Origin of the sequence: Sulfurihydrogenibium azorense Az-Fu1 (assembly GCF_000021545.1) — a bacterium.
Classification (GTDB): Bacteria; Aquificota; Aquificia; order Aquificales; family Hydrogenothermaceae; genus Sulfurihydrogenibium; species Sulfurihydrogenibium azorense.
The window spans coordinates 742910-800580 of the sequence record NC_012438.1 but is presented as its reverse complement, the minus strand read 5'-3'; the positions used below and the strand labels follow the sequence as shown (position 1 = coordinate 800580).

58 protein-coding genes, 2 tRNA genes, 1 pseudogene and 2 CRISPR repeat arrays (2 of these 63 running past the window's edge) are annotated in these 57671 nt (G+C 30.7%); of the genes and pseudogenes, 38 read left to right on the top strand and 23 right to left on the bottom strand.

The genetic code is table 11. The annotated features are described in order from the left end of the window. The 6 genes from SULAZ_RS04280 to SULAZ_RS04255 all read left to right on the top strand — a co-directional run. Window positions 1-10, top strand: a tRNA-Leu gene (locus SULAZ_RS04280) (it extends 74 nt beyond the left edge of the window). A gap of 53 nt (window positions 11-63) precedes the next feature. Continuing rightward, window positions 64-273 carry a hypothetical protein gene (locus SULAZ_RS04275; protein ID WP_012674623.1) on the top strand — a complete coding sequence of 70 codons (210 nt, stop codon included), beginning with the start codon at window positions 64-66 and terminating at the stop codon, window positions 271-273. Then, window positions 263-547, top strand: a complete 285-nt coding sequence (locus SULAZ_RS08700; RefSeq protein ID WP_012673769.1) for a PIN domain-containing protein — start codon at window positions 263-265, stop codon at window positions 545-547. Before SULAZ_RS04275 ends, SULAZ_RS08700 begins: the two co-directional genes overlap by 11 nt. Window positions 548-683: 136 nt before the next feature. Continuing rightward, window positions 684-935 (top strand): hypothetical protein, encoded by a 252-nt coding sequence (locus SULAZ_RS04265; RefSeq protein ID WP_012674368.1) that lies wholly within the window; start codon window positions 684-686, stop codon window positions 933-935. Window positions 936-937: 2 nt separating this feature from the next. Beyond that, window positions 938-1294 carry a type II toxin-antitoxin system PemK/MazF family toxin gene (locus SULAZ_RS04260; protein WP_228357478.1) on the top strand — a complete coding sequence of 119 codons (357 nt, stop codon included), beginning with the start codon at window positions 938-940 and terminating at the stop codon, window positions 1292-1294. 80 nt (window positions 1295-1374) lie between these two features. After that, window positions 1375-1447, top strand: a tRNA-Gly gene (locus tag SULAZ_RS04255). Between the two features lie 2 nt (window positions 1448-1449). Here the strand turns inward: SULAZ_RS04255 and SULAZ_RS04250 are convergent. Further along, on the bottom strand, window positions 1450-2403 hold the full coding sequence (locus tag SULAZ_RS04250) for a biotin--[acetyl-CoA-carboxylase] ligase (protein WP_012673562.1): 954 nt from the start codon (window positions 2401-2403) through the stop codon (window positions 1450-1452). Further along, on the bottom strand, window positions 2403-4178 hold the full coding sequence (lepA, locus tag SULAZ_RS04245; RefSeq protein ID WP_187145717.1) for a translation elongation factor 4: 1776 nt from the start codon (window positions 4176-4178) through the stop codon (window positions 2403-2405). The genes SULAZ_RS04250 and lepA overlap by 1 nt, the downstream gene beginning before the upstream one ends. Before the next feature lie 156 nt (window positions 4179-4334). On the opposite strand from lepA, the gene SULAZ_RS04240 reads away from it, so the two are divergent. The 23 genes and pseudogenes from SULAZ_RS04240 (at window position 4335) to SULAZ_RS04135 (ending at window position 28656) form a co-directional block, all read left to right on the top strand. Then, window positions 4335-6038, top strand: a complete 1704-nt coding sequence (locus SULAZ_RS04240; protein WP_012674258.1) for a TIGR02556 family CRISPR-associated protein — start codon at window positions 4335-4337, stop codon at window positions 6036-6038. Next, window positions 6025-6972 (top strand): type I-B CRISPR-associated protein Cas7/Csh2, encoded by a 948-nt coding sequence (gene cas7b, locus SULAZ_RS04235; RefSeq protein ID WP_012674792.1) that lies wholly within the window; start codon window positions 6025-6027, stop codon window positions 6970-6972. Before SULAZ_RS04240 ends, cas7b begins: the two co-directional genes overlap by 14 nt. A 1-nt stretch (window position 6973) precedes the next feature. Continuing rightward, window positions 6974-7663, top strand: a complete 690-nt coding sequence (cas5b, locus tag SULAZ_RS04230; RefSeq protein ID WP_012674044.1) for a type I-B CRISPR-associated protein Cas5b — start codon at window positions 6974-6976, stop codon at window positions 7661-7663. Next, on the top strand, window positions 7660-9960 hold the full coding sequence (gene cas3, locus SULAZ_RS04225; RefSeq protein WP_228357475.1) for a CRISPR-associated helicase Cas3': 2301 nt from the start codon (window positions 7660-7662) through the stop codon (window positions 9958-9960). Before cas5b (SULAZ_RS04230) ends, cas3 begins: the two co-directional genes overlap by 4 nt. After that, window positions 9950-10413 (top strand): annotated as a pseudogene (locus tag SULAZ_RS09320) (Dna2/Cas4 domain-containing protein). The gene cas3 and the pseudogene SULAZ_RS09320 overlap by 11 nt, the downstream one beginning before the upstream one ends. Continuing rightward, entirely contained in the window at window positions 10397-10966 is a 570-nt protein-coding gene (gene cas1, locus SULAZ_RS09365; RefSeq protein WP_323145363.1) for a CRISPR-associated endonuclease Cas1, read from the top strand. Before SULAZ_RS09320 ends, cas1 (SULAZ_RS09365) begins: the two are co-directional and overlap by 17 nt. Further along, window positions 10935-11324 carry a CRISPR-associated endonuclease Cas1 gene (cas1, locus tag SULAZ_RS09360; protein WP_266105192.1) on the top strand — a complete coding sequence of 130 codons (390 nt, stop codon included), beginning with the start codon at window positions 10935-10937 and terminating at the stop codon, window positions 11322-11324. The genes cas1 (SULAZ_RS09365) and cas1 (SULAZ_RS09360) overlap by 32 nt, the downstream gene beginning before the upstream one ends. Before the next feature lie 2 nt (window positions 11325-11326). Further along, window positions 11327-11593 (top strand): CRISPR-associated endonuclease Cas2, encoded by a 267-nt coding sequence (cas2, locus tag SULAZ_RS04210; protein ID WP_012674618.1) that lies wholly within the window; start codon window positions 11327-11329, stop codon window positions 11591-11593. 247 nt (window positions 11594-11840) lie between these two features. Continuing rightward, window positions 11841-12334: direct repeats of the CRISPR family, unit length 30 nt; unit sequence GTTTTTAGAGTGCCTATGAGGAATTGAAAC. Window positions 12335-12384: 50 nt separating this feature from the next. After that, on the top strand, window positions 12385-13131 hold the full coding sequence (gene cas6 / locus SULAZ_RS04205; RefSeq protein WP_012673859.1) for a CRISPR-associated endoribonuclease Cas6: 747 nt from the start codon (window positions 12385-12387) through the stop codon (window positions 13129-13131). Next, a complete protein-coding gene (gene cmr1, locus SULAZ_RS09060) occupies window positions 13124-13636 on the top strand; it encodes a type III-B CRISPR module RAMP protein Cmr1 (RefSeq protein WP_012674380.1) in 513 nt (170 codons plus the stop codon). Before cas6 (SULAZ_RS04205) ends, cmr1 begins: the two co-directional genes overlap by 8 nt. Beyond that, window positions 13567-14148 carry a hypothetical protein gene (locus SULAZ_RS09055; protein WP_228357473.1) on the top strand — a complete coding sequence of 194 codons (582 nt, stop codon included), beginning with the start codon at window positions 13567-13569 and terminating at the stop codon, window positions 14146-14148. The genes cmr1 and SULAZ_RS09055 overlap by 70 nt, the downstream gene beginning before the upstream one ends. After that, the gene (locus SULAZ_RS04190) at window positions 14141-15223 is read left to right on the top strand and encodes an RAMP superfamily CRISPR-associated protein (RefSeq protein WP_012675090.1); all 1083 of its coding nucleotides are present in this window, start codon (window positions 14141-14143) and stop codon (window positions 15221-15223) included. The genes SULAZ_RS09055 and SULAZ_RS04190 overlap by 8 nt, the downstream gene beginning before the upstream one ends. Then, complete coding sequence (locus tag SULAZ_RS04185; RefSeq protein ID WP_012674005.1) at window positions 15211-18882, top strand: CRISPR-associated protein Csx11; 3672 nt, start codon at window positions 15211-15213, stop codon at window positions 18880-18882. Before SULAZ_RS04190 ends, SULAZ_RS04185 begins: the two co-directional genes overlap by 13 nt. A 3-nt stretch (window positions 18883-18885) precedes the next feature. After that, window positions 18886-19983: an RAMP superfamily CRISPR-associated protein gene (locus tag SULAZ_RS08900; RefSeq protein ID WP_012674815.1), complete on the top strand. Its 1098-nt coding sequence runs from the start codon at window positions 18886-18888 to the stop codon at window positions 19981-19983. Further along, a complete protein-coding gene (locus SULAZ_RS04175) occupies window positions 19964-20383 on the top strand; it encodes a hypothetical protein (RefSeq protein WP_012674716.1) in 420 nt (139 codons plus the stop codon). Before SULAZ_RS08900 ends, SULAZ_RS04175 begins: the two co-directional genes overlap by 20 nt. A 1-nt stretch (window position 20384) precedes the next feature. Beyond that, complete coding sequence (locus tag SULAZ_RS04170) at window positions 20385-21215, top strand: hypothetical protein (RefSeq protein WP_012674030.1); 831 nt, start codon at window positions 20385-20387, stop codon at window positions 21213-21215. Between the two features lie 82 nt (window positions 21216-21297). Continuing rightward, entirely contained in the window at window positions 21298-21561 is a 264-nt protein-coding gene (locus tag SULAZ_RS04165) for a hypothetical protein (RefSeq protein WP_012675035.1), read from the top strand. 48 nt (window positions 21562-21609) lie between these two features. After that, window positions 21610-21867 (top strand): hypothetical protein, encoded by a 258-nt coding sequence (locus SULAZ_RS04160; RefSeq protein WP_012673793.1) that lies wholly within the window; start codon window positions 21610-21612, stop codon window positions 21865-21867. A gap of 126 nt (window positions 21868-21993) precedes the next feature. Next, complete coding sequence (locus tag SULAZ_RS04155) at window positions 21994-24321, top strand: penicillin-binding protein 1A (RefSeq protein WP_012674782.1); 2328 nt, start codon at window positions 21994-21996, stop codon at window positions 24319-24321. Window positions 24322-24408: 87 nt separating this feature from the next. After that, window positions 24409-24663 (top strand): hypothetical protein, encoded by a 255-nt coding sequence (locus SULAZ_RS04150; RefSeq protein WP_012674024.1) that lies wholly within the window; start codon window positions 24409-24411, stop codon window positions 24661-24663. A gap of 149 nt (window positions 24664-24812) precedes the next feature. Then, window positions 24813-26060 carry a tryptophan synthase subunit beta gene (gene trpB, locus SULAZ_RS04145; protein ID WP_012674347.1) on the top strand — a complete coding sequence of 416 codons (1248 nt, stop codon included), beginning with the start codon at window positions 24813-24815 and terminating at the stop codon, window positions 26058-26060. Beyond that, entirely contained in the window at window positions 26060-27082 is a 1023-nt protein-coding gene (locus SULAZ_RS04140; protein WP_012675098.1) for a sulfite exporter TauE/SafE family protein, read from the top strand. The genes trpB and SULAZ_RS04140 overlap by 1 nt, the downstream gene beginning before the upstream one ends. After that, window positions 27079-28656, top strand: a complete 1578-nt coding sequence (locus SULAZ_RS04135; RefSeq protein WP_012674370.1) for an MqnA/MqnD/SBP family protein — start codon at window positions 27079-27081, stop codon at window positions 28654-28656. Before SULAZ_RS04140 ends, SULAZ_RS04135 begins: the two co-directional genes overlap by 4 nt. On the opposite strand, the gene SULAZ_RS04130 is transcribed toward SULAZ_RS04135, so the two are convergent. Both SULAZ_RS04130 and SULAZ_RS04125 read right to left on the bottom strand, forming a co-directional pair. Further along, the gene (locus SULAZ_RS04130) at window positions 28628-29173 is read right to left on the bottom strand and encodes a flavin reductase family protein (RefSeq protein ID WP_012673646.1); all 546 of its coding nucleotides are present in this window, start codon (window positions 29171-29173) and stop codon (window positions 28628-28630) included. The genes SULAZ_RS04135 and SULAZ_RS04130 overlap by 29 nt on opposite strands. 2 nt (window positions 29174-29175) lie before the next feature. Further along, complete coding sequence (locus SULAZ_RS04125) at window positions 29176-30534, bottom strand: deoxyribodipyrimidine photo-lyase (protein WP_012674508.1); 1359 nt, start codon at window positions 30532-30534, stop codon at window positions 29176-29178. A 289-nt stretch (window positions 30535-30823) separates the two neighbouring features. On the opposite strand from SULAZ_RS04125, the gene SULAZ_RS04120 reads away from it, so the two are divergent. From SULAZ_RS04120 to SULAZ_RS04095, 6 genes are all read left to right on the top strand, one after another. Further along, on the top strand, window positions 30824-31252 hold the full coding sequence (locus SULAZ_RS04120; RefSeq protein ID WP_012673528.1) for a hypothetical protein: 429 nt from the start codon (window positions 30824-30826) through the stop codon (window positions 31250-31252). A gap of 12 nt (window positions 31253-31264) precedes the next feature. Beyond that, the gene (locus SULAZ_RS04115) at window positions 31265-32002 is read left to right on the top strand and encodes a LytR/AlgR family response regulator transcription factor (protein WP_012674225.1); all 738 of its coding nucleotides are present in this window, start codon (window positions 31265-31267) and stop codon (window positions 32000-32002) included. Next, entirely contained in the window at window positions 31992-32927 is a 936-nt protein-coding gene (locus SULAZ_RS04110; protein ID WP_012675018.1) for a YbgA family protein, read from the top strand. The genes SULAZ_RS04115 and SULAZ_RS04110 overlap by 11 nt, the downstream gene beginning before the upstream one ends. Before the next feature lie 103 nt (window positions 32928-33030). Then, on the top strand, window positions 33031-33327 hold the full coding sequence (locus tag SULAZ_RS04105) for a hypothetical protein (protein ID WP_012674088.1): 297 nt from the start codon (window positions 33031-33033) through the stop codon (window positions 33325-33327). Between the two features lie 11 nt (window positions 33328-33338). Next, entirely contained in the window at window positions 33339-34817 is a 1479-nt protein-coding gene (locus SULAZ_RS04100) for a phytoene desaturase family protein (protein WP_012674829.1), read from the top strand. Further along, window positions 34792-35784: a sensor histidine kinase gene (locus SULAZ_RS04095; RefSeq protein WP_012673900.1), complete on the top strand. Its 993-nt coding sequence runs from the start codon at window positions 34792-34794 to the stop codon at window positions 35782-35784. Before SULAZ_RS04100 ends, SULAZ_RS04095 begins: the two co-directional genes overlap by 26 nt. A gap of 19 nt (window positions 35785-35803) precedes the next feature. Here SULAZ_RS04095 and SULAZ_RS04090 read toward each other — a convergent pair whose 3' ends face one another. Further along, the gene (locus tag SULAZ_RS04090; protein ID WP_012674559.1) at window positions 35804-36673 is read right to left on the bottom strand and encodes an RpnC/YadD family protein; all 870 of its coding nucleotides are present in this window, start codon (window positions 36671-36673) and stop codon (window positions 35804-35806) included. Between the two features lie 229 nt (window positions 36674-36902). Between SULAZ_RS04090 and SULAZ_RS04085 the strand changes: the two genes are divergently transcribed. Continuing rightward, a complete protein-coding gene (locus tag SULAZ_RS04085) occupies window positions 36903-37739 on the top strand; it encodes a hypothetical protein (RefSeq protein WP_012673773.1) in 837 nt (278 codons plus the stop codon). 20 nt (window positions 37740-37759) lie between these two features. Here SULAZ_RS04085 and SULAZ_RS04080 read toward each other — a convergent pair whose 3' ends face one another. From SULAZ_RS04080 to atpC, 4 genes are all read right to left on the bottom strand, one after another. Beyond that, window positions 37760-39214: an ATP-dependent nuclease gene (locus SULAZ_RS04080; RefSeq protein WP_012674213.1), complete on the bottom strand. Its 1455-nt coding sequence runs from the start codon at window positions 39212-39214 to the stop codon at window positions 37760-37762. A gap of 167 nt (window positions 39215-39381) precedes the next feature. Next, on the bottom strand, window positions 39382-39645 hold the full coding sequence (locus tag SULAZ_RS04075; protein ID WP_012673888.1) for a cupin domain-containing protein: 264 nt from the start codon (window positions 39643-39645) through the stop codon (window positions 39382-39384). 8 nt (window positions 39646-39653) lie between these two features. Beyond that, window positions 39654-40418, bottom strand: a complete 765-nt coding sequence (locus tag SULAZ_RS04070; RefSeq protein ID WP_012674611.1) for a tRNA1(Val) (adenine(37)-N6)-methyltransferase — start codon at window positions 40416-40418, stop codon at window positions 39654-39656. Next, window positions 40399-40803, bottom strand: a complete 405-nt coding sequence (atpC, locus tag SULAZ_RS04065) for an ATP synthase F1 subunit epsilon (protein ID WP_012673648.1) — start codon at window positions 40801-40803, stop codon at window positions 40399-40401. The genes SULAZ_RS04070 and atpC overlap by 20 nt, the downstream gene beginning before the upstream one ends. Before the next feature lie 61 nt (window positions 40804-40864). On the opposite strand from atpC, the gene aspS reads away from it, so the two are divergent. Both aspS and SULAZ_RS04055 read left to right on the top strand, forming a co-directional pair. Next, a complete protein-coding gene (gene aspS / locus SULAZ_RS04060; RefSeq protein WP_012674475.1) occupies window positions 40865-42673 on the top strand; it encodes an aspartate--tRNA ligase in 1809 nt (602 codons plus the stop codon). Next, window positions 42670-43053: a rhodanese-like domain-containing protein gene (locus SULAZ_RS04055; protein ID WP_012673463.1), complete on the top strand. Its 384-nt coding sequence runs from the start codon at window positions 42670-42672 to the stop codon at window positions 43051-43053. Before aspS ends, SULAZ_RS04055 begins: the two co-directional genes overlap by 4 nt. A 373-nt stretch (window positions 43054-43426) precedes the next feature. Next, window positions 43427-45025: a CRISPR direct-repeat array (repeat unit 29 nt; unit sequence GTTTTGTCTGAACTATGTGGGATATAAAG). Window positions 45026-45049: 24 nt separating this feature from the next. Here SULAZ_RS04055 and cas2 (SULAZ_RS04050) read toward each other — a convergent pair. The 14 genes from cas2 (SULAZ_RS04050) to SULAZ_RS03985 form a co-directional block, all read right to left on the bottom strand. Then, the gene (cas2, locus tag SULAZ_RS04050) at window positions 45050-45316 is read right to left on the bottom strand and encodes a CRISPR-associated endonuclease Cas2 (RefSeq protein WP_012674912.1); all 267 of its coding nucleotides are present in this window, start codon (window positions 45314-45316) and stop codon (window positions 45050-45052) included. A gap of 2 nt (window positions 45317-45318) precedes the next feature. Beyond that, window positions 45319-46314 carry a type I-B CRISPR-associated endonuclease Cas1b gene (gene cas1b / locus SULAZ_RS04045; protein WP_012673943.1) on the bottom strand — a complete coding sequence of 332 codons (996 nt, stop codon included), beginning with the start codon at window positions 46312-46314 and terminating at the stop codon, window positions 45319-45321. A gap of 16 nt (window positions 46315-46330) precedes the next feature. Beyond that, window positions 46331-46843, bottom strand: a complete 513-nt coding sequence (cas4, locus tag SULAZ_RS04040) for a CRISPR-associated protein Cas4 (RefSeq protein ID WP_012674440.1) — start codon at window positions 46841-46843, stop codon at window positions 46331-46333. Next, window positions 46840-49107: a CRISPR-associated helicase/endonuclease Cas3 gene (locus SULAZ_RS04035; RefSeq protein WP_012673502.1), complete on the bottom strand. Its 2268-nt coding sequence runs from the start codon at window positions 49105-49107 to the stop codon at window positions 46840-46842. Before SULAZ_RS04035 ends, cas4 begins: the two co-directional genes overlap by 4 nt. A gap of 1 nt (window position 49108) precedes the next feature. Continuing rightward, complete coding sequence (cas5b, locus tag SULAZ_RS04030; RefSeq protein WP_012675045.1) at window positions 49109-49819, bottom strand: type I-B CRISPR-associated protein Cas5b; 711 nt, start codon at window positions 49817-49819, stop codon at window positions 49109-49111. Window positions 49820-49821: 2 nt separating this feature from the next. Then, a complete protein-coding gene (cas7i, locus tag SULAZ_RS04025) occupies window positions 49822-50748 on the bottom strand; it encodes a type I-B CRISPR-associated protein Cas7/Cst2/DevR (protein WP_012674112.1) in 927 nt (308 codons plus the stop codon). Beyond that, entirely contained in the window at window positions 50741-52462 is a 1722-nt protein-coding gene (gene cas8a1, locus SULAZ_RS04020; RefSeq protein ID WP_012673661.1) for a type I-B CRISPR-associated protein Cas8b1/Cst1, read from the bottom strand. Before cas8a1 ends, cas7i begins: the two co-directional genes overlap by 8 nt. Beyond that, on the bottom strand, window positions 52462-53259 hold the full coding sequence (gene cas6, locus SULAZ_RS04015; protein ID WP_012674401.1) for a CRISPR-associated endoribonuclease Cas6: 798 nt from the start codon (window positions 53257-53259) through the stop codon (window positions 52462-52464). The genes cas8a1 and cas6 (SULAZ_RS04015) overlap by 1 nt, the downstream gene beginning before the upstream one ends. A 44-nt stretch (window positions 53260-53303) precedes the next feature. Then, window positions 53304-53903 carry a serine/threonine protein kinase gene (locus tag SULAZ_RS04010; protein ID WP_012673901.1) on the bottom strand — a complete coding sequence of 200 codons (600 nt, stop codon included), beginning with the start codon at window positions 53901-53903 and terminating at the stop codon, window positions 53304-53306. Window positions 53904-53906: 3 nt separating this feature from the next. Then, complete coding sequence (locus SULAZ_RS04005; protein WP_012674875.1) at window positions 53907-54347, bottom strand: hypothetical protein; 441 nt, start codon at window positions 54345-54347, stop codon at window positions 53907-53909. 9 nt (window positions 54348-54356) lie between these two features. Continuing rightward, entirely contained in the window at window positions 54357-54962 is a 606-nt protein-coding gene (locus SULAZ_RS04000; protein ID WP_012674897.1) for a LolA family protein, read from the bottom strand. Then, window positions 54962-55771, bottom strand: a complete 810-nt coding sequence (gene trxA / locus SULAZ_RS03995; RefSeq protein WP_012673910.1) for a thioredoxin — start codon at window positions 55769-55771, stop codon at window positions 54962-54964. The genes SULAZ_RS04000 and trxA overlap by 1 nt, the downstream gene beginning before the upstream one ends. 68 nt (window positions 55772-55839) lie before the next feature. Next, complete coding sequence (locus tag SULAZ_RS03990; RefSeq protein ID WP_012674157.1) at window positions 55840-56250, bottom strand: NUDIX domain-containing protein; 411 nt, start codon at window positions 56248-56250, stop codon at window positions 55840-55842. Window position 56251: 1 nt separating this feature from the next. After that, a protein-coding gene (locus SULAZ_RS03985; protein WP_012674888.1) for a UDP-N-acetylmuramoyl-L-alanyl-D-glutamate--2,6-diaminopimelate ligase crosses the window boundary here: on the bottom strand, window positions 56252-57671 show its 3' portion. Its footprint extends 53 nt past the window's final position; 1420 of the gene's 1473 nt are visible here — the last part of the coding sequence; the start codon falls outside the window, past its right edge; its stop codon occupies window positions 56252-56254.

Here is a 57671-nt window from a genome sequence, read left to right as displayed (position 1 = left end):
ACCACCCGCATGAAACATTAAAATCAATAAAAGCATCAGAAAAATAATTGGAGAATTTTTATCATGGGAAAAGTTATAATAGAAACTGTTGATGAAAGAGAACTTCAAATAAAAACATCTTTAACTACCGACCAAATAGAAAAGATATTAAAAGATTTTGAAGAAAAGAGAAAAGCTGAAATTGCCCTTGAAAAGCTAAAAGGAATACTAAACACTGATAAATCCGCTGAAGAGATTATTAGAGAACCTTATGAAAAAATTTATGGTAGATAGCAACATAATAGTAATTCCTTTAATGAATTCTGTTTTAAACTCTTTTTTCAAAATTCCTACACAAACAGAAAACACTTACAAAGTTTTGTTTAATGTTTGCGAAAAATATGGATTATTACCTAAAGATGCTTTAATTCTAGCAAGTTGTATAGAACATAAGATAGATAATTTAATAACTTTTGATAAAGATTTTTCTAAATTAAACTTAAAAGAGAATATTAACATTATTTCCACGGCTGAAGTTTTTCAAAAAACAATCAATGACTCTGTATAAATTTCAATACACAGTAAACACACATCATTCTTTAGGATACAAAAGACCGTCAGATATTGTATTACAGCTTATACATTTGACTTTTTTAAAAATTTACGTATATTAAATACGTAAATAAATTGCGTAGAGGAAGGCTATGAAAACCCTTACTATCAAGGAAGCTGTAAAAAAACCTTCAAATATATCTAATCCAAAAGAAATTACGTATATTCTTGATTCAAAAGAAAAAAAGATTAAAAGTGTAGTTATTCCATATGAAATGTACTTAAAAGTTAAAGAAGAACTGGAAGCAGAAGAGTTTTTAAAAAGAAACTACAAAACTTTAATGAGTGAAAAAAATTACAAAATCTTTAAAGAAACTACAGACAATATTGCAGAGGACTTATAAAGTTGATAAAGATAAAAAGGGGAGAAATTTGGTTAATTAATTTTGGGAAAAAGTATCATAGCGAATTTGGAAAAATTCGACCTGCGTTAGTAATTCAAACAAACTTAATTAATAACATTTTAGATAAAATAGTTTTCAAAGGTGTTACTGTAATTCCATTAACTACAAATTTAACAGGTGGTGATTTAAGAGTTCTGATTAAAAGAAGAGATAGATTAGAAAAGGACAGTGAAATCTGTATAAATGAATTATGTACTGTTGATATTAGTAGATTTATAGGAGAAAAACCTTTAACTATATTAAGCCAGAATGAAATTGAAGAAGTTAACCAAAAATTAAAGTTTCATTTGGCCTTGTAAGAAGATGTTCACGATGTATTGCAGCTTATACACCTCTTGATTTTTTTCACTAATTTATATATAATATATATCTCGAATATGCGAGAGTAGCTCAGTTGGTAGAGCGATTCCTTGCCAAGGAATAGGTCGCGGGTTCGAGTCCCGTCTCTCGCTCTCTATCCCCTTAAACTTAAATCCCCTACGTAAATAATCTCCTCAGTGCCATTATGAGAAAGAATTAAAGAACCATCACCATTTAAACCTTTCAAAATACCAGATGCAATAACCTCACCATCTTCATAGATAGACACATTTTCACCAAGCCATAAAAGGTTTTTTTCTATATTTTTAATGTCTAAGTATTTGTCTTTTAAAAAGTTAAGGTAGTCTTTTTCTATATTTGAAAGTATCTTTAGAAATATCTCTTTTCTTGAAAACTCTTTGCCTTCTTCTAACTTTAAAGATGTAGCTACTTGGTTTATATCGTCAGGAAAGTCTTGTATATCTTGATTAACATTTATTCCTATCCCTACTATCAGTTTTGTAATAATATTGTTTTCTATGGAACTTTCCATTAAAAAACCTGCTAACTTTTTACTGTTTAAGTACAGGTCGTTAGGCCATTTTATTTTTAAATCGGTAGTTGTAAAAGATTTTAAAGTTTTAAAAACACTGTAAGGAAACAACAAAGAAAACTTTGATAGATTAACAACTTCAATATCTGGCTTCAAAACTATTGAAAAGTACAAACCTTTATATTTCGAGCTTATCCAACTTCTTCCCTTTCTTCCTTTCCCTTGAGTTTGATATTCTGCAAATATAACAGTTCCATCAGGAAAATCTTTTGATTTAGCATATAGATTAGTTGAGTTTACTTCCTCAAAATAAATATAATTTTTCCCTAAAAACTTAGTGTTTAAGTCTGGTAAAATTTCTGCTGGTAAAGGCTTATCTGGAGATTTGATTATCTGATAACCATCTTTATCTGTAAGTATCTCATAACCTAACGATTTTAGTTTGTTTATTTTTTTCCAGACTGCTACCCTTGAAGTGCCAAACTGTTTAGCTATCTCTTCTCCAGACATTTTTTTACTTTTTAAAAGGTTGATTAGTTTTACTTCATCTATCATTAGTCTGCCTTTAGTATGCTTAAAAATGCTTCTTGAGGAAGTTCTACTTTGCCAAACTGTTTCATTCTTTTTTTACCTTCTTTTTGTTTTTCAAGGAGTTTTTTCTTTCTTGTAATGTCTCCACCGTAACACTTTGCCAAAACGTCCCTTCTAAGAGGTGCTATCCTTGCAGATGCTATAACTTTTGAACCTATTGCAGCCTGTATTTTTACTTCAAAAAGTTGTCTTGGTATAACTTCTTTCATCTTGTCAACAAGGTTTCTACCTACTCTGTAGGCTTTATCCCTATGAACTATAAAGGATAAGGCGTCAACAGGCTCATCGTTTATAAGGATATCCATTTTAACAAGGTCTCCTTCCCTGTATCCTATAAACTCATAATCAAAGGATGCGTATCCTTTTGTTGCAGTTTTTAACTTATCGTGAAAGTCAAAAAGAACCTCTCCAAGAGGTATCTCATACCGTAGTAGAACTGTTTTTTGGTCTATATACTCAAAACTTTTTTGGATACCTCTTTTTTCTTGAACAAGTTGCATTATTGACCCTACGTATTCTGAAGGAGTAATAATACTTGCTTCTATATAAGGCTCTAAAATTTTATCTATATAGGTAGGTGGTGGAAGCTGAGATGGGTTTCTTACTTCTATCTCTTCACCTTTAGTTGTGATAACTTTGTATATTACGTTTGGAGCTGTTGTAATAAGCTCTATGTTATACTCTCTCTCTAACCTTTCTTGAACTATCTCAAGGTGAAGTAATCCTAAAAATCCACATCTAAATCCCATTCCTAGTGCTGGAGAAGATTCTACTTCGTAAGTCAACGCTGCATCGTTTATAGAGTATCTCTCTAATGCATCTCTCATATCTTCAAAGGTTGTTGAACCTGTTGGGTATAGTCCGGCATAAACCATTGGCTTTGCAGGTCTAAATCCTTCAACTGGTGCATCTGTAGGTCTTTTTGCGTCTGTAATTGTATCTCCAACTCTAATATCCCTAACGTCTTTTATTGCAGCTGCTACATATCCTACATCTCCGGCTTGAAGTGAGTCTAACTTTGTCATTTTGGGAGTTTGGGCTCCTACTTCCGTAACTTCAAACTCTTTTCCCGTGGACATAAGTCTTATTCTCATTCCCGGTTTTATCTGACCATCAATAACCCTGATAAAAGCAACAGCTCCTCTGTAAGGGTCATAGTAGGAGTCAAATATTAAAGCTTTAAGTGGCTTGTTTTCATCTCCTTTTGGTGGAGGAATCCTTTTTACGATTGCTTCTAATATATCTTCTATACCTATACCAGCTTTTCCTGATGCAAGTATAGCACCTTCTGGGTCAAGTCCTAAAACTTCTTCTATCTGTTTTTTTATTCTGTCTACATCTGCAGAAGGTAAGTCTATTTTATTTATAACAGGGATAATCTCAAGGTTTAAGTTTAAAGCCTGCCAAAAGGTTGCGATAGTTTGGGCTTCTATTCCTTGAGTTGCATCTATTAATAGGAGAGCTCCTTCACAGGCAGCCAACGAACGAGACACTTCATAACCAAAATCAACGTGTCCGGGTGTGTCTATAAGGTGTAGAGTATAATCTTTGTATTTAAGTCTTACTGCTTGAAGTTTTATAGTAATACCTCTTTCCCTTTCTATATCAAGTGTGTCTAAAAGTTGGTCTTTCATCTCTCTTTTATCAACTCCACCTGTAAACTCTATAAGTCTGTCTGCTAACGTAGATTTTCCATGGTCAACATGGGCTATTATAGAAAAGTTTCTGATTTTTTCCATCCTTTCACTCAAGACAGTACACCTCTTTCAACTCAGTTTGAGATTTATATTTTAGCATAGTGAAAAAAATATAATAAACCTCTTTGTCAGAAAAGTTAGATTTGTCAGTTTTAATGTATTATAATAATCGATAGATTTTAGTGGGGAAAAATAAAAATGATAGAAGCAGTAAGAAACTTAGGGGAATTTGTACTACAACAAGAAAATAAAAGTGAGATAGATATCTTATTGGAAAATCCCAATTCAGGAAACTACAATAAAGTTATAGTACTAAATTTTAACAAAGACTTTACCTTTTCAAACATTACAACAGAAGATTTTAAAAAAGATAACTGGAGAGTTTACTTATATAGAAGAAAATCTTCTAATGGACCAGATTTTACGCCAACTGCCAGAGTCACAGAGCCGAAAAAAACTATAGAAAATAAAATAATCAAATGGTTTGAAGAGCACAGAAATGAAAATCAGATACTAAAAAAGATGTATGAAGAACTGATTAAAAATAAAAATGATATTTTAAACGAAGTGGAAAAAAGAAAAAGTAGCAAAGATGAAGGTATAGTTCTTACAGTAAAGATAGATGGAAAGTATCTCTACGAAATAGATAATCCTAACTTTAAAGAGATTTTTATAAAGGATTTTTATAAGAGATTAAAAGATACAAAATCTAAGAATGCTTGTTGCAGTTTGTGTGGTGAGGTAAAAGATGAAGTATTTACTACCTCCGAAATTTATAAATTCTATACCTTGGATAAACCTGGATACATAGCTGGAGGGTTTAACAAATCTAACGCTTGGAAAAACTTTCCCGTGTGTGAATCCTGTTATCTGAAGGTTGATTACGGTAGAAAATATATAGAAGAACACTTAGAGTTTAATTTTTATGGAAAAACCTACTACATAATACCAAATGTTATTTTAAACACAAAAGAAGTTATGAATGAGTATTTAGACATACTATCTGAAGCAAAAAAAAGAGTTAGTTTAAAAGACAAAAATCCAACGGAAGATGAAAACTACATTATAAACCTACTTAAAGACCATAAGGATGGATTGTGTTTTTACTTTCTCTTTCTCAAAAAAGAAAACAGTGCAGAGAGGATTTTACTGCTGATAGAAGATGTTTTACCTTCAAGAATATCTAAGATTTTTAAAGTAAAAAAGGAAGTAGAAAAAATATTTAACATAGAAAATTACAATTTTGGTTTTCTAACTCAGTTTTTAGGTAATTATGACAAAATCTTTTTTGAAGTTATTGATAAGATTTTTAGAGGTGGAAAGCTTGATTTTCAAACCCTCCTTCAGATTTTTACCAAAAAAATAAGAGATGAATTTTTAAGTGGAAATAGTATTACTAATACAGTGATATACGCCCTTATGAATGTCAGATTTTTTGAAGAACTTGGTTTATTAGAAAGCAAGGAGGGAAAGATGGAGAAAACAAAATTTGACGAAATTTATGAAAAAGTAGGAAAGTCATTAAACACTCCGGCAAAAAGAGGAATTTTCTTACTTGGTGCTTTAACACAGATGCTTTTAGATATTCAATGGAGTGAAAGAAAAACTACTCCATTTTTTAAAAATCTAAAAGGTTTAAAAATGAATGAAGAAGATATTAAAGGGTTACTTCCAAAAGTAGTAAACAAACTTATGGAATACGAAAGATATGACAAAGGAAAACAAGAACTTGCACAAGAGATATCTAAGAACCTTTTATCTCAGGAAAAATTTGGCTTATCAATAAATGAGATAAATTTCTACTTTGTTTCTGGAATGGCGTTAAGCGAAGAAGTTGCAAATATAATTAAGAAAGAAAAAAATTTTGAAATAAAGGAGGAAAGTAGTGATGTTGAACCGTAGAGAGTATCTATTTTTATACGATGTAAGTTTTGGAAATCCAAACGGCGACCCAAACGATGAAAACAAACCCAGAATAGATGAAGAAACAGGAAGAAATATAATAACCGATGTAAGATTAAAAAGGACTGTTAGAGATTACCTATACGACTTTAAAGGAATGGAAATTTTTGTAAGAGAGATAAAAGAAGGAGAATACGTAATAGATGGAAAGAAAAGGGCAAGTATGTTTGGAAATAATCCAGAGAACATAATAAATAGTTGTATTGATATAAGGCTTTTTGGTGGTGTTATTCCGTTAGAGAAGAAAAACAACAATAAAAAAGGAAAGAAAGAAGAGACTAAAGAAGAGGAAACCACCGAAGATACAAAAAGTGGTTCTATAAAATTTACAGGACCAGTCCAGTTTAACATGGGACAGTCTTTACATAAAGTAAAGCTTGAGTATATAAAAGGAACAGGAGCTTTTGCATCTAAAAAAGAAAAGACTACAAAGACTTTCAGAGAAGAGTGGATACTTCCTTATTCTCTTATTGCATTTCACGGCGTATTTAACGAAAATGCATCTAAACACACAAAAACAACCGAAAAAGATTTAGAGCATTTAAGAGAAGTGTTATGGTATGGAACAAAGAATTTAATAACAAGGTCAAAAATGGAACATATTCCAAGATTGCTTATAGAGATAGTTTACAAGCCTAATACATACTTCCATATAGGAGAACTTCACAGATACGTAAAAATAGAAACTAACATACCCGAAGAACACATTAGGTCAACCGATGACTTTATCCTAAACATAGACAGACTTATAGAAGTTATAGAAGAAGAAAAAGACAAGATTGAAAAAGTAAACTATAAAGTGGACAGGAATTTAAGGCTTAGTAGAGATTTAAAGTCTGATTTAGTTGAATTTCAAGAGATTAAAGGAATTTAAAATGGAAGTTTTAGTTTTTGACGTATGGGGAGATTTTGGACATTTTAGGAAGTTTTACACCACCACATCTCCTTTAACGTTTTCCATTCCTCCCCCTACTGCTGTTTTTGGCATAATAGGAGCTATACTTGGAATTGATAAGAAAGATTACCTAAAAATCATAAACGCAGAAACTACAAAGGTTGCTATAGAGATTGTAAAACCTGTAAAGAAAATTAGGTTTACGATAAACTACATAGATACTAAAGTAAGTTTTTCAAGAATAAAAAACAGAACTCCAATTAGAACAGAATTTTTAAAAGATGCACATTACAGGCTGTATATCAACCTAAATGAAGAAAATCTCTTTAGGGAGTTAAAGGATAGAATAAAAGAGAGAAAGACCTATTACACTGTATCATTAGGACTTGCAAATCTCATTGCAAACTTTAAGTATATAGGTCAATACCAAGTAGAACCTTTAGATGCTTCCAATTATGTTAACACTGTAATATCAAGTGAAAATATTGAAAACATAGAGATGGTTGAGGGGAAAAGATACTTTAAAGAAAAAATGCCTGTGGATATAGATGAAAATAGAGTAGTCAAAAGCTACAAAGACATCGTTATGGAACTACAAGGAAAACCAATAGAAGGCAGTTTTAAAAACGTGTTTAAAGTAGAAGATAAGGTTATATCATTTCTTACGTGAGATTTAAAATGTTTTCTGGTTTACTTTCCCATCCTGACAGGTATATAGAAGAGCATCTATCAAACGTTTTAGAAATAGGCTTGAAATTTTTCCAAGATATCTATCAAGATAAAGTTTTAAAAGACGTTTTCTCTATTATTCTATTCTCTCACGATTTAGGTAAAACTACAGATTACTTTCAAAGATACATTCAAGGAGAAAAAGTAGATAAAAAACTAAAAAACCACTCCCTTTTAGGAGCTGTAGTTAGTTTATACCTTACAGATAGATACTTAAAAACTGAGCAAATTGACGATAACTTTTTACTTGTTATTTCTTTTGTAGTTCCAAAAAGACATCACAGTGATTTACAAGATTTTATGGATGATTTGGTTTTAGATGATGATGATATTGACTTATTAAAACAGCAAATAGAAACAATAGACAAGGAAAAGTTTAAGGTTTTTCTGGAAAATCTAAAGATTGAGAATAAGGATATTTTTGATTTTGACTTTGACGAGATTGATTTAGAGAAGATAAAAAATTTAGTGTCTGACTTGAAAAGATTTGTTAGAAAAGAGATAAGGAAAACAGACAAGTTAGATTACTACGTAAAAGCTTTACTTTTTTACTCTCTTTTATTAGATGCAGACAAGTCTGATGTAGGAATAAAAACGGACAAAGATGTTTTATTTAAAAAGTTTGATTTAAAGCCAGATTTAGTAGCTAACTACGTAGAAAATCTACCAAAACAAGATAACATCTTATACAACTTAAGACAACAAGCCTATACTGAGATAAAAAATCAGGAAGTAGACTTAAAACATAAAATTTACACTCTTAACTTACCTACAGGAATAGGTAAAACTCTACTTTCTTTTAAGTATGCACTGAAAATAGCAGATAAATTTAAACAAGAAACTGGTAAAGATTTAAGAATTATCTACGTTTTACCGTTTTTGTCAGTAATAGAACAAAACCACAAAGTAATAGAAAACCTACTAAAACATAGCAACATCAATGTAGATAACAGTTTACTACTTAAATACCACCACCTAACAGGATTTAACTACAAAGACGAAGAAGAGATTTTAGACTACGACACTTCCAGAATACTTACAGAAGGTTTTAACAGTAAGATTATAATTACAACCTTTATGCAGTTTTTCTACTCCATTATAGGAAATAAAAAAGGAATGGTTAGGAAGTTCCACAGACTTACTAACTCTGTGGTAATATTAGATGAAGTCCAAAGTATTCCAACAAAATATTGGTTATTAATTAGGGAAGTTCTCTATTTTCTTGCAGAGAGATTTAATCTCTATGTGATATACACCACTGCAACTCTACCAGACATCTTTATCAATGGTAAAAACTTAAGCTCAGGAGAGTATTTTAACAAGTTAAACAGATACCAAATAAACATAGACTTATCTCAAAAAACAGTTTCAGAATTTTGCAGTAATTTACAGCTTCAACACGATAAAAGTTATCTGTTTATCCTAAACACAGTTTCATCGGCTAAAGAAGTCTATAACTTTTTAAAACAAAAATATCCGGACCAAGTAATCTATCTATCTACTCATATAATTCCAAAAGAGAGATTAAAAAGAATACAGGCTTTAAAGGATAAACTAAAACCAATAGCTGTTTCTACACAGTTAGTAGAGGCAGGAGTAGATATAGATTTTGATGTTGTGTATAGAGATTTTTCTCCCCTTGACAGTATAATCCAGTCTGCAGGTAGATGTAATAGAGAAGGATTAAGAGAAAAGGGATTAGTGTATGTGATAAACCTGATAGATGACAAAAACAGGAAATACTCTTCCTATGTCTATGACACTGTCTTACTTGAAGCCACGAAAGATGTTTTAACTAAAGATTTATACGACGAGATAGAGATACAAGAGTTAGTAAAACGGTATTACAGGCTTTTAAACGAAAGAAAGTATCAGGATAGAGATATATTAAAGTCTGCAACTGGGCTGGTATTTTCAGGTGAAAACTCTATAGAAGATTTCCTTTTAATAGAAGAAGGCAAATATAAACAAGACGTGTTTATTCAACTTGACGATAGAGCTGTAGAAGTTTGGAATGAATTTAAAAAGGTATTGACTATTGAAAATTTATTTGAAAGGAAAAAAGCTTTTAATAGTATAAAAAAGGATTTTTACGAGTATGTAGTATCAGTCCCTATAAAAAATAATGAGCCTAATAAGGACGGAAATTTTTATGTTGTCCATAAGTCAGAGCTTGAAGGTTTTTACGATGAAGAGACTGGATATAAAGTAAAAGGAGATATATTCCTTGAGTACTGAGGTAATTAACATAAATGGAACACTAATATGGTATTACTACATTTGTCATAGGGAAGTTTGGCTTATAGGTCATTCAATAGAGGCAGATCAAGAAAATGATTTTTTAATTTTAGGAAAACATTTTCACGAATCGTTCTATAAACGTGAAAAAAAGAAATTTTAATAGATAATACAATAAAGATAGATATACTTTCAAATAAAAAAGTTATTGGAGAAATCAAAAAGTCCTCAAAATTTTTACAAAGTGCAAAAATGCAGGTTGCATTTTATTTGTTTTACCTAAAAGAAGAAAAAGGTATAGAAATTGAAGGTGAACTTTTAATTCCAGAAGAGAAAAAGAGAGTAAAAATAATCTTAACAAAAGAAATAGAAGAAGAGATAAAAAGAGCAATCGTAAATATAACAGAAATTTTAAAACTTCCAAAACCTCCTAAACCTGAAAAAATACAATGATAAAAGGATTATTCCAATCAATACAGTCTCAGAAATACATATATTTGGGGAAGTTGATTTAAATAAAAGAGTTTTAGAATTTTTTACAAAAAATAATATACCACTTTTCTTTTATAACTATTATGGGTACTATGTAGGGACTTATTATCCAAGAGAGTATTTAAATTCTGGTTTAATAACACTTAAACAGGCTCAGTTTTATTTGAAAGAAGATGAAAGACTATATTTAGCTAAAAGTTTTGTAAAGGGTGCAGTAGAGAATATACTAAAAAATTTAAAGTACTATCAAAAATCAAAAGATGATGTAAAAGATTATGTAAAGTTTATAGAAGAAAAGAAAAATGAAATTGATATTCAACAGGATATCCCTTCATTGATGGCATTAGAAGGAGAGATAAGAAAATCTTATTACGAGTCGTTTAACTTAATATTAAATCAAGAAAATTTTTATTTTGATAAAAGGACAAAAAGACCACCAGAAAATCCATTAAATGCTCTAATAAGTTTTGGGAAACTCTTTAATGTATACAACCGTTCTCAGTCAGATATATAGAACACATTTAGACCCAAGAATTGGTTATCTTCACGAAACAAATCAAAGAAGTTTTAGTCTAAATCTTGACATTGCTGAAATTTTTAAACCTTTGATAGTTGATAGAGTAATATTTAGCTTAATCAACAAAGGGCAGATAAAAATAGAACATTTTGATGAAGACATTGAATTTTCTTATTTAAATGAAAAAGGAAGACAAATTTTTATAAAGGCTTTTGAGGAAAAGTTATTTACAACAATAAAATACAAGAATCTTGGAAATGTATCTTACAGAAAATTAATAAGAATTGAATGTTATAAACTTTACAAACATTTTTTAGATGAAGAGATATACAAACCTTTTATAGCAGAGTGGTAATAATGTTTATCATATTAGTTTATGATGCAAATGAAAAAAGAGTTAGTAAGTTTCATAAAATTTGTAAAAAATATTTAACCCATGTTCAAAATAGTGTTTTTGAGGGAGAGATAACAGAGGCAAATTATAGAATGCTTATAGACGAGTTAAGGACTATAATAAACAACGATGAAGACTCTGTCTTAGTCTACAAGTTTAGAACTAAAAAATATTACGAAAGAGAAGAGTTTGGTATCAAAAAACCTTCATCTGAAGACATTTTCTTTTAATCCGAATTGTTGTCGTCGTCCTATCGAAAATGGCAGTTTTTGAGTCTCAATTAGAATGGTTTAATTGAGATTAATTAAACTAAGTGATTGAAAAATAATCACTGTCGATCTCCAGTGATTTTTGCAGGATCAAAGGTCGACAGGAAAATTGCTATTTCAGTTGCATTTTTTGGAAAAGTGTATTATAATACCTAACAGTTGATAATAAAGGATTTGAACCTTGACAATAGAATAGGCTAAAAGAAGGGTTTTTAGAGTGCCTATGAGGAATTGAAACGTAATTATAATTAAAAAAAATATAAATACACAAACATAGTTTTTAGAGTGCCTATGAGGAATTGAAACGACTTTTTGTCAAGCAATGTTATAATCTATTATAACAGTTTTTAGAGTGCCTATGAGGAATTGAAACGATAATACTCTTTACTTAGTAGGAGATGACTTGTTTTTAGAGTGCCTATGAGGAATTGAAACATAATTATAATTAATATATACATACTAACGAAAAACGTTTTTAGAGTGCCTATGAGGAATTGAAACTATTCTTCATCTTTCCAAAGCTTTTATTTTCTCATAAGTTTTTAGAGTGCCTATGAGGAATTGAAACTGCGAATATTCGAATAATGTCTTTATGCGAATAATGTGTTTTTAGAGTGCCTATGAGGAATTGAAACGGAATTCAACAAATGAAACAAGCTTCTTTTCTGGAATGTTTTTAGAGTGCCTATGAGGAATTGAAATACTATTCCCAAATTGGTAAAATATCTAAAACAAAAAATTAGGATAAAAGGGTGAGGATTAAGATAAAGTTAACTACAGATAAAGATTATGTAATCCTTCCAATACATCATAATCACATTATTCAAAGTATGCTTTACAATAGTCTTCCCAAAGAAGTAGCCAAATTTCTACATGATGTAGGCTTCTTTTATCATAAAAGACAGTTTAAACTTTTTACATTTTCCAAAATACAATCTCAACATTACAATATTGCAAAAGAGAAAAGTCAAACAAAACACATAGAATATAAAATTCCAATTTCTTTATATATATCTTCTGCTATAGGTGATTTTACAAAGAGCTGGGGAGAAACATTTTTAAAAAACGAAGAAGTTATATTAGGTAAAAATACACTTTATCTTGAAAGTATAGAAGTTCTTCCAAATCCTGATTTAAAAGAAGAATTTAAAATAAAAACCCTATCTCCAATAACAGTCTATAAAACATTTGAAAATGGTAAAAAATACTACAGATACTATTCTCCATCTGAACAAGAATTTAAACAACTTTTAAAAGAAAATCTAAGAAAAAAATACCAGCTAATAACAAATAAAGAAATTAATGATTTTCCTTTTGATATAGAGCCTATAACAACAAAAAAAGTATTGATAAAATACAAAAATTTTCCAATAGAAGCATACGAAGGAGTATTCAAAATAAAAACCAATCCAGAACTTTTTAAAGTTGTTTTTGATGCTGGATTAGGTGCGAAAAATTCACAAGGCTTTGGAATGATAGAGGTATTAAAAAATGGCTAAAAAAGAAATTGAAATAACTTTTAGAACCATAACTCCTTTATGGACTGGAGATGCATGGCGAAAAAACAGAGAAATAAGACCTTCTTCTTTAATAGGAAGCTTAAGATTTTGGTTTGAGGTAATCTGCTATTTTAGTGGTGTTTGTAGAGAAGAAGATTTTGATGGAAACAGTAAAAGATTTGAAAAAGAAGTTAATAGAGAAAATTTTGAGAAATGTATCCTTGAAAATGGAAGCGATTTTAAATCTAAAATTGAATGTCTAAAAAAACAGGAAATACCTTTACCATCTATTATTTTTGGAACAACCGGATGGAGAAGTTTAATTGAGATAGGGGATGTTAAATATTTAGAAGACTATTGCTTTGGAAATAAGTTAAATCTCCCGAGCAAAATTTGTTTTGAAAAACATAGCAAAAAGTTAAAGGAAAATGATGATTGTCCAAAAAATCAAATAAAAATTGGTCAGTATTTTACTATGGAAAATTTGCGGTTTCCTTCAAAGTAGAAGAAGAAATTATAGAGCCTATTTTCTGTCCACTCCTGACCTTCATGGAACAATATGGCTTTTGGGGTGGTAGATGGAATATAGGCTATGGTAGATTAAAGGTAGAAAGTGTAAAGAAAGATAATACTATAGAAAATAACTGGAAATGCGATGAATTTAATTTAAGTATAATAAAAATAAAAAATATAAAATTAGATGACTTTATTCAAGAGGTAAACACTTTTGATGATATGATTGAAAATCAAACTTTAAAAAAAATTCATTTTTTCAAATATCTAACAAATAAAACCAGCTTTAAAGAAAATATAGAAGAATTACTCAAGAAAAAATCTATAAAAAGAGGAGAGTATAGGGATAATAGAGAAGAAAGACACAAAATTTTTGGAGAAAATGGTGAAGGTTCAAAAATTCTACCTTATATTTTTGAAGAAAACGGGCATCTTTCAGGTGGATTTATATCTATTGCAGGATTATTAAATTTAGAAAGAAAGATGGGTGAAAGAGATGGCTAAATTTGAAGCAATTTTAGAAATAAACCTTGTAAAAGTAAAAGTTGATAGTTTAGCAGAGTATATAGCATATTGCAAGTATAATAATAGACTTGAGAAAAATAAAGGTTTAAAAATTCTAAAAAATATTATTAAAGATAATAGGCCAAAAATTGATATTTCAAAAATTCAAGAAATTTCAGGAATTTACAGTGAATCTCAGTTAAATAATCTTCAAGATTATGTTAAAAAACTTCCTAAATATTCCTTTGCCATTTGGTTTACATTCAAGTTAGAAGCTCCATATTTTTCAAAAGATGACGATGATTTTTACATTATTCAAAACCCGATTTTAAAAGAAACAAACTTTAAAGCTCCAATGGTTAGAGGTTCAGGATGGAAGGGAGCTTTAGCAAGTGCATTTAGAGAGTTATTTAAAGAAGATTTTGAAAATAACAAAGAAAAAATAGAAAGCTTTTTAAGAATATTTGGAGCAGGTTCAGAAAGCATTAAAGCTATTGAGAGTTATGTATTTGATAAATCAAAAGATTTAAATAAAGCTAAAGAAAAACTCTTAAACTTTATATTGTTTGATCTTGGACTAAAGGTAGATAGAACCTTAATAAATGAAATTAAAGCAAAAAACAATAAGGAAGGTCTTATTGAAATACTTAAAGATAAATTGTCTGCAAAAATAAATGATAGTAAATTACCGTTTGAATTCCAAACCCACAAAGGAAGAGCTATATTTTACCCCACTTACTTTGATAAACTCTCTATTGAGATAATAAATCCTCACGATAGAATAAAAAGAGCTGGAACTGTACCTATACATTTTGAAGTTGCTCCAAAAGGTACATACGGAATTTTTCAACTAATTTATATTCCTTTTGATGCCATACTTAAAGAAGAGACAGAGTTAAAAGAAGAATCCGAAAAAGACTTAGACAATTTATGTAAGGCTATTGAAATTTTATCTAAGCAGGGGATAGGTGCCAAAACCAAGTATGGATGGGGAAGATTTACAATAGAAAATAAAAAAGTTTGTTTAAACGGAGATTTAAATACTCCTCAAGGGTGGGAAAGATGTCAGGCTTAAATAGGATAAAAAATAATAAAGATGAAATTTTAAAAGCAGAGATAGTTTCATATTTAGCTTTGTGGGAGAAATTAAATCCTTCTAAGCAGAATAGAGCTTCAATTAATATCCAATGTAATAATTTAAGTTGTTGGGAAAGTGCCCTAAAAAATAGTAAAATTGATATTAGATTAGAGGTAAATTCTAAGTCTTTTGAATTATGGGATAATTTTTTAAAGGATTGGAGAGGTTGGAGAAAGAAAAACGATTTAGATTTTTTACTACAAATCTTGTATGGTATATCAGAAAGTTTAAACTCTGGGATAGATAAAGGAAGTCCAAAAGAGGATGTAAAGGTAAAACCTGAGGAAAAAAGATGGTTAGCGAATGCTTTCGGTAGTTATAAGGAAGATATAATTTACCTAAGAGAAAGTGAAAATATTATCAATGGAAGAATACAAAATATAAATAATAAAGTACAAAGTCTATTAGGTAATTCTCATATCTTTTTTGAAAATTTAGAAGAACTTAGAAAAGAATTAAAAGAGTTATTATCTGGCTTATTATCTGATGATAGATTTCCTATAAATGATGTAAGCCTTTGGGATCAAGCCTATATGACCACTTCAATGTTTAAAGCTTTGCTATCTGATTATATTCTAATTAATCAAGATTTTACAAATATTCCTGATAGACAAGAAGTAAGATGGAGAATATTAGGAATTCAATATAATAAATTAGGTTTAGCAGAAAAAGGCTTTAAACTTGCTTCCATTGAGTGGTATAGACAACAAACTAAAGAGATAGATGATAGTATAAAGAAACTTTTAGAGGTTGAATATCCTATAGGAAACGAAGTTTATAGAGATGATACAGGAATATACTTTATTGTAGGAGAAAATTTAGGTAAAAATAAAGATAATAATTTAGCTGTTTTAGTAGATGATTTAAAACCTCTTGAAGAAGAGATAATAAATATTTTTAACGAAAAATTAGAAGGCGAAGTTTGTCCCGTTATAATTTTAACCAAAGCCTCAAGAGGTCTAATGAATTTAGGCGATCTACTTGAAAAAGCTAAGGAAAACTTTTTGTATGTAAAAACTGATAATAAGATAACTCAAACTTTAATGCAAAATGTAAATAATACTTCAACAGCTATTGGAATCTGCCCCTTATGTAAAGTTCGTTTAATTTACGAATATGACAAACAGAAAAATAACTCCCCAACTATCTGCAAGACATGTGATGAAAGAATACATCATTACCAAGTAAAAAAGTGGTTAGAAGAAATTAGTAAAGAAACTATCTGGACGAGTGAAATAAAAGACAAAAACGATAGAATAGCCCTTATATCTTTGAGATTAGAACTTAAAGATTGGCTAAATGGAAATATGCTAAATAGTTTATTAGGTAATATGGGATTAGGTGATTTTACTGTGGAAAAAGGTAAAATTATAAAACTTATTTTAAAAGGTATTGTGGATACTGAAATTCAAGAAATTATAAATAAAATTGAAAAAGAAATCTGTATTGAAAAATTTAAAAATTTATATACTGTCATAAGTTTGAAAGATTCTAATGGAAATTTCATTTGCCGGGAAAATTTAAATACATTACAAAACGAAATTAGAAATACAAGTAATAGGGCAGAATACGGAGCTCTTATAAGCGTAGTAGGATTTATTCGGGATAGAATATATGGAAATCAAAGCAGTAATCAAGATGGTTATATTTTAAAAATTTTAGAAAATTTAGATGAATTTTTAAAAAAATTAAAGATAAGCCAAGATTTATTTCAATTTGTTAAACAACTTCAGGACTCTGGATTTTATTCACTATATAAAACAATTGTTGAAAAATTGAATGAGTTAAAAGCAAAATTAGATAGTAAATATAATTCAACTAATAGTAGTAATTTTGATAAACTTATTCAATATTTAAGAACTGAAAAATCATCTTCCTCTCTTACTGAGAAAGAGATTAAAGAGTTTAAACAAGAGATCGAAAATATACTAACTCAATGTAAGCCTATTCAAAATTTTGATATAGACACTCTAATAAAAAATTCACTCTATCCTTTTTCTATAAATGAGGAATTATTGAATTTTTATAGCAAATATAACTCTGTTAAAGAATATTTTAATGAAATCTTCTTCGGCTCTATTATTGGAACTCAATGGGAGAATTGGATAAAACAAACTCCTTTAAATGCAAAAATAAACTGGCAAGATGAAAAAATAGAATGGGATAAGTTTACCGATGAAAATGACCCAGCCTTAGATATCTTATCTACCTTATTACTTCAATTTTTACTTAGAAAAAATCCATCTCCTGCAAGATTAAGAAGAATTTGGGAAACAACTCAAAACTTCTTTGAAGAGATAAAAAGAGAAATTTTAGATGAAAACCTACTGGGAATTCCAAATTGGAGACGAAAAAGAATAGTTTTTGAATTACCTTATATTCAAGGAATAAAAGATACGGGAGAAGAGTTAGAAGGAGATGGTCTTTTATTTTGGGCTTTGCCCAGTGAAAATAAAGATAAAACTTATATCTATCTCATAAGCTCAATAGAAGACTTTATAAGAAAGTATGCCAACAAGGATACACTAAAAAGATTAAACGAGAATAACCTTGAAGATATAGATGAAAATAATTTCGAAGACTTTAAAATTGAACTCAAGAAATACTCAGAAAAAGAAAATAGAGAAACAGGTAGTAATTTATGCTCACTCCAAAAAAGTAATATTAAGAATTTTGTGCTGTATAACTCCTATGCTTCAATTACAGACCCAACTCCTGTTGGATGGCAAGTAATCATTCCCACGGAGTATGTCCCAAAATTTATAGACTTAATTATGGAAAAATATAACAAAGAGTTTAAATACGTTTACGGAAAACTTCCTATCCACATAGGTATAATTATTCAAGATTACAAAAAACCTTTATACATTGGCTTAAATGCATTACGAAAAATTAGGAGAGACGTTAAAAACATAGACAAACTATACCAAAATGGCACTAAATTTTGCATGAAATACCATCAAAAAATATTAAACTATGCAAAACCAGAAGAGTTATGTAATTCAACGCAAAAGTATTACTCCCTCTATTGGGACAACAAGCAAAAAACAAATGTTGATTTTTACGATTTTTACATAAAACCTAATGAAAACTGGAAAAAAACACTCTCTGTTATGGGGAATTTTGTAGATGATAGATATATAGAAATTATACCTAACACTTTTGATTTTGAGTTTTTAGACACAAATACAAGGAGAAACGATATTTTTTACCTTAAAGAGAAAAATTATAAAAGAGCTTTCCAACTTAAATCAAACAGACCATACGAAATAGAAGAATACTGGGATAGGTTTAAAAGGTTTAGAGATACTTTTAAAGATAAAACAAACACCGCAAAATTACACAAATTAGTTAATATCTTTTATGACAAAATTGAAAATTACAATAAAGACATAAATCCTTTACTCGCTTCATCAATTGTTAATATTTTGGAACTTAATAAAAACAAAGATTTACAAAGAGATATAGCTTTCATTTTTGGTTTAGATGAAAAAAATGACATTTATAAAGAACTTGTAAATAAATTAAACTCTGAAAATATAAAACTATTTTTAGATATGTTTGAGTTTTGGTCTAAAGCTTTGCAGGAGGTGTAAAATATGGTTGAGACCTTAAAAATTTTTGCCTTGGCTACAGATCCTATATATATAGGAACAGGTGGATACACTATAGGAAGAGTTGATAACACTATAGTCAGAGACCCTATTACAAATATTCCTAAAATTCCCGGAAGTAGCTTAGCTGGAACTTGGAGATACTATGTAGTTTTAGAAGCATTAACATTAAAAGATTTAAAAGATAAACAAACTTCAACTGATGAAAATAAAAGTCAAAATGGTAGTACCTCTGATGAAAAGTTAGAAAATTGTAATGGGAAAAATAATCCTACTAATGATTGGAAAGCTTTTTTAGGAAATCAGGTTTTGAGAGTTAACTGTGCAGGACAGGATGACGCTCCTTTTGTAGAAAGGAATGATAAAAATAATACAGGACACTGTGGATGTTGTATAGTTTGTAAAGGATTTGGATTTTCTAAAAAAGACATAAGCTGGCAGGGAATGATTTTCTTTAGTGATTTAAAAATTTTACTTTTTCCCGTTTTTACTTTTAAAGGGACAAAATGGATAACAACAGCTTCTATCTTACAAGAAATAGGAATAAATGAAAGCTCTCCGAGAGAAAATAAGATTAAAACTAAAAATGGAAACGAAAGATATTTAAATTTAGGTTGGCTTTACTTGGAAGTTGAGAGTAATCATAATATTAGTAATTCTCCAGTTAGTAATTTTTCACTTAAACCAGAAGACATTGTTATTGTTCCAGAAAGCTTATTCTCTCACATTGTAAACTCTAATCTTGAGGTTAGAACTTCTGTTTCCATTGACCCAATAACAGGGTCAGCAAAAGAGGGAGCTCTATTTACAACTGAGGCTATTCCACGAGGAACCATTTTTTACGGTAATATAAGAATTTTTGATAAGAATAATTTTATTAATTCTAACAATAAAATGAATAATAAAATAGGATCATTACCTTCCTGTGAACAATTAAAAGATGCTTTAAAGGATAGTGCACGTTATTATGAAAGTTTAGGTATTGGAGGAATGACTACAAGAGGTTTTGGAAGGTTAAAAATTGAACTAATAAATGGTAATTCTCAATCAGGAGGTAGCCAAAATGGGCAATCAAATCAATAACTTAAATATAGAGTCTCTTATTGTTAAAGTATCTTATGAGCTGGTAAGTGAAAAAATCTTAGACAAAAATCAGATAAATAAGTTGTTAGGAGTCTTAGCAAGTAATGGTGTGTATGCAATGTGGGTTTATGCTTTAGATAAATTTAGAGATAACGAAGAAAAGCAGAAAAATCTTTTTGAATTTTTAAAAAAAATTGCAGAATTAGATAGATTTATTACACAATCTTTAAGTGAATTGATTAATGGAATAGAAAATAAAGAACTAGAAAGATTAGATAAAATAACTAAATACTTCATAGATATTTCAAATGACCTTCACAACCTTCTTTTTTTAAAACAGATTCTTGAGAAAACTCTTATTTATGCTTATTATCATGCTAGAGCACAGGGAGAGGATTAAGATGCCTTGGTATAAACTTGTCTTCAGGCAAAATCAACCTATTCATATAGGTTCTACCAAGTGGGGTGTAGTTAAAGAAACAGATTTATTTATATCTGGACAAACTATGTGGGGAGCTCTGACAAATGCTTATTATCAAAAAAATAGTCAATACGATGAAAACGATGAAAATAAATTTAAAACAATATCAAACTTTTTTCCAAGTTTTGATGGAAAAAATATTTTAAAACCATCTTATAAAGATGGAGAGTTTCATTTAGGTGATTTTTCAGAGGAGGAATTTAGAGCCTACTTTGTCGATACTTATGTTCAAACAGCCGTTGAACCTATTAACAGAAAAGCCAAAGACAAAAGCCTTCACGAAATTGACTATATATTACCAAGACCAAAAAGGGAGTTTCAAAATATAGAAAAATTAAGTAATCTACAAAACAATTTACACTGGATAGGTATAGTATTTATAGATGAAGATATAAACTTTTTAAAAGAAAAACCAAAAATTTATGTAGGATCAGATGTGCGATATGGATTTGGAGAATTAGAATTAGTGGAGTTAGGTAAAGATATAGACGAAAAATTTTGGTGGATAGAAGGAGATAAGATTAATATAGAACAAAAAGAGCATTCTCCTTATTTTATTGAATTAAACATTAACTCAAAGATTGAATTTGAAGGAGAGGTTTTACCAATCGTAGAGATGGATTTTCAAAAAAATACACCTAAAGTTAATAAATATGGGTTTTATATAAATGTTGGAAGTAAAATTAATAGTCTTGATGGAGCTCCAATTCAAGGAAAATTAGAAAAAGGAAAGATTATATTTTCTCAATAGGATTATGTCAGAATTTATAAGATTGATAGTTAAATAAATATAGACAAAAGTGAGTTTTTAAAATTCAACAAGGAGGAGAAAGATGTTGAAAAGGGTTTACTTTGCACTTGTTTTAGCTGTAATTTTTTCATTCCATCTTCACGCAAAAGAAATACCAGCTCCATTTGGTATTCAGTTAGGTAAAGATAATGTTCAAACGGTGAAAAGTATTATACAAAAAGAAGGTGGTAGAATAACAGAAGAAGGGTATAGACTTGTAAACAATGAAAACATTCAAAATCCAGACGTATATGGTATTTTTGTTAAAAATTTACCAATAGATTATTTAAAAGTAGCAAAATTTTGATTTTACAAGGGAACAGTATATGAAATTAATTACATTCTCAATCTGGATATGGACAAAAAAGAGTTTTATGAAATTTATAACCAGTTAAAAAGTAAATATGGTACTCCAGTAAGATATGTTAAACCTTATCTTGCAGATGGCATAGCTGTATGGAAAATAGATAATTACGAAATATCTTTATCTGCTCCTTGGGTTTCTTGGAATATGTACCTAACTTATAAGTATTTACCATTATCAAAATTAGCCGAACAATCAGATAAAGAGGTTTATCAAAGAGAAACAACTAAACCTAAAAAAGGATTCTAACAAAAATTAAAAGGGACTTTTTGTCCCTTTGTTTTCTATACTTAAACAAGCTAAATCAGACCTTAAATTTTGGTAAAATAGTTATGTATTAAATTTTTAAACTGATTAAACGAGGTTAAATTTATTTTGAATAGAGTAGTATTAATAGGACTGTCCATATTTTCTCTTTTGTTCCTTGTTTTTGGTATATATGTATTTGTTATAACAAGAGACCTTCCAGATGTTAGACAGCTGGAAAACTGGAAGCCGCCAGAAGCTTCTGTTATACTTGATTACCAAGATAAAGTATACAACGAACTTTTTATACAAAAAAGGTACTATGTTTCCATAGATAAAATTCCTGACCATGTAAAAAAAGCTTTTATAGCTACGGAAGATAAAACGTTTTACTCTAATCCAGGCATTGATATCTTTGCTATAATCAGAGCTGGTATAAAAAACATTATAAAAATGGGAAAAGCAGAAGGTGGTAGTACAATCTCACAACAACTTGCAAAAAATCTATTTCTAACCCCAGAAAAAAGTCTATCCAGAAAAATAAAAGAAGCTGTGTTAGCAGTTAGATTAAACAAAATATACTCAAAAGACAAAATCCTAGAGATGTACCTAAATCAGATATACTTGGGACAGGGAAGTTATGGAGTTGAAGCAGCTGCAAGGACATACTTTGGTAAAAGTATATCTCAAGTAGATTTATGTGAAGCTGCTGTTTTAGCAGGTCTTCCAAAAGCTCCATCTAAGTATAATCCCTACGTTAACCCAGACTTAGCAGAAAAAAGAAAACAAGTCGTTTTACAGAGAATGTTAGAAGAGGGATACATTACAGAAGCTGACTATAAAAGCTGTGTAGAAAAACCTATTAAATTGGCTGGAATCATAAGGTCTGATAATTTTAACGACTACTTTACAGAGATTATAAGACAGTGGGTGATAGACAACTACGGAGAAGACGCAATAAGTCAAGGTGGGTTAAAAATATACACAACCATAGATACAGCTCTACAGATGTATGCCCAAAAAAGAGTTCAACAGTGGCTTGAAGACTTACAAAACAGAGTAGGATTCCCAAAACTATCAAAAGATGACATAGAATACTTAAAAGTAAGGTACGAAAATCAAAAAGTATCTCCTGATACAATCATTAAAAACTATATATACGTAGCTCAGATTAAAAGTATATCTAAAGGTAAAATCTCATTTAGCATAGACCAAGTTGAAGGGGAGGCTCTTGTAAAAAACACAGCAAATCTTAAAGTTGGTGATTACGTTTATGTAAGGTACCAAGAAAATGGTACTTTTAAAGTTTTACCATTCTTAGAAGCTGCAGTAGTATCTATAGACTCAAAAACAGGTGGTATAAGAGTTTTAATAGGTGGGTACGAATTTAGAAAATCTCAGTTTAACAGGGTTTTCCAAAGTAAAAGACAGCCTGGTTCTGCAATAAAACCTATTATATACATGGCAGCACTTTTAAATGGATATACTCAAATATCTACTTTAGAAGATAAACCAATAAGTTTTTGGGATTACAGTCAAAACAAAGAATGGACTCCAAAAAACTACGATGGAAATTATTACGGAACAGTTACTTTAAGAAAAGCCTTAGCAAAGAGTTTAAACGCAGCTACTGTTTATCTACTGTCTCAGATAGACTTTGACCCGGTTTTATCTGTTGCATACAAAGTAGGAATAAAACAAAAACTTCCAAAATACTACTCTTTAGCCCTTGGGTCAGTAGAGATAACTCCTATTGAGCTTGCAAATACCTTTGCAACCTTTGGAAACTATGGAACAAAATGTGAGCCTTACTTTATAAGGAAGGTTGTAGATAAAGAAGGAAATATACTTTACAGACAAGGCCCTAAATGTGAGGAGGTCCTTCCTAAACCAGAATCCGCTGTTATGGTTGACCTATTAAGGGCTGTTGTTCTTGAAGGAACTGCTGTTAAAGCATCTTCAATGTCAGTCCCTGTTGCAGGAAAAACAGGGACAACAAACGATTATTCTGATGCTTGGTTTGCTGGGTTTGACCCTGACCTTACAACAGTTGTATGGGTTGGATACGATAAAAGAAAACCTATTGGAAAAGGAATGGCAGGTGCAGAAGCTGCACTACCACTGTGGATAGACATAATGAACTACGCAAACAGGTCTGGTGTTTATAAAGAGTTTCCTAAAGTAGAAGGAACAGTTTACATACCTATAGACCCAATTACAAACAAAGTTGCTAATGAAAACTGTCCCGGAAGGTATATACTCTTTGTAGAAGGAACTTATCCTACAGTAGACTGTGATGGAAACCAAGTAGATTTTTCTCAACTGTTTAAAAAACCAGAAGAAAATCCACAACCTCAAGGAGAATCTCCTCCAACTGAAGAAACAAACCCTCAACCTCAAGAAAATCAACCTACAAAAGAAAGTCAAGAAATATTAGATATATTAAAAAATAGGTAAATATTTAGATATGGAGAAAACTACAGAAAAAAGCTTTATGAAATATATTTAAAAAGTGAAGGAGAAAGAAATAAAGAAGGCTAAACTATGGAAAAAGAAAAAGAACTTGAACTTAAAAAACTGGAAATTGAAAAAGCAAAAGTTTATGAAGGAATTTTAAGAACTTTAGTATTTACTATTCTAACTTTGGGAGCTGGAATTGGAACAGTTTTATATCGTTTATATAGCTCGAAAGAATTAGATAGTTTAATCATTTCTATTTTATCTACTTTTGTAATAGTTTTTTCTATTACAGCTTTATGGATTTATTTAAGAATTCATAAAATTTTGAAAGAGGTATAGGGATGGAAAAGATAGGTTTAGCAATGTTTGTTTTGGCTGTCTTAACAGCTTTAATATCTTTTGGAGTAATTGCTTTTTTAACAGTTAAAGACTATTATGAGGAAAGGAAAAAATTAAAATAATTTTTAAAACAAAAAAAAGGAGCCAAGATGAAAAAATACACATTCCCCGATGAAAGAGGATACTACGGACAGTTTGGAGGAAAGTATTTACCAGAGACTTTAATCCCAGCTTTAGAAGAGTTAGAGCAGCAGTATTTAAAGATAAAAAACGACGGAGACTTTAAAAGACAGCTACTTTATTACCTAACAGAGTATGCAGGAAGACCTACACCACTTTACTTTGCTTCAAGACTTACACAAGTAGTAGGTGGAGCTAAAATATACTTAAAAAGAGAGGATTTACTCCATACAGGAGCTCATAAGATTAACAACACTTTAGGTCAAGTTTTACTTACAAAAAGATTAGGTAAAAAGAGAATAATAGCAGAAACAGGAGCAGGACAGCACGGAGTATCAACAGCAACAGCTGCAGCTCTATTTGGACTTGAGTGTACAATCTACATGGGAGAAGAAGATGCAGAAAGACAAGCTCTAAATGTCTTTAGAATGAAACTTCTTGGAGCTAAAGTAGAGATAGTAAAATCCGGAAGTAGAACTTTAAAAGACGCAGTTAACGAAGCTTTAAGAGACTGGGTTACAAACGTAAGGACAACCCACTACATAATAGGATCAGCTTTGGGACCTCATCCATTTCCTATGATTGTGAGGGACTTTCAGTCAGTTATTGGAGAAGAAGTAAAAAATCAGATACTTGAGATAGAAGGAAAACTTCCAGATGTAATAGTCGCCTGTGTAGGTGGTGGAAGTAATGCAATTGGTATATTCTACCCGTTTATAGAAGATGAAGAAGTTAAGTTAGTAGGAGTAGAGGCCGGAGGATACGGACTTGAGACTGGAATGCATGCTGCAAGTATAGTTGGAGGGTCTGTAGGTGTTTTACACGGTATGAAATCTTACTTTTTACAAGACCAGTGGGGACAGATAGAAACAACTCACTCAATATCTGCTGGATTAGACTATCCGGGTGTAGGACCAGAACATGCTTACTTAAAAGAATCTGGAAGAGCTACCTACATAACAGCTACTGACGAAGAGGCGTTAGAAGGATTTTTACTACTATCAAGAACAGAAGGTATAATACCAGCTTTAGAGAGCTCCCACGCAGTTATAAAAGCTGTAGAAATTGCAAAAAACTTAGACAAACACCAATCAGTCGTTATCAACCTATCTGGAAGAGGAGACAAGGACGTTCAATCAGTAAAAAATCTTTTAGACACTGATAAAGAGCTTTACGAGAGACTTTTAAATAAACTAAAGGAAAAGTACGGAGTATAATGGAAATACTTCTTCCAATAGCAAACGTTGAAGTAAATGTAATACACGTCCTTGTCTTGGGTTTTGTGGTTGGTGTTTTGTCAGGAATGCTTGGAATAGGTGGAGGTATAATACTTAATCCAGTTTTACTAAATATGAATATACCTTCTGTTGTTGTAGTTGGGTCATCTATAAGTCAGATATCTGGAGCTTCTTTATCCGGATTTTTAACTTACCTAAAGTCAAAGGTTGTAGATGTTAAAATGGGGCTTTACATAGTAGTTTTTGGCTTTATAGGAGGTTCGTTTGGTGTTTTTTTAATAAACCTTCTTAAAAGCCTTGGGTATGTAAAGAAGTTTGTTTTAAGTGTTTATGTTGTTTACTTGCTAACTTTAGGACTTTTTATCTTAGTAGAAAGTATAAAAAACAGACATAAAAAAGAGCCTAACCAGATACCCCAGTTTATTAAAAATCTACCTTTTAAAACACAATTTAAAACTGGTGAGCTAACTATTTTTCTCCCTGCATTTATTGGGTTTTCATCAGGATTTTTAGCAGCTGTAATGGGAATAGGAGGAGGAAACCTTATCACTCCTGCTTTGATGTACCTTGGAGGTTATGAGGTTATAAGTGCTGTATCTATAAGTATTTTTCAAATGGTGTTTGTTGCCTCATTTTTAGCATTTTTCCACTCTTACGTAAACCACGGTGTTGATATAGTTTTAACAGTGATTTTAATTTTAGGCTCTTCTTTTGGAGCTGTATTTGGAGCGGTGTTAGGTCAAAAGGTAAACAAGTTTTACATAAAGATGATGCTTGCTGTTTTGATGATTGTTGTTGCTTCGTATAGTCTTTATCAACTAATAAAAGCTCCACCAAAGGAAGTTTTCCATCTTACAGCCTCAAACTACTTTGCTAAATTACTACTGGAACAGCCTTTTATCTACTCTTTACTCGTTGTTGTGTTTAGTTTATTAATTGGATTTATTGTAAGTGTTATAACCCTTAGGTTAAAAACATTTATTTTAGAAAAACTAAAATGAAAGTAGGGTGGATAGATTACTTAAACACACTTCCTTTTGGTATAGATAGATTTAAAGACATCACTATAGTAAAAGACTACCCATCAAACCTAAATAAACTGCTAAAAGAGAAAAAAATAGACATAGGAATAGTCTCAGCAGCTGAGTATTTAGAAAACTTTTACCAGTATTTAATCATTCCTGATTTATCAATCAGCTCCTACAAAGAAGTTAACTCTGTAATAATAGGCTCAGACCTTCCACTAGAAGATGTAGAGGTTGTTTATCTTACAAAGGAGTCTAAAACATCTGTTTATCTAACAAGGGTTGTGTTTGAGATTTTTTTAGGTAAAAAACCTATTTATAAATACTTTGATAATTACAAAAAAAGACAGTCTGTTTTACTGATAGGAGATAAAGCAATAGAGTATAAAAAAGATTATAAGTACGTTTACGACCTTTCAAAGTTGTGGTTTGACAAGACAGGTTTACCTTTTACATTTGCCCTTTGGTGTGTTAATAAAGATTTCTTTTTAAAAAATAGAGAAAAAGTTTTAGATTTTGAAAAAAGGTTAAAACAGAATGTAAGAGATTTTTTTGAACGTTTAGACAGTTTGGATTTAGACTTAAGTAAAAAAGAGTATTTAAAAAATCTCAGGTACGGACTTGATAAAGAAAACATTCAATCAATAAGACTTTTTGCCAAGTATTTACTTGAGTTAAAGATAATAAAAACTTACCTTGATATAAGGTTTACAGATGGTAGAGTGATAACGGCTGATGGAACTCAGACTTTTTACAACTTTGATTACAACGAGGCTTACCATAGTACAAAAGCCGGAGCCTACACAGAAAGTCTGTACAAGTTTACCCTCCCATGTAAGATAGACAAACTGGCAAAGGAAAAAGAGGAGATAAACATCTTAGATGTAGGATTTGGACTTGGTTATAATGTTGCAGTTGCTGTAAAAGTTGCAAAAGAAAACAATCAAAATATAAAGATAAACATTGTCTCAGTAGAAAAGGACGAAAATTTTTTAGAAAGAATAAACCAGATGGAAATTCCAGAAAACCTTCAAAAAGAGTACAACTTTATAAAATCTTTAAAACCATCAAAAATAACACTTAACGAAAATATCTACCCATCTTACACTGCTTCAGCTGACGGAGTGAGTCTGACTGTAGTCTTAGGAGAGGGAAGAAGGATACTTTTAGATCTATCAAAATCCGGATACAAGTTTGATGCAGTATTTTACGACCCATTTTCACCGAAGGTAAACACTGAGATGTGGACTTTAGACCTATTTAAAGTTGTAAAAAATCTTATGACAGACAAGGCCATCTTAGCTACATACTCAGCTTCACTACCAGTTAGAAAAGGCTTGATAGAGGCAGGCTTTAAGATAGGACTTGTTGAGCCAGTAGGAAGAAGAAGTCCATCAACTGTGGCAACGATAAAGGGAGATATACCGGAACTTCCGGAAAAAGAAAAACAAAGGTTAGAAACCTCTCCCCTTGCAAAGCCATACTTAGACCCCTGCCTGTGTAAAACCAAAGAAGAGATTGTTAAAGATTATCAAAAAACAGCTTTTTAGGATGCTTGTTTGTTGAGTAAAAGTTTTTACCATGGAAAAGTGTAAATCTAACTTTATTTGGTTTAATAAATCCTTTCTTGTAGTGCTTCATTACAACCTTCCCAAAAAACAAACAGTGGTCTTGAAACTCTACATGGTTCACCTTTTTACATTCATAAATGACAAGAGAGTCTGTTATTATGTAAGATTCTATCATCGTACCTTTTTGGTGTTTTAAATTTGTAATCTCCCACTTATCAACTTCATTTCCATGAGTTTTTCCTATTGTGTGTATATGCTTTACAAATTCAAAAGGTAGAAAGTTTATACTAAAATCCTGACTTTCAAGTAGAAGGCTATAGCTGTAATTTGTCTTATCTACTGATATGGCGTAGATAAAAGGGTCTTTATTAACAGGTGTGTGATGGGCAACTGTAAAAGGATTGTTTTTTACACAAACTACGGCTGTAGGTCTTGGAATAAGTGCGTGGGTATAGTTTCCTTCAGGAAGGCTTTTAAATATTTTTTCAAACTCCATAGTTAGCTCCTGTCTGTTTTAAACATATAAAATTTTACATCAAACTTTCTCTCTAAACCTTTGTCGTTCATATACCTTATTTTCCCAAAAACTTTCCTCTCCTGCCAAGGTCTATCAAAAGTGCCAAAACACCAAGATATTCCTCCATAGCCGTTAGGATCTCTTCCATCTAAAGCGTACTTGTCGTTAAGGTAGCAAGCAATATCAAAGGCTTGTTTTGGATCTTCTGTCCACTCTATTATCTTTTTAGCCCAGTACATTCTCATATAGTTATGTATCTTTCCTGTTTTTAAAAGTTCTTTTTGTGCAGCGTTCCAGTATGGGTCGTGGGTTTTAGCTTCTTCAAACTCTTGCAAAGAATATACATAGTCTCTTTTATCCTTTTTATGTTCCTCAAGAGTCTGCCTTGCCCACTGAGGAATACCTTCATACTGGTTGTACAGTGGATTGTACCAGCAAAAGTTCCTTGACAACTCTCTCCACACTATAAGTTCATTGAAGAATGACACTACATTCTCATCGTTTTTATCGTAATGTTTTAAAACCTCTAACACAATCTTAAGGGGTGAAATCTGTCCAAAATGTAGGTAAGGACTAAGGTTTGAAGTGTAATCCTTTGAAGGGTCTGACCTAAACTCTTTGTATTTATAAAGTTTTTTCTCTATAAACTCTTTCAGTCTTTTTTCAGCTTCGTCATACCCACCTACAAAGTATTTATCCACAGTACTAACAGTTTTGTCTATATTTAGTATACTTAAAAACTCATCTGGTGTTTTAAACTCTAAACTTTCAACATCCAAGTCTTTAGAGTTTACTTTCAAATCTATTTTTTCAACAGGTTTTAAAAATCTGTCTATCACTTTGTTTAATCTATCTCTATACAAGTATGCGTAAGGGATAGGTTTGTCTGACACTACCTGTATAGGGACTACTACATCATTTTCAAGCTGGTAAACTGCCACTTGGGAAGCCTTAGCTATATTCTCTCTCCACTTTCTTTGGGTTTTTAGATAGTTTTTGTCTAATACTATACATACAGCTTCTTTAGATAGTTTTAAAGTTCCATTGACGTAGTCATCTTTTTGTATCACAAACTTTATTCCCCTTTCTTCTATAGCTTTTTTTGTTTTTAAAATCCCTTCTATCATAAATTTGTAGTACCTTTGATTTGAGTGTTTGTATTTGTCTGTTATAAAAAAGCTAACTAAAAGAGGTTTATTTAGTTTATTTGCTTTTTGTATGGCAAACTCAAGGCTAAAGTTAAAATCTTCCCTTAAGGAAGCTTCCATAGAGTAAAGAATGTACTTTCCTGATAGGTTATCTGGTAAGTTGTTTAGTTTCTCTAACCTTTCTTCAAACATAGATTACTCCTGCTTTTTAAAATCTAAGATAACAAAAAAGTTGGTTGATTTTTATATGTACTTACAAAAACATAACATGAAACGTAATTAAACAGATTGTTATACCTTTTACAAAAGATTAACCTTTTAGTGTAATTAAAATAGGGAGGTAAGTACCATGCAACTACCAGAGGCTTTTAGGTTTCTAAGGATAGGTTGGTGGATTGTTCACATTATAGGAATAGGAGTGGTTTTCTACCTTGGTACGCTATTTGGTGGTAAGTAAAGTAAGGCATGGGGTTTAACCCCCATGTACCTTCTTTTTAAGTACTTTCATATACTTTCCGTTATAGGTTGGGTTTCTTCTACATCTTCATTAGGGATTTATTTACTGTATAAAACTTTTATAAAAAAAGATTTATCAAATCAGGAAGAAATTAGAAGTTTTTACAGATTTTTGACTGTTTTTGAGCTTTTATTTTTTGGGTTTGTTGTAGTTTTTGGGTTGGGTATGGTTTTTCATGGAGGTTTGACCTTAGAAAGTAGTTGGCTAAAGTACAAGATTTTAATAGTTTTTGGCTTTTTTCTACCCCTTGAAGTTGTAAACGGTATAATGGTATTTAAGTACGTTAAAAACGAAAGATGGTATTTAATCTACGATAAATTTATACTTGCTATTACTTTTCCTTTGGTGATAGCAGGTTTAGTAGTTATTTATTTGGCTGTGTTTAAGCCGTAGGAGGTGTAAAAGATGAGAGTTTTTATCGTTGAAGATGAGTATTTAGCCCGTGAGAGGTTAAAAAGATTTTTACAAAAAATTCATAGTGTAGAGATTGTAGGAGAAGCTGAAAGTAAACAGCAAGCACTGGAAAAGATTGAAAAAGCTGAGCCTGATGTGGTGTTTTTAGATGTTAAACTTCCTGATGGGACTGGAATCGACGTGGCAAGAGAAATACTCAACAGAGGTTTAAACCCTTACATCGTCTTTGCAACTGCTTACGGAGAGTACGCACTTGAAGCCTTTAAAGTAAACTCTATAGACTACATTTTAAAGCCTTACGAGTTTTCTGATGTAGAAAATGCTATAAAGAAGATAGAAAATCTTGAAAATAAAAGACTTAACATCACAAACGTGTCTACGATGGTACAGGTAGAAAACGACTTTTTTATACCTGTTAAGCACTTGAGCAAGCTTATACTTCTCAAACCTGAGGATATATACTACATAAAAGCAGAGCTATCAGAGACCATAGTTAGGACAAAAGATAACGAGTACTTTTCCAACAAAAAACTTTACGAGTTTGAAAATATGCTCAAGTCAAAAGGATTTTTCAGAGTACATAAAAGTTATCTTGTAAATCTTTCTAAAATTAAAGAAATGAAAGTTGCAGAGCAGTCTAAACTTGTTATATACTTTAACGGTATAAATGATACAGTTAAAACAAGTAGAGACGGAGCTAAAGCTTTGAGGGATTACCTTGGAGTGTAAACCTGTTGTAGTTTTAAGTAGATGTATAAACAAAGAGGCTGTTAGGTATAACGGTGGAATAGTTCAAGATGATTTTGCCCAAAAACTTGAAAAGTATGTAGATTACATAACAGTCTGTCCGGAAGTAGATATAGGAATGCCAGTCCCAAGACCTACAGTTATCCTTGCAAAGATAGACAACTCTATCAGAATGATAGAACCTACAAGTAAAACAGATTACACAGAAAAGTTAGAAGAGTTTTCAAAAAGTTTTTTAAACAGTTTAAAAGAAGTTGATGGCTTTTTACTCAAAGCAAAATCTCCCAGCTGTGGTGTATCAGATACTAAACTATACCAGAAAGATTTAAAACATACCATTGGAAAAACAGACGGTATATTCGCAAGAATATCAAAGGAGATTTACCCCTACCTTCCAGTTGAAGATGAAGGTAGACTCCACGATTTTTGGATAAGACAGAACTTTCTAACAAAGATATTTGCTTACGCAGATTTTAGACACTTTAAAAAGTCAGCCAGTCATATAAAAGACTTAATAAAGTTTCACCAAAGGTATAAATACTTGCTAATGTTATACTCACCTTCAAACCTAAAACAGATGGGAAGACTGATAGCAAACTGGGACAGTTTAGGCTTTGAAAAAACAGTTCAAGAGTATGAGAGTTTGTTTAAAAAAACATTTTCTAAAAATCCAACTATAAACGCCCATATAAACGTTTTACAACATATCTACGGACATTTCTCAGACCTACTAAAAACAGGAGAAAAAAGACAATTTAACACACTCCTACACAAGTTAAAAAACGATAGGATTTACCTTACAGTGATACTGGAATTCGTTAGAAACTTTGTATACAGGTTTGAAGATGAGTACCTTGCATCTCAAAAGTATCTAAACCCCTACCCAGAAGAGCTCCAAACTGTTTAAACGAAATTAAAATTAAACTCCATAAACGATAAAATCTTACCCTTTATAAAGATTTTAATGGTTTTTATAATCATACCTACAATCAAATAAAAAGGTGTTTAAGATGATAGTAAAAGTAGACTCTTCAACAACGGCTTTAAAAAATATAGACAGTGGAACTTACAAGATAGAAGGAACCGGATATCTTGAGTGTAGGATTACTTTTATATCCAACGGTAGTTATAAAGTTGTTATAAAAACCTTAGATGAAAACCAAACAACTATAACTGGTAAAGGAATATCAAGGATTAACCTTTATACTGACATCTTTACAATCCATGTTTTAGAAACTACAGACAAACTTAATATAATCGTAAACAACATCAAAGATTACTTCTTTGATATACTTTCACTCAATTAAAGGGGTGTGTTTTGCAAGATTATATAGTTGTAGGTGGTGGGATAGGAGGTGTAGTTGCTTACTCCATTTTGAAAAAACTTGGAAAGAAAGTTTTACTTTTTGAAAAGTTAGACTACTTAGGTGGCTGTGCTGGAACCTTTAAAAAAGATGGACTTTTTTACAACGTAGGAGCTTCTACCCTTGTAGGACTTGATGAGAATTTACCACTGGATATACTATTAAAAATATTAGATATAGACAAAAATACTATTCCAGTTTTACCCATAGACCCGGCTATAGTTGTTTATACCAAAGACAAAGTTATAAACAGGTATAAAGATTTTGAAAGGGCTTTTGAGGAGATAGACAAAAACTTTCCTTACAAAAACAATAAAAACCTTTGGAACAGAGTAAAAAAAGTTTCTACAAACAACTGGCAAAATATATACAAACTCCTACCTTTTAACCCTAAAAACTACCCTGACCTGCTAAAAAAAGTTATAACAAACTTAGATTACTTTTTATCCGGGATAAAAGACAGTTTAATGACAGCTGAGAAAGTTATACGGCATTACATCCCAGATCCTGATGAAGATTACAAGGCTTTTTTAAACAGTCAAATCCTTATGGCTACCCAGTGCTACTGGGACGAAGTAAACTTTTCCTTTGCTTCAATGGGACTTACCTACCCAAACCTGTCTAACTACTATGTAAAAGGTGGTATGAGTAATTTTTTAGAGAGTATTGTAAAAGATGATAAAAACGTTTTAAAAAAAGTTAAAGTAAAGAGTATCTCAAGAGTGAGAGACATCTTTGAGGTCAAAACCAACAAAGGAGAATTTTACACAAAAAAAGTTATACTAAACAGGACTATATGGGATTACTGTGAGCTGTTAGATGAAAGTTTAAAAGATAGTTTTTGTGAAGTTAGTAAAAAGAAGTATAGTAAGCTGTGGTCCTCTGCCACTTTATACTTTGCTGTAAAGGATGAGAACAACCTTCTCTCTAAACACCACTACCAGATATTACACGATAAAAATCCTTATACAGACAGTTATTCTTTTTTTGTCTCTGTTGCAGATCCTTGTGATAGTGTAGAAGGCTACAAAAGTATAACTATCTCAACCCACTGTAAGATAGAGCTGTGGGAAAATTTGTCAAAAGAGGAGTACACTGAAAAAAAGGAAAAGTTAAAAGAGTTTATACTGGAAAATCTCTATAAAAAAATACCACAGTTTAGGATGCTACCTAAAACTGATGTTATGATAGGAACTCCAAACACATTTAATAGGTATACAGGAAGGTACAAGGGAACAGTGGGAGGTATCCCTTTAAGAAGGAAGTACACTATGTTAAACTATCCTATGGGAATAACTCCTATAAAAGGGCTTTATTTGGTAGGAGATTCGGTCTTTCCCGGACAAGGTTATCCGGGTGTTACGGTAGGAGTTTTTAATCTTTTACTGCAGGTAGAGGAAGATTTTCGTGAAGTATTTTATAGATATATCTAAACAAGACTGGTTAGTTGTTTTTCTTTTTGCTATTGTTTTTGGTGGTGTTTTAGGTAGTTTTATAACTGTTTTAATTGGTATAGAAAGTCTTTATCAAGGTTTAGTTACAGGTGTTATTTTCGGTTTGAGTATTTTCTTTTTTTCTTTTGTATTGATAAATCTTTCTAACAAATACGTTTTAAAACATTTTGATGAGAAGTTTTGGGAGTTTATAAGTCTTTCTTTTTCTTTTTTGGCCGGATTTTTGGGAAGTGTTGTAGGATTTTGTGTAGTAAAGGGTTTTAATATAGTAGAGATAAACTTTCCCCAAAATATTCTTATTTTAAGTTTTACACTTATAGGAATACTTACGGCACTACTTGGGTATCTACTTTACTGGATTGTAAATATAAGAAAGATAAAGTCAGACCTTGAAAAATCTTTAATAGTAGCAAGGCTAAAATCTCTTGAATATCAGATAAACCCACACTTTTTATTTAACACTCTAAATGTTTTAGCAGAACTTACACATATAAATCCTCAGCTTGCTGAGAAAACTATACTTACTTTTGCAAAATATCTAAGGGAAGTGATAGATGAGGAGAGTTTGATAACAGTTGAGAGGGAACTGTCTATAGTTAAAAATTTTGTATTTATACAAAAGGTTAGGTTTCCTGAGATAAATGTACATTACAACATAGACCCATCTATACTTGAGGTAAAAATACCAAAGCTTTCTATTCAGATACTTGTAGAAAATGCAATAAAACATGGGATAAAATCAAGAGGAAACATATGGATAAACGGCTACAGACAAAATGGTAAAGTGGTTATAGAGGTAATTGACGACGGGGAAGGCTTTAAAGAGATAAAAGAAGGAACCGGACTTCAAAACTTAAAAAATCGCTTAAAACACTTAGTAAATGGTAGCTTAAGCTATTATAGAGAAGACAATAAAACCGTTTTTAAGATTGAGTTTAATGGTTAACTACTCAGTTTTATTTATCTTATGTAAACTCTTCTAAAGATTGTATTAAAATAGCCTTTTTCCTCATTTCCTTTAAAGCTTCTATATCATCAGTAGAGTTTATTTTAGCCTTTATCTCTTCTGGCAATTCTCCAAACTTTAACTCAAGTGATTCAATAATTGAATCTTTTAATCCTTTTTGTAGTCCCTCTTTAAAACCTTCCTCTTTCCCAATCTTTAAAACATCTCTTAACACTGGATAACTCTCTATCTCTTCCCTTGTCCACTCTATTGTAATTGGCATCTCAAAATCCTCCTGTGTTATATAACTTCTTATCTCTTCCTCTATATTATTCCTTATTTTACTTATTTCAAGAAACAGTGTAAATAGTTCTTTTCTGTCTTTTGGGTTTGCGTTCTTTATCTCTTTTATCACATTTTCTACATAAAACTTAGGGTCTTCTATCTTACACAGTCCTGCAAGCAGTTTGTCTGTGATATTTGGACTTGCTACTAACTCTTTACACGGTATATCTTTCATATCTATCAGTCTATATCTGTAAGTCCAGTCTGAAAACTGTATCTTGTCTGACATTTTTAAAGGCTCTTTTCCTATGTATATACATACTTGAATTAAGTCTTTTGGTTTGTATTTGTCGGTGATAAGGTAGAAGTATTCAAACATTCTATATGGCATAGAAGGGTCATTGGTGCTTTGTATCTCTATGTGTAGAATGGTATTATCTTCCAATTTAACAACCAAGTCAGCTTCTCTGTTTTTAACTATTTTAAGGTCAGTGTCTTGAAGGAGTTGCCAGTCTACTTTTTTTCCGAGGATTATCTCTATGAGTTTTGTTGCTGGGTTTTTGAATAAGTGTTTAAGTAGTAAATCGGTTTTAATTTTTTCCATCTGTTTTGCTCTTGAGAGATTTATAATTCCACTTCATTATCCTGGACAATAATAAATAAAATGGGAATACCTCCACTTGATTCTTCTATTTGAAGAAAATATTCATCATAATTTTTATAATCATTAAATACCTTGAGTGAGAAATTCATTTTTTCAATTTTATTTCTAATAAAAAGCCAAAAGTAGCTCGGGTTATAATATACCCAAACTACTTTTGGGAGGTCAAAAAATGCAACTGGAAAAGTTTTATAACATACTTCTCAAAAATTTTCAATCATTTAAAGTTTCTTTTTATAAGAATACAGCTAAATCTAATGCTGGTAGAAAACCAAAAATTACCGATGAAGAAATAGCAGCAGTTTTCATCTTATCATACATAACTGGAATGCCTGTTTTGAAAATAGCAAGACAATTTATTGATGACTCTATAAAGTCTTATCACATATTCAGAAAATCAAGAATTAAAAGAATATACGAACTGCTTAGAATATATCTACAAATGAGAATACTGTCTGTAATTATAGAAGTTTTGGTATCTAATAAAAAACCAAGGCTTATAGTAGATGGTACAATACTTCCAGTAGCTAATGTAAACAGAGCAAAAACCCAGAGAATAAAGAGATTTAATGGAAAGAAGTTTTGGGTAAGAAGAAAAAGAAATCTATACAGTCAACACTACAAAAAAAGAGTAAAATTTGAAGAGATATACTATGGAGTGCTTGTTATGATAATTTGTGATACAAAGGGAAGAGTTTATGACATTTGGTTTCATCCAGCAAGTTATCATGAAGTTAAATCTTTTAGGTTAAGAGCAAAAACTAGTATTTGGTTTAAAAGACTTATAAGCCTTTTTGAAGTAATAGGAGACAAAGGCTATAGAGGATGTGAGAATGTTATCGTATGTGAGACAAAAGAGGATAAAGCTCAAAGGCAGATTATTGAGAGCGTATTTTCAAGGTTAAAACAATTTAACGCTCTTAGCAGATGGAGAAAAGGTATAACGCTTCTTTCATATTTGTATGCTTATGCAATAGGTTATAGCTTTTTCAGGTACTGTGAGGTTTAATTATGGCATTAATTTCTCACTCAACGTATATTATCTGTTATTTTTATATTAAATTCTTCTTCTATCAGATCCCAGTGTATATAGTTTTCAATTTCCCTCATGCTGGTCGTAAGCCCAATTGATCCATCATTTCTATCATTAACTTTTTCTATAATTTCTTGATAATCTTTTCTATCATTATCATATAGATGAAATTCTAATAAACCAGAACCTTTTAAATAATGTGCATTAATCCAATCTATCAGGTTTGAACCATTTAATGGAATAATGGTTATAGTATTATTCTCAATCTCACTATTTAAGTGTATTAAATCTTTTAGCTCCTTTATATTTTCGTTAATGTTAATTAAAAATTTCTTATCTGTATTTCCTTCAACAAAGATTACCACCTTTGTATTTATAGGATGTATACCAAGTCTTTTTGCTATATTTAAAAGGATATTATTATCTTCTTTATAACTACTAACTTTAGGCAATGTGTATTGATAACCTTGGTCTATAAATCGTAGACTATTTACAGGTATTAATTTAGCAATATATGGACTATGTGTAGTTAGTAAAACCTGAACTTTTTCATTACTTGATAATTCTATTAAACTGTTTATAAACTGCTTCTGCTGATCAGGATGTAAAGAGGTTTCTGGTTCTTCAATCGCATAAATAGTAGAAATTTCAATTTCATCAGTATGTCTTTCGTATCTTTTGCGTTCAGCTTCAAATAAAAAAAAGCTTAGCAATATAAGGCGCCTAACCCCACTTCCTCTTTTATTTAACAGAATACCTTTATCACTATATATTCCTATTCTCTTAAAAACATCACGCCATTTTAGCTCTTCAATATCTGGTATGTATACATTAAGTTCAGTAGCAATATTACCGTTAAGTTTCTTTAATTTATCTAATGTACCATTGGCTACATCTTCAATAGCCTTTTTTATTTTTTCAGCTACTTCCTGAAGTTTATACTTTATCTCTTGTTCTTTTAATGATTTTTCAACAGCAAACATTAGTGGATCTTTGATTTCTGGATTATCGTCAGTGTTTGTTCTATCTACCTTAAATAATCCATAAATTGGAAGATAATCTTTAATTTCCCCAATAAGTTTTTTACTCAATTCCTCTCCGTTTAAAAAAGTTTTATTATTCTTTCCAAAAGTTTTAGAAATTGTAATTGAAGAATCATTTATAGGTATGTTATTTTCCTCTAATCTTCTCAGAAATTGTTCAGGTATATCCTCAAATACACAAGTTATTTTTACATCATGTTTTCCTTCCATTCTTGCGTGTATATTTATATCGTCTTCCGTAAACCTAATTTCAGCTCTACCTTCATTAAAGAATATATCCAAAGCTTCTAAAATTGAGGATTTACCCGAATCGTTAGCACCTACAAAAACAGTTAAGTCCTCTATTTCTACTTCAGTTTCATCTTTGTAACATCTAAAATTTTCAATATTTATTTTCCTAAGTTTCATATCCCTCCTCCAAAAGTCTATCTCATCCTTACATCAGCCATTAGTAAGTCTTTCATTAGATTCCATTTAGGTTCTAAAGTTTATACTTATATTTTTATTTTTACTTACTTAGTATAACTTTGTCAATTTGGATTTACACTAAATTGTTAATTTCCCTCACAAAATGTTTACTTACTACCACACAGATAACAAACACCTTCCTCAGTTTTAGCCCAGTGTCTTGTACCTGCTTTTACTTCCAGTATATCTCCCTCTTTTAAGTGATAAACTCCTTCTTCTGTACCTATCACTATTGAGCCTTTATAAACTAATCTAACTTCATCATATTTATGGGTGTGCCAGTCGTAGTAAGTTCCCGGGTCATCACACCAAGTATAGATATTTTTATATCCCATATTTTCAAGCTTTTTAACAAGCTCTTGAATACTCATAATCTTTATTATAAACGGTGGTTTGGATAATTTTCAAGTAAACTCCAAACATAATCAGTGTACTTTTTCTCTTTTGGATTTTCATAGACTATTAAAGGACTTTCTACAATCTCTCCTCCTTCTTTGGCTTGCTTTATAGCTTCTACCATAAAGTGAGTTGCTTTTTCATTTATTGAAGGATGTATAAACCTGTACCTCTTGGGTTGAAGATTATAATTTTTCAAATACTTAACAGTCTCAGAAAATCTTTCACAAGGCACTATCATAAAAAGTTTTCCCTTATTTTTCAATAAATACCAAGATGCTTTTATAAAATCTTCCAAAGTTGCCAAAACTTCAGACCTTGCTATCTTTTCTTGAGTGTTTTTATAGTCTCCGGACTTAAAGTAAGGAGGATTTATTACAACATAATCAAAATATTGATGTTCGTAAAACTTTTTTACCTCTTTAACATCTCCAAGCTTTAAATCTGCTTTTACATTGTTGAGTTTGATATTTTTCTGAGCTAACTGATAAAGGTCTTGTTGGACTTCTAAACCGTAAAACTGTATATTTTTGTACTTCAAAGACAAAAGAATTAATATTATTCCACTACCTGTTCCAAGGTCTATCAGCTTCCCAGAAGACTTTATATTGACAAAATCAGAGAGTAAAAGACTGTCTATGTTAAATCTATAACCATCTTTTTTCTGAACTATAAAAACCTTCCCCCTTACAAAAGGAGAAAGGTCTTCATCTTCTTCAAGATTTATATCAAACTTTTGCAGTTGCAAGATTTAAAAGCGTTTCAGCTCTGTGTTTTTGTTTTTCGTAATGAGATTTTTCTTCTTCTGTTAAGTTTTCTGATTGGAGTTTTGAATTTGCTTCTTCAAGGAGTCTTTTCTCGTTTTCTACATCTATTTCATCTAAGTTGTAAACCTCTTCAACTAAAGCTATAACCTTATCTCCGGCTACATCTAATATACCGTAAGTTACTGCCATCTCTTTTACTTCACCGTTTGCTTTCTCAATTCTTAACTTTCCGGGAGTTATGTTTGTAAGAAGTAGCATATGGTTTTCTAAAATACCAATTTCTCCATCAGCCGTTGTTATAACAGTTTGATACACTTCACCATTAAAAACATTTCCAAGTGGAGTTACAACATCTAATCTATACATAACGCCTCCGACGTTAAAGTTTTGATATAATTATAACATAAAACAAATTAAGGAGAAGTTGATGACAGACCAACTTAGAGACTTTAAAAGAGACTACTACTGTGGAGATTTAAACGAAGGTAATATAGGAGAAGAGGTTAGATTACTTGGTTGGGTTGATACTGTAAGAGACCACGGAGGAGTTTTATTTATAAATTTAAGAGATAGGGAAGGAATAGTTCAAGTTGTGTTTGACCCTTCAAAAATATCTCACGAAGTATACAATAAAGCAAAAAAACTCAAGTCTGAGTATGTAATAGGTGTAAAAGGTATTGTAAGCAGAAGACCCGTAGGCACAGAAAATTCAAAGATGAAAACAGGAAACATAGAAGTTTTAGCACACTACCTAATCATACTAAACACAAGCGAAGTCTTACCTTTCCAAATAGAAGACAACATAAAAGTTAGTGAAGAAGTAAGATTAAAGTATAGATACTTAGACCTAAGAAGGCCGTCAATGCAAAGAAACATAATACTCAGACACGAAGTATATCAAGCTGTAAGGGAGTTTTTGGTAGGAAACGGATTTATTGAAGTTGAAACTCCAATGCTAACAAAATCAACTCCGGAAGGAGCAAGAGACTTTTTAGTTCCTTCAAGGTTAGAGAAAGGTAAATTTTACGCTCTCCCCCAATCTCCACAACTCTTTAAACAGATTCTTATGGTAGCTGGATTAGAAAGATACTTCCAAATAGTAAAATGCTTTAGAGATGAAGATTTAAGAGCTGACAGACAGCCAGAGTTTACCCAGATAGACTTAGAGATGTCTTTTGTCTCAGAAGAAGATGTCATGAGCTTGTCAGAAGCTCTTATTCAACATGTTTACAAAAAAGTGTTAGGTATAGATATAAAAATTCCTTTTAAAAGAATGTCATACGAAGAAGCTATAAATAAGTATGGAACAGACAAACCGGATTTAAGATACGGCTTAGAGCTTATAGATATTACAGACTTAGCTTTAGAGGTTGAGTTTAAAGTATTTAACGATGTAGCAAAGTCTGGTGGACTGGTTAAAGGTATCAACGTAAAAGGTGGTGCTAAATTTTCAAGAAAAGAGATAGATGACCTTACAGAGTATGCCAAAAAGTTTGGTGCAAAAGGAATGGCTTGGATAAAACTTGAAAACGGAGAAGCTACATCTCCTATTTTAAAATTCTTTACTGATGACCAAAAACAAAGACTTTTCCAAAAAATGCAAGCTCAAGACGGAGATTTGCTTGTATTTATAGCTGATAAAAAAGAGATAACCCATAGAGTTTTAGGATTTTTAAGAAAACACTTAGCAGAAAAGTTAAACCTTATAGATAAAAATAAGTTAGAGTTTTTATGGGTGGTTGACTTTCCTTTATTTGAGTGGGATGAGGAAGAAAACAGATTAGTTGCAATCCACCACCCATTTACAAGTCCAAAAGACGAAGATATAGAAAAGTTAGACCAAGCGTTAGAAAATCCAGAAATTGCACTATCTTTCAAATCAAAAGCCTACGATATGGTTTTAAACGGAGAAGAGATAGGAGGAGGTTCAATAAGGATACACACTCCTTACCTACAACAAAAAATATTTAAACTACTAAACATCTCAGAAGAGGAAGCAAAAGAAAAGTTTGGATTTTTAATAGAAGCTCTAAGCTACGGAGCTCCACCTCACGGAGGACTTGCCTTTGGACTTGATAGAATACTTGCCCTTATGACAGGAAGTGAAAGTATAAGAGATGTAATAGCATTCCCAAAAACTCAAAAAGGAGTATGCCCTCTAACAGGAGCTCCAGATTACGTTGAAGAAAAACAATTAAAAGAACTTGGAATAAAAATAGAAGAGGAAGAAGAATGAGAAAGATATTATTCACAATACTTTTAAGTTTTGTGTTTGCCTTTGCTTACCAAGATTTAAACTCAAAGGCATTTTATGAGATGATTCAAAAGGAAAAAAATGTGATAATCCTTGACGTAAGAACACCTCAAGAGTATGAAAAAGACGGACATATACCCGGCTCTATACTAATACCGGTTCAAGTTTTACCTCAGTATATAAGAGAATTAGAAAAGTTTAAGGATAAAAAAATTCTCGTTTATTGCAGGTCTGGAAATAGAAGTGCTGCAGCAAGTAGATTTTTAGAGCAAAACGGTTTTAAAAATGTTTATAACTTAAAGTATGGAATTATTGACTGGAAAAGAAATAACCTTCCGGTAGAGTATGGAATGAAAAAGTAAAATGTTTTTAAATAGAAAAGTTGTATTTTTCGAAAAAGTTTTGTAAAATATTTTTAGTAGTTAATAGTTGGAATTTAAACACCTTGACAAATGAATATGTTAAATCCCACTTAAGGTTTTGACAATTTGGTGAAATTAGCTTATTGATAATGATTATTATTAAGTTTTGCATCGTGAAAACAGAAAATATATTATTGTAATATTCAAGCAGTGATGCGGGTGAAAGTGGGAATATAATAGAAAATATATTTGCATTATGTGAGCTACGATGCAATTAACCTCAATTTGCGAGTGGTTAACGAAAATAAAAATTACCTGCAAATCAGCGTCATTACTTGATTATTTAAATTTTTTTATTTTTAAAAATTAACGGGTTTTGTCTGAACTATGTGGGATATAAAGCGCTTGCTTAAGCAAGCGATTGACTTAAAGAGCGGTGTTTTGTCTGAACTATGTGGGATATAAAGATAGGCTTTCAACTTGCTTTCTTTTGTTTCAACCAAGTTTTGTCTGAACTATGTGGGATATAAAGGTGATATCCACTATCGTAAAAATTAACTATTTTCATGTTTTGTCTGAACTATGTGGGATATAAAGTCAATAGCCACATATATAGCTTTGAATTTTGTTACAGGTTTTGTCTGAACTATGTGGGATATAAAGTCAAGTTCATTTGGAATTATAAATTCTCTGTTTTTATAGTTTTGTCTGAACTATGTGGGATATAAAGTAAAATACCCATAAAAGACCCATAAAAGTCCATAAAGTTTTGTCTGAACTATGTGGGATATAAAGAAAGTAATCATATATATAGAGATGTTTTACTATATAGTTTTGTCTGAACTATGTGGGATATAAAGTAGCTATACAGAAATTATCTATTATATTTGCTGTCGTTTTGTCTGAACTATGTGGGATATAAAGAGATATTCCACTTATAGGAACTGAAATATCAAAATATGTTTTGTCTGAACTATGTGGGATATAAAGTAGGCCTTGTTAAGCAATCTTCTGAAAAAGATTGCTGTTTTGTCTGAACTATGTGGGATATAAAGTCTTCACTGTTTGCGGCAATCCATTATCGAGTTCAAGTTTTGTCTGAACTATGTGGGATATAAAGGAGTGTGAATAAATCATCTGTATCAACTCTCTAACAAGTTTTGTCTGAACTATGTGGGATATAAAGTCTCCAGTCACGTAATAGAAGTTTGATAAATGAGCGTTTTGTCTGAACTATGTGGGATATAAAGGATTCTTCTCTAATCACTGAGAGCATCTCTCTCAGTGTTTTGTCTGAACTATGTGGGATATAAAGGCTCCTTGCGGGCGGGGCTTCTGTGAAAGTCTCTTTAGTTTTGTCTGAACTATGTGGGATATAAAGCTATAAATTAAATAATAAGGAGGTTTTAGCCCAAGCTGTTTTGTCTGAACTATGTGGGATATAAAGGCATAAGGAAATAGCTGTGAGATGTCAACAGAACTCGGGTTTTGTCTGAACTATGTGGGATATAAAGATTTCACTTTTGTAAACAATATCACTGATAGTTCCTAGTTTTGTCTGAACTATGTGGGATATAAAGTCTGCTTTTATGCCTGCCTGTAATCCCAAATTGTTCAGTTTTGTCTGAACTATGTGGGATATAAAGGAAGCCTGAGTGGCTTGAACAGCATACTCTGATAAGTTTTGTCTGAACTATGTGGGATATAAAGATGTGATAAACTCTTTTACATCTTTATTCATTTTTTGTTTTGTCTGAACTATGTGGGATATAAAGATTTGTCAAATATGAATGGAAGATGTACTACTTGGAAGTTTTGTCTGAACTATGTGGGATATAAAGTGAAGTGGCGTACTGTATGGTATAAAAACTCTCTCTGTTTTGTCTGAACTATGTGGGATATAAAGAGATATTGTCCTCTTGAATACTTTATTCCCCAAAGTTGTTTTGTCTGAACTATGTGGGATATAAAAAGAGATATGTTTTTATGCAAAAATTTATAAAAAGTTATCCAGAAAGCTTTTTTCTATACCTAACACTTTTTTGTTAAGATTTTTTGGATTTTCTACTTGATAGACATAAACACTGTCTTCAGACGGTGATATAACCTCTTTTACTTCGGATAGACATTGTGCAAGTTTTCCTTTTGATATTTCCCCCTCAAATGTAGAAAGCTGAGTCCAAAATAAATATTTTCTCAGTATTTTTCTAACTTTATTTAGTCTGTTTTCGTCAGTTATATCGTAAGTTATTATTACAAACATTTTTACCACCAAGCTTTAAAAGGTTTATAAATTTCATCACCTATTAGATGCTTTATAAGTTTATAACACTCTAACCTTATCAATTGTCTGTAAGATACATTTCTTTTTAATCTTCTATGCTTTACGGTTTTTGATAATCTTTCTTCATAAGCTTTCAAAAACTTTTTTCTTCCATTTTCGTTTAAATATGTATAATTTAAATCTTTATCAAAATCATCAATCGTTATCTGACCAGTTTTTATTAAATTAAAAATTAAAGGGTCAATTATAAAAGGCTTAAATATTTCTGCTATATCTAAAGAAAGTGAAAATCTCTTTTCTTGAGGACTGTGGAGGTAGCTTATTGTTGGATCAAGTTGAGTTCTGTAGATTTCTGTTAAAACTGTGTTATACATTATAGAGTTTCCAAAGCTTATTAAAGCGTTTATAGGATTGGTAGGTGGTCTTTTTTCTCTTTTTTCTATAAAAAAATCTTTGTTTTTAATGACTGTGTTGAAAAGTTGGTAATAGTGCTCTCTTATATTTCCTTCTATTGCCATTAGTTCTTCAATTGTTTTTGTTTCAAATATTTTAGGAAGTAAATCTTTTTCAATATTTTGAAAATTTTCAACGCTTATTCCAGATTTTCTTAAATTCCTTAAGATATGATGAACTGCACCTTCTATAAAAGAAATAGCTAACATCTGCCTTTTTGAATCATCGATATGATGTTTAACTTGTTCTACAAGTAAAGAGCCCGAAACATTTTTCTTTCTTGGTAGGAAGCTACCAGAATAATAGCCATAGTAGTTAAAAAAGTGCATGGGTATATCATATTGAGATAGGTAGTTTATAGCTTTTGTATTTATATCAACTTCACCAAAGATAAAGATTGTGTCAATATCGTTTATAGGTAGAGGTGTTTTTAGAGATTCTCCATCCTTTTCTGTTTCAAAGTAAACTGTGTTTTCTTTTCTTCTTATTCTCCCATTTGAGTTAATATAGTAATTTCTTGGCATTGATTAAAATCTCCCCCTATCCATAACAAAATTCAAAGTATGCACATTTTTGGCAGTAAGCAGCATCTATAACAGGAGGTGGTTTTTCTTGTTTTAGTATTTTATTTATCTCTATCAGAACTGCTTCTAACTCTTTTTCAGCTTCTTCCGTCAACTGAATAAACTCTCTTTTCTTCTGCTTTGGATAATTTATTATTCCTTGTTTTTCTATACCTAAATTTTTTAGGTAGTAAAGATAGTACAAAACTTGCATCTTGTCTGCTTTTTCCATTTTATCAGAGTATTTAACTTCTTTAATGTTAACTCCATCTAATATATCTATCGATATTAAATTGTCTATTAATACTTCTTTTTGTCTTTCCCTTTCATAACTATCCATGTGTAGTAAAGCACCAAGTAGCACTTTATCTGATTTATCTTCCATAGTTATCTTCCTATCAAAAAGCCACAGCTTCCTATGGCAGATATAAAAATAATTAACTTTAATACCATTTACTTTAAGCCGGTTAAAGTTAATGTCTTCTATCAAAGGATTTCTCCAAGTTCTGGGTCTTTGCTTATGTCAAGTCCAAACTCACTATCGTATTCAAAATTAACAGTAAAAATTTTATTTCTAAATTTATCTGGAGTTATTTGAGTTGGAATAATATTTTTTAATTTATAAAAAGGCATACTTACTGTAAATTTATTTAAAGTGTAAAATGCCTGAATTTTTTCAGAATATTTTTTTGACTTATCTAAGGCAATTTCTATAGCCTTTTCTATTTCATCTAAATTTTCTTGATAAACTTCTTCTGGAATAACGTTTATATTTAAAATTCCTCTAAAAAGCTGTTGGGCTTCTCCTTTAGTATCAGTTTTGAAACCTGCGTTTAGCAGTTCCATATTTTTGATAAAATTTTTATAAAAGCTTGTGTTTTTTATTTTCTCAATCTCATATACTTTTTTCATTAAATTTTGCTTTTCTTCGTCTGATAAAATTTTATTGTTAAATTCTTCTAAAGCTTCTAATGTAAAACTTATAATTTCATTGTTATAAATTTTTCCTTTATCAGAAGGTTCTTTTGTAGCAATTACAATATTGGCGTTATCACTTTCATTAATTATTCTCCCTTGTTTTCTGTAAACCCTTCCCATTCTTTGAATTAAAGAATCTAATGTGGAGATTTCTGCAAACATAATGTCGTAATCTATATCTAACGAGGCTTCTACAAGCTGAGTTGAAATCCATATAACTGGTTCAGTAGGACTTTTTATTTGTTTCTCTTTTTCATTTCTATCTATTTGAATAAAGAGAGAATGTAAAAGTTTAACATTTAGGTTTTCAATTTCTTTCAAAATTTTATACAGCTCTTGTGCTTTTTTAACAGTATTTGTAATTACTAAAACTTTCTTACCTTGATTAAACTGAGAAATAATTTCTTTTGAGAGCTCATCTATAGTTCTATTTTCCAACTTAATTTTATGTTTTTTTTCAGAATTAAAAACAGGATCCAATTCCTCTACAAAATCTTTCAAATATTCATTTATAAAAGGATGAATTGTTGCACTCATAAAGCAAAATTTTCCGCCGTAATATGCTATTTCTTGAAGTCCTTTTATAATTATTGCAAGGGTATCTGGTGAATAACTCTGTGGTTCATCTAATACAACTTTTGAATACATCAAAGTAGCATAAATTTTTTCATATCCAGGATACTTTAAAACTGACGTAAATAATTGATCTGCTGTAGTTATAGTAATAGGCATGGAAAATTGCCTGCTAGTTTGTGTTCTAATTATGTGCTCTTCAAGAGAGAGAAATTCATCTATTGTCTCATTACTTTCCATTCCATAGAATAACGCATCACTATGTAAAAGCCCTATTTTTTCCTTATCACTTTCAAAAATACTAACAAATCTATCATACATAGCATTAACAGAAACTCTAACAGGTAAAGTATAAAAAGCTTTATCCTCACCAATCCAATTTACAGCGAATTCTGTCTTCCCAATACCAGTTGAAGCTGTAAGCAATACATTTTTATTTCTTAGTTCTTTTGCTTTTTCTTGGAAAGGCTTTAGTCCTTTAAAATTATCTTTTTTAGAAAGATAAGATATTAATTTTTCATCTACGTTATGGATTCGATTTTCTTCTACAGGTAAATGAGCAGATGCAGAGTGGTCTAATCTGTGAAGAAGCCCTTTAAATAAAATAAAAATTTTGTTTTTCTTTATTTGAGATATTTTTTTATCAGAATTATTCATATAGGATTTAATTTCATCATAAACAAAATAAGGTGATTCTTCGTTTATATTGGAAAGGTCAATATTAAATTTGGATAGCCAACTTAAAAGACATAATTTTGGTTTTAGATCTCTTTTAAAAACTGAATCCATATAATCGACACTGAAGCTTATCTCTCTGTTATGATGGAATAATACAGAGTATAGAACATAATCAAAAAATTCATTATTTAATACATTAGCTATACTTGAATTAAATAAAAATATTCCAGAGAGATAATTATGGGGAATTTCTTCTTTTGTTCCTGATGAGATTTTAACATCCTCTCCTATATACCTCTTTATTTTCCTTTGAAAATGTGATGAAATTTTACCTAAATCATGAAATAAACAGGCAATTTTTAAAGCATTCCAAAAATCTTCATTGGCTCCGATACTTTCCAATTCTTTTCCGTATATTTTTTTTATTCTTTCTAATTCTTCCAAAAGATTTTCTGTATGCTCTCTCAAAGTTTCAGGAAAAGCTTTTCCATCCTGAAAATATAATTTTGCATAAAACTCTTCCATTTTATTCATCACCTATCAAATCTATAATCGCTTGATCAGCTTCATCAAATAGAATCTCTCCATTTTTTAAAGTTCCTGAATCGACATAAACAACATCTTTTTTTTCGAAATATCTAAGGCCTGTTTTATCTAATAATTCTTTATCATATTTAAAATTCATTCTGTAATTTATCCCGCTTAACCCGAACAGATCTGCAGTTTTTTTATTCAGATAAACCCCGCTTTTTATTAGAAACCTTTCAATATTTGAAAATTTCCTAAGTTGAGGTTCTATAAAATCTATGTAGTCGATTCTAACTAAATCTTCTTTTCTTCCAAGAGAAGGATATTCATTCTTTAGAAGATTTTCTTTAAATAGTTTCAGATATTCTTCTTTTGCTTTAAGATATATAGTCAGAGAAATATCATAAATGTTTACCACATAAGTTGGAGACTTTGAGAATACTTTATTAAAACCTTCTAAAAATATTCCTCTTTCTTTATCTCTTTTTCTATCAAATTTTATAAGTGTCTGTAAATCATGGACAACAGATGAAAATTTCCCCTGAATACTCATAGCAATAGGTATATATTGATTTACACCAATTGTAGTATGAAACCATCCCCTAACAGTTGACAGAGGCGGCAAAGGATAACTATCCCAGAAGTTAAAACTCATCGGTTTTCTATAGTTTGCAAAAATCTGATAAGCTTTTATTTTAAGAAGTTTCACCTTTAAACTCCATAATATTCATTTACTTGTTTTTTTAGTGACTCAAAAAAATCATTAATATTGTGAATTTTATCTTTGAGTAGAAGGTTTCTAATTTCTTCTTCATTTTCCCAGTATCCACTTACAATTCCTATGTGAGAACTATCTCTAACATTTTCACCATTAAAGCTTGTTTCAAGAACAGATGAAATAACTGGTGTTTCTAAAAGATATTTTCTTGTTTCAGGATTGAATTTTATCTTCAATCTTCCTAAAAAGAATGGATTTTTGACATTATAAACACCACCAATAGTAAAAAGAGGATTTAAACTTTCCATTCTACCTTTAATGTTTCTGTTTAGAACCTTTAATACATCTAAAACCATACCTATTCTCTTTGCCTTTTCAAAAGGTTCAAGTGAAATGTTATCGTTCGGATCTTCACCTACTCTATCTAATTCGATTGTAATTGTATAAGAATATAAAGATAAATGATGTTCAAATTGGAATAGGTCTGGATCCGTTTTAGCTCTTTGAGCAAAGTTTAGATTTGCTCCAAATTCAACATCTAAAAACATAGGTTCAAGGGATATGGCAGGAGTTATCCTTACAACTGCGGAACGAGTTAGAGCTCCTCTGTTTTTTTCTGTTTTCATATATCCAAATAAATCAGCTTCTATATAATCTTTTATGTTAGCTTCTGGCTTAAACTGGACAACATTTTGATTTGATGTTAAGGGATCTTCTTTATCGCTATCTATTGAGAATAATTCTTTCAACATTCTATAAATATCGTATCTAATGGCTTGCCTTGATGCATACGATAAAAATTCACCTGAACGAGAAAGTTTTTTTAGTTCTGATATGTGCCCAGTACTTTCTCCGTAATTCAAACTCATAGCATCAAAAATTACTGAGACTGTTAAACCCTTTGGTTTTAGATTACTCATCACTTTCTACCTCCTTGTTTTGTTTTGAAAGTAATCCATTTAAAAAACTGTATCCAATAGAATAAAAATCTTCTTTGTTCTGCAAAGTTTTTATAAATGAAGAAGGAATTACTTCTCCGTAAGCCATATAAACTCTAAGTAAAATATCCATAAATTGTTGACTATTTCCTATCCTAAGAGAATTTAAAAGCTTATAGGCAATGGATTTGATTTTATTTTCTGCTTTTTTTTCACTCAAAATATTTGCAAGTTTTTTACCTTCTTGATAGATTACCCATATTTCTTTTTCTGACACACTCATAGTTTTTCCTCCTATATTTTTAATAAATTCTGAGACAACCAAATTCAAAATTTGAATTTTATACGGACTTATATTTGTTTCATATCTTTCTGAGCCATTTTGATAAGCTATAAACATTCTTAAAATTTTATTTAAATAATTAAAATAAAGTTTATTTTCCAAGATTAAAGAAATAACTTCTGGGAGTATATAAATTTTTAATTCTCCTTTTTTTCTATTTATTTTGTAATAATCTTTTGAAAGTTGTTTTAAATTTTCCTTGGTTTTTGATTCTTTCAAAAATTCAGCTTTTTTTCTTGATAAATTAAAAGAATAAACCTTTGGCATAATTTCGTTGTTTAGATCAAGCTCTAAAACAGATATATTCTGAACAGTGAAATATGCTTTTTGATAAGAAGATTCTAAAACAAGTTGAGTAAAAAAGTTTAAGAGAATATTTTCAGTGAGATCTGGCTTTAAAACTCCATTTAATAATCTATTATTACTTACTAAGTCAATGATAGAGGTGTCAGAGTTAACAAAATAAAAAGCTCTTTTTCCGTCTTTCTGAATAAGAGTTAGACCTGCAAAATATGAAAAATAAATAATTTCGCAAATTTCACATAAGGGGATTTTTGGATTGAAATTCCATGAAAAATTTATAACATCTGGATTAAGACCGTAGAATTTAGAAATTCCAGTGTCAAAAATAGTATCCTTTTTAGCCTTTCTTTCCATGCAAGAAATACATAAGAACTTTTTATCTTTTTTAACTTTCTTCTCTTTCAAAAGTTCTTCAAAATCTTTGTAAAATTTTTCAAATCTATTCGTGTTTACACTTTTATTTAAAAAACTTTTTTGACCATAAATATTTCTTAAATAAATTCGAACGTCACTTTCCCAAAATTCTTGTTTATCTTTTTCCATTATTTCTATAGCTTTTTTAAGAATATTCATTAAAAGATTTACGTCTTTTTTTATTTCATTTTTAGAAGGAATTGAACCTAATTTATCTTTTAATAGCTTAAACCCTTCAAGGATTTTCTCAAATTTATTAAAAATTATGATTGGAATTTCTTCTAAAATTTCTGCATTTTCTTTTTTATTGGAAAAATATTTTTTATTTAGATAATCTAAAATTTTATTGTTTTTCAATGATTCTAAATCTTGGATGTATTCTTTGAAATTCTTTTTTTCATTTTCATATCTTCCGTACTGGTTAAAAGCATAATTAAAAAATCTTTCAGAAAATCCATCAAAAATCTGTATATCAAATTCTATGTAATTCTCGCCAAATTTAAGTAAACTTTCGTCTTTTGATTTAAGTTCCTGTTTGTCTCCAATAGTGTTTAATTCCCATAAATGAGAATTTATGTTTAAAAATCCAAGAATACCTGCATTATAAAGCCAATCTCCAAGATAAACTCTTTCCATTATTCTAAAACCTCCACCATTCCAAAGCCTTGTCCTGTTCTGTTCCCTATACCTATTTTGTATAAGAGTTCTAAGTCTTTAGGATGACCTGAAAGTCTGAAAACCCCTGTGTTTCCTGTTAGATACATTACAGGTTTTCCTGTTTTTTCTCTAAAAGATTTAAGTGTATGTTTAATAACTTGTTTACCCATTTTTATAGGTTCAAACTTTAAAGGTTTTTCAAGACCTTTCCCTTTAATGTGAGGAGATGATAGGATTCTATCGGTTATCTCGTTTAGCTCTTTTTCAAAATTTTTATCTGAGAAAAGTACCGGATTGTCATTTTTGTCCTCTACGATGATAGGAGCGTTTGTTTTAAATACTACACTATTACCTCTTATAGGTTTTTCATTTAAAACGTTAACTCTTTTAATATGAAGAATAACCTTCTCACCGTTTACAAGCATATTTTCATAAGAGCTAAAATCAAAGGTTTTTAAATTTTTCAATCCGTTGTAAAGTGTAATAACAAATCTGTAATCAGCTGAAGATATAAACAAGTTAAAGTAAGAGTCCTTGGAGTAAAAAATGTAATCTTTAACGGTAAAGTTGTTATCTATCTGAATTTCTCCTTCCTTTATTTCTTTGTTAAGGGGTGGGACTAAGTTGAAGGTAAAAGGTTTTGTTATTTTATTTTTGTATAGAAAGTCTTTGTAATCTTTATCTGATTTTTTTAGAGCTTCTTTTATTAAAGAAAGTATTCTATGTCTGTATAAAAATGGTATCATTGGAGTTTCTAACGTTATTTTTATTCTCACAAATTTCCTCCAAAAAGATCTTTAGGATATTATAACAAAGATTTTTATATTTTCTGACAAATTACAGTAAAGATATAATCTTTTAACTTTTCAAAGTTTTCTTGAGACTGGTGGAATTTATAAATCTTTAGCAGTTTTATTAAATCTTCTTTGTTGTCTAAACCTCTACTAATAAACTGAATAACATTTAATACATTCTTTGGTTTTAGAGATTTTGTTGCCCTTTCAAAATCTATTAGGTAAAGCTTTAAATCCTCATCTACAAGAACATTTGCGTAAGGTCTGTGCATCTCTCCTTTGTCTATTTTTAACGTATCTAAAATAAAACTCTGGTCTAAAAGTTGAGTTATAAGGTGTTGGTAGTTATTTTTACTCAATACTTCGTTAAGTGGTTTTCCTTCTATGTAATTATAAGCTATAAAGTCTTCTCCGGAAAACTTAAATACAGGTCCTATACAGTATTTATTTACCTGTTGTAGTATTATTCCTTCTTTTTGGATAGGATGTTTATGTATATCTTCAGATGCTACTTTAAAGGCTAAATCTTGCCCTTCAAACTTACCTCTGTAAACTACAGCTCTCCAGCCTTCTCCTATTTTTGTTGGATTTTCTATTTTAGGTTTTATATCAGAAAACTTTACCAATCTTTACTTTCCTATATGACTCCAGATTTCGTTATCGATGTTGTGTAAGACATACTCAGGAGCTTTTAACTTTACTATATACTTTCCATCTATCTGTAAGAGATTACCGTTTTCGTCTTTTTCAAAAGTGGCGTCAATAACAAGTTGTTTTCCTTTGTAAACTTTGTATCCGTCTGGCAATTCCTCTACTTTGTCAAATCTAAGCATGTTTGCTTGTTTTTGTAAAATATCTTTTATCATCTCTTTTTTAGGAAATGATACGATTCTCTCTGATATCTGTTCGTTGTAGTATTTATCGTTAAACCAAACTAAAATTGAAAAAACTATAACTGTTAAGTCTAAAAAACCAAATGTAATGGTATACTTGGTATCTCCTTTTAGTAAGAAGAACAAAGTTAAAGCTGACAAAACAAAAATAATTGTTAAAGTAATCTTTCTTAGCATAACATCCTCTTACTGTCTAATTATTTCTACATTTTTCGGTAGTTTAAAGTCTAAGCTTAAAGGTGTGTTATAGTATTTGAAGTTTTTAAACTCTACTTCTATTCTATTTCCATCTAAATCTACAGCTGATATTTTTTGCAGTTTTAAGGTGTTTTTTTCTATTGTAAGCTCCAGTGATTTAATATCATTGCCATTTTTAGGTATTAGTTCCAATATTACATAGTTTTTATTCTCTTGCTGAGATTTGATGTTAAAGACTTTGTTTATCGGTTTGTTATCAACAAAAATAGTTATAACATCTGTTATAAGCAAGCTGTTTTGGGGTGATGTTATTAAAGCTTGGTTTTCTTGTGGGTTGTAAAGGATTATTTTTTCTTTTGTCATAAATATAGTCTGTTTGTAAGGTTTTGTGTAATCTAACTTTATAGTTAGTGGTTTAGATACTTTTAGTTCTCCCGTAAAGATATCAGGGTTTTTAAATCCAGCTTGGTAGGTTTTTTGGGTAAACTCAGACTCAAAAGCTTTTATCTCACTTAACTTTTTTTGAAATTCAGTTAAAAAGTCCTGTCCGAAGGACAGGTTAAATAGGATTAGTATTAAAGTTAGGAATCTCATTAGTATAACCACATTGCAAGTTTTTTCCTGTACTCTTTTGTAAGTGGATGGGACTCTCCAAGGAGTGTAAATATAGATACCATTGCTTTTCTTGCTCCATCATCTTTAAACTTTCTGTCTTGTTTTACTATCTCTAAAAATAACTTTAGAGCTTCTTCGTAATTTTCTTCTACTGCGTAGCAAGAAGCTTGGGCGTATAGTTTTTCCAATTCTGTGTTTACATCTTTGGTTTCACACTCTTTCTTAAGTTGGATAAACTCTTTTAAGGCTTGTGCTTGGGTAAAGTACTCTTTATCGTACTCTTTTATTGAGTTTAGAAGTTTTTCAGCTTCTTCAAGGTGGTTTGTTTTTATCATAAACTTGGCAGCTTCTAATACAAGTTTTTTGTTTTCAGGGTATTTTTCTACAGCTTCTTTAAATAGCTGGTAAGCTCCTTCTCTGTTTCCTGATAGTACCATCATACTTGCTTCTTCTATTATCTTGTCTGCTTGGGACTTTATATATTTACTGATTATGTTTCTAACTTGGCTTTCTGGTAGAGCTCCTACAAACTTGTCAACTACTTTTCCGTCTTTTATTATCCTTACATCTGGAATACCATGAACACCAAACTCTTGGGCTATATCAGGGTTTTCGTCAGTGTTAACTTTCGCAAGGATAAAACCAAACTCTTTAGAAAGTTTTTCAAGGATAGGTTTTAAAGCTCTACAAGGTCCACACCATGGTGCCCAAAAGTCAATAACTACCACATTTTCGTAAGACTTTTCTAAAACTTCTGAAAAGTTTTCAGAATTTACATCTATTATCATTTTTACCTACCTCCAAACTTTATAAAACTTTACTTATATTATTTATTATAACCATTTTAAAGTTATATTCAACTGTTTAAAAAGTCCTTTAGTATCTTTCCATGGTCAAATACAAGTTTTTCAAAGGGTATCTCTTCTAACCTATATACGTCAGCTTTCTTTGCATCGTCTTTACCTATAGGTTGTCCATAGGCTTTACACAAAAAAACTATAGAAACTGTGTGGAATCTTGGGTCTCTGTCAGGTTTTGAATACACGTTAAAAAGTTTCACTATCTCAACGTCTAAATTTGTTTCTTCTTTCATCTCCCTGATTAAAGCCTCTTCTACACTTTCTCCTACATCTACAAACCCTCCCGGTAAAGCCAGACCGTAAGGGGGATTTTTTCTTTCTATCAGCACTATACCTTTAAAGTTTTCATTTTCATCAAAAACTTTTATAATGCCGTCAACTGCTACGTAAGGTGTTTTTATTGCCATTTTAAATCTCCTTAAGTATCTGATTAACTACTTCTTTGTCATCAAAGGGTATGACTTGGTCCTTGATTATTTGGTAGTTTTCGTGTCCTTTCCCGGCTATTAGTACTATATCTCCTTTTTGAGCCGTTTTTATGGCATACTCTATAGCTTTTTTTCTATCTGGCTCTACTATAACTTTAGACTTTTGGGTTATGCCTTCTAATATATCCTTTATTATTTGGTTTGGGTCTTCAAATCTTGGGTTGTCTGATGTTAGTATAACTATGTCAGAAAAATCTTGTGCAACTTTTCCCATTAATGGTCTTTTAGTCCTATCTCTATTACCTCCGGCTCCAAAGACTGTGATTACTCTATTTTGTTTTATCTGGTTTAGAGATTTTAAAATATTTTCAAGTGCATCTGGTGTATGGGCATAGTCTATTACAACTATAAAATCTTTTGCCTCTACAACCTCAAACCTACCTCTAATTGGTTTTAGGTCTAAAGTCTTATCTTTTAGAAAGTCTATATCAAATCCATCTTTGATTAAAAAAGATATAGAAGCTGAAAGGTTGTAAACGTTAAACAGTCCTCTGAGTTTTGTTTTAAAGTTTAAAGTCTTTCCTTTATATTCTATATTAAACAGTGTTTCAAAAAGGGACAGGTTGTAGTCTTTTATCTTAAATTCTCCCTCAAATCCGTATGTTATAAAGTCTATCTTTTCTTTAAAGTCGTTGTATATTCTTTTTCCGTAAGGGTCATCTATGTTTACACTTGCTATAGCTTTATCGTTGAAAAGTTGTATCTGGTTGAAAAACTCTCTTTTTGCTAAAAAGTAGTTTTCCATAGTTCCGTGATAGTCTAAGTGGTCTTGAGTTAGGTTTGTAAAGATGCCTCCGTGGAATAGGGTTGAGTAAACTCTAAACTGGTGAGCTGCATGGGAAGAGACTTCTGCAACCACTACATCACACCCTTTTTCTTTCATAAGGTTGAGGGTTTCAAACCATTGGACAGGGTCTGGGGTTGTGTGCCCTGACGATAAAATTTCATCTCCTATACGGTAGTTTATAGTTCCTATTACTCCTACTTTGTATCCTGCATTTTCGTAGTACTGGGCAAGTAGGTTAGAGACTGAAGTTTTCCCGTTTGTTCCAGTAATGCCTATAACTTTTAAGTACTTTGAAGGTTCATTGTAAAATTTGTTTGAAGCTGTAGCAAGACTTTTTCTCGTATTTTCTGAAAAGACTATATTTATGTAGGGATATTTTCTTTTCAATGTATCAATGATTGATGTATCTTGAATAAAAACAGTACTTGCACCTTTAGTTATAGCGTCTTCTATAAAGTGATGCCCATCTGTAGAATTCCCTTTTATAGCAAAAAAGGCGTAATCTTTTTGTACTTTACTACTGTTATTTGTTATACCTTTTACAACTTGACTT

Bases quoted from the DNA above. Each gene is read 5' to 3' on its own strand.
- SULAZ_RS04275 (WP_012674623.1), top strand. From the start codon at position 64: ATGGGAAAAGTTATAATAGAAACTGTTGATGAAAGAGAACTTCAAATA.
- SULAZ_RS08700 (WP_012673769.1), top strand. From the start codon at position 263: ATGGTAGATAGCAACATAATAGTAATTCCTTTAATGAATTCTGTTTTA.
- SULAZ_RS04265 (WP_012674368.1), top strand. From the start codon at position 684: ATGAAAACCCTTACTATCAAGGAAGCTGTAAAAAAACCTTCAAATATA.
- SULAZ_RS04250 (WP_012673562.1), bottom strand. From the start codon at position 2,403: ATGATAGATGAAGTAAAACTAATCAACCTTTTAAAAAGTAAAAAAATG.
- lepA (WP_187145717.1), bottom strand. From the start codon at position 4,178: ATGGAAAAAATCAGAAACTTTTCTATAATAGCCCATGTTGACCATGGA.
- SULAZ_RS04240 (WP_012674258.1), top strand. From the start codon at position 4,335: ATGATAGAAGCAGTAAGAAACTTAGGGGAATTTGTACTACAACAAGAA.
- cas7b (WP_012674792.1), top strand. From the start codon at position 6,025: ATGTTGAACCGTAGAGAGTATCTATTTTTATACGATGTAAGTTTTGGA.
- cas5b (WP_012674044.1), top strand. From the start codon at position 6,974: ATGGAAGTTTTAGTTTTTGACGTATGGGGAGATTTTGGACATTTTAGG.
- cas1 (WP_266105192.1), top strand. From the start codon at position 10,935: ATGTATACAACCGTTCTCAGTCAGATATATAGAACACATTTAGACCCA.
- cas2 (WP_012674618.1), top strand. From the start codon at position 11,327: ATGTTTATCATATTAGTTTATGATGCAAATGAAAAAAGAGTTAGTAAG.
- cmr1 (WP_012674380.1), top strand. From the start codon at position 13,124: ATGGCTAAAAAAGAAATTGAAATAACTTTTAGAACCATAACTCCTTTA.
- SULAZ_RS04190 (WP_012675090.1), top strand. From the start codon at position 14,141: ATGGCTAAATTTGAAGCAATTTTAGAAATAAACCTTGTAAAAGTAAAA.
- SULAZ_RS04185 (WP_012674005.1), top strand. From the start codon at position 15,211: ATGTCAGGCTTAAATAGGATAAAAAATAATAAAGATGAAATTTTAAAA.
- SULAZ_RS08900 (WP_012674815.1), top strand. From the start codon at position 18,886: ATGGTTGAGACCTTAAAAATTTTTGCCTTGGCTACAGATCCTATATAT.
- SULAZ_RS04175 (WP_012674716.1), top strand. From the start codon at position 19,964: ATGGGCAATCAAATCAATAACTTAAATATAGAGTCTCTTATTGTTAAA.
- SULAZ_RS04170 (WP_012674030.1), top strand. From the start codon at position 20,385: ATGCCTTGGTATAAACTTGTCTTCAGGCAAAATCAACCTATTCATATA.
- SULAZ_RS04165 (WP_012675035.1), top strand. From the start codon at position 21,298: ATGTTGAAAAGGGTTTACTTTGCACTTGTTTTAGCTGTAATTTTTTCA.
- SULAZ_RS04160 (WP_012673793.1), top strand. From the start codon at position 21,610: ATGGACAAAAAAGAGTTTTATGAAATTTATAACCAGTTAAAAAGTAAA.
- SULAZ_RS04150 (WP_012674024.1), top strand. From the start codon at position 24,409: ATGGAAAAAGAAAAAGAACTTGAACTTAAAAAACTGGAAATTGAAAAA.
- trpB (WP_012674347.1), top strand. From the start codon at position 24,813: ATGAAAAAATACACATTCCCCGATGAAAGAGGATACTACGGACAGTTT.
- SULAZ_RS04140 (WP_012675098.1), top strand. From the start codon at position 26,060: ATGGAAATACTTCTTCCAATAGCAAACGTTGAAGTAAATGTAATACAC.
- SULAZ_RS04135 (WP_012674370.1), top strand. From the start codon at position 27,079: ATGAAAGTAGGGTGGATAGATTACTTAAACACACTTCCTTTTGGTATA.
- SULAZ_RS04130 (WP_012673646.1), bottom strand. From the start codon at position 29,173: ATGGAGTTTGAAAAAATATTTAAAAGCCTTCCTGAAGGAAACTATACC.
- SULAZ_RS04125 (WP_012674508.1), bottom strand. From the start codon at position 30,534: ATGTTTGAAGAAAGGTTAGAGAAACTAAACAACTTACCAGATAACCTA.
- SULAZ_RS04120 (WP_012673528.1), top strand. From the start codon at position 30,824: ATGTACCTTCTTTTTAAGTACTTTCATATACTTTCCGTTATAGGTTGG.
- SULAZ_RS04115 (WP_012674225.1), top strand. From the start codon at position 31,265: ATGAGAGTTTTTATCGTTGAAGATGAGTATTTAGCCCGTGAGAGGTTA.
- SULAZ_RS04105 (WP_012674088.1), top strand. From the start codon at position 33,031: ATGATAGTAAAAGTAGACTCTTCAACAACGGCTTTAAAAAATATAGAC.
- SULAZ_RS04090 (WP_012674559.1), bottom strand. From the start codon at position 36,673: ATGGAAAAAATTAAAACCGATTTACTACTTAAACACTTATTCAAAAAC.
- SULAZ_RS04085 (WP_012673773.1), top strand. From the start codon at position 36,903: ATGCAACTGGAAAAGTTTTATAACATACTTCTCAAAAATTTTCAATCA.
- SULAZ_RS04080 (WP_012674213.1), bottom strand. From the start codon at position 39,214: ATGAAACTTAGGAAAATAAATATTGAAAATTTTAGATGTTACAAAGAT.
- SULAZ_RS04075 (WP_012673888.1), bottom strand. From the start codon at position 39,645: ATGAGTATTCAAGAGCTTGTTAAAAAGCTTGAAAATATGGGATATAAA.
- atpC (WP_012673648.1), bottom strand. From the start codon at position 40,803: ATGTATAGATTAGATGTTGTAACTCCACTTGGAAATGTTTTTAATGGT.
- aspS (WP_012674475.1), top strand. From the start codon at position 40,865: ATGACAGACCAACTTAGAGACTTTAAAAGAGACTACTACTGTGGAGAT.
- SULAZ_RS04055 (WP_012673463.1), top strand. From the start codon at position 42,670: ATGAGAAAGATATTATTCACAATACTTTTAAGTTTTGTGTTTGCCTTT.
- cas2 (WP_012674912.1), bottom strand. From the start codon at position 45,316: ATGTTTGTAATAATAACTTACGATATAACTGACGAAAACAGACTAAAT.
- cas1b (WP_012673943.1), bottom strand. From the start codon at position 46,314: ATGCCAAGAAATTACTATATTAACTCAAATGGGAGAATAAGAAGAAAA.
- SULAZ_RS04035 (WP_012673502.1), bottom strand. From the start codon at position 49,107: ATGGAAGAGTTTTATGCAAAATTATATTTTCAGGATGGAAAAGCTTTT.
- cas7i (WP_012674112.1), bottom strand. From the start codon at position 50,748: ATGAGTAATCTAAAACCAAAGGGTTTAACAGTCTCAGTAATTTTTGAT.
- cas8a1 (WP_012673661.1), bottom strand. From the start codon at position 52,462: ATGGAAAGAGTTTATCTTGGAGATTGGCTTTATAATGCAGGTATTCTT.
- SULAZ_RS04005 (WP_012674875.1), bottom strand. From the start codon at position 54,347: ATGCTAAGAAAGATTACTTTAACAATTATTTTTGTTTTGTCAGCTTTA.
- SULAZ_RS04000 (WP_012674897.1), bottom strand. From the start codon at position 54,962: ATGAGATTCCTAACTTTAATACTAATCCTATTTAACCTGTCCTTCGGA.
- trxA (WP_012673910.1), bottom strand. From the start codon at position 55,771: ATGATAATAGATGTAAATTCTGAAAACTTTTCAGAAGTTTTAGAAAAG.
- SULAZ_RS03990 (WP_012674157.1), bottom strand. From the start codon at position 56,250: ATGGCAATAAAAACACCTTACGTAGCAGTTGACGGCATTATAAAAGTT.